This is a genomic window from Psychrobacter sp. LFX-11D (genome assembly GCF_904846475.1).
Taxonomy (GTDB): domain Bacteria; phylum Pseudomonadota; class Gammaproteobacteria; order Pseudomonadales; family Moraxellaceae; genus Psychrobacter; species Psychrobacter cryohalolentis.
In genome coordinates this window covers 57672-115342 of the sequence record NZ_CAJHAV010000005.1, presented here as the reverse complement: position 1 = coordinate 115342, position 57671 = coordinate 57672, and the positions used below count along the sequence as shown (strand labels likewise).

45 protein-coding genes (2 of these 45 cut by a window edge) are annotated in these 57671 nt (G+C 42.9%); 23 read left to right on the top strand and 22 right to left on the bottom strand.

Going from position 1 to position 57671, the window contains the following annotated elements; all coding sequences use genetic code 11:
* The 5 genes from JMX75_RS05490 to ispF all read right to left on the bottom strand — a co-directional run.
* Positions 1-621, bottom strand: the 5' portion of a protein-coding gene (locus tag JMX75_RS05490) for an AEC family transporter (RefSeq protein ID WP_201531373.1). The gene continues 339 nt to the left of window position 1, outside the view; the window shows 621 of its 960 coding nt (coding positions 1-621); its start codon is at positions 619-621; its stop codon lies off the left edge, out of view.
* 249 nt (positions 622-870) lie between these two features.
* Positions 871-2769 (bottom strand): tRNA uridine-5-carboxymethylaminomethyl(34) synthesis enzyme MnmG, encoded by a 1899-nt coding sequence (gene mnmG / locus JMX75_RS05485; protein ID WP_020443354.1) that lies wholly within the window; start codon positions 2767-2769, stop codon positions 871-873.
* A gap of 276 nt (positions 2770-3045) precedes the next feature.
* A complete protein-coding gene (locus JMX75_RS05480) occupies positions 3046-3573 on the bottom strand; it encodes a hypothetical protein (protein WP_201531371.1) in 528 nt (175 codons plus the stop codon).
* Positions 3574-3828: 255 nt separating this feature from the next.
* Positions 3829-4179, bottom strand: coding sequence for a Grx4 family monothiol glutaredoxin (gene grxD, locus JMX75_RS05475; RefSeq protein WP_011280514.1), 351 nt, complete (start codon positions 4177-4179; stop codon positions 3829-3831).
* A 149-nt stretch (positions 4180-4328) separates the two neighbouring features.
* The gene (gene ispF / locus JMX75_RS05470; protein WP_320157701.1) at positions 4329-4835 is read right to left on the bottom strand and encodes a 2-C-methyl-D-erythritol 2,4-cyclodiphosphate synthase; all 507 of its coding nucleotides are present in this window, start codon (positions 4833-4835) and stop codon (positions 4329-4331) included.
* Between the two features lie 252 nt (positions 4836-5087).
* On the opposite strand from ispF, the gene mnmA reads away from it, so the two are divergent.
* The 3 genes from mnmA to purB all read left to right on the top strand — a co-directional run bounded on the left by mnmA (position 5088) and on the right by purB (position 9678).
* Entirely contained in the window at positions 5088-6314 is a 1227-nt protein-coding gene (gene mnmA / locus JMX75_RS05465; protein WP_201531367.1) for a tRNA 2-thiouridine(34) synthase MnmA, read from the top strand.
* Positions 6315-6367: 53 nt separating this feature from the next.
* Entirely contained in the window at positions 6368-8206 is a 1839-nt protein-coding gene (locus tag JMX75_RS05460; protein WP_201531365.1) for a hypothetical protein, read from the top strand.
* An 80-nt stretch (positions 8207-8286) separates the two neighbouring features.
* The gene (gene purB / locus JMX75_RS05455) at positions 8287-9678 is read left to right on the top strand and encodes an adenylosuccinate lyase (RefSeq protein ID WP_201531363.1); all 1392 of its coding nucleotides are present in this window, start codon (positions 8287-8289) and stop codon (positions 9676-9678) included.
* A 124-nt stretch (positions 9679-9802) separates the two neighbouring features.
* On the opposite strand, the gene JMX75_RS05450 is transcribed toward purB, so the two are convergent.
* Positions 9803-9988 carry an NF038104 family lipoprotein gene (locus tag JMX75_RS05450; RefSeq protein WP_011513481.1) on the bottom strand — a complete coding sequence of 62 codons (186 nt, stop codon included), beginning with the start codon at positions 9986-9988 and terminating at the stop codon, positions 9803-9805.
* Positions 9989-10119: 131 nt separating this feature from the next.
* Between JMX75_RS05450 and JMX75_RS05445 the strand changes: the two genes are divergently transcribed.
* Positions 10120-11292 (top strand): cupin domain-containing protein, encoded by a 1173-nt coding sequence (locus JMX75_RS05445; RefSeq protein WP_181210544.1) that lies wholly within the window; start codon positions 10120-10122, stop codon positions 11290-11292.
* Between the two features lie 160 nt (positions 11293-11452).
* Here the strand turns inward: JMX75_RS05445 and guaD are convergent, their stop codons facing one another.
* From guaD to JMX75_RS05410, 7 genes are all read right to left on the bottom strand, one after another.
* Positions 11453-12910, bottom strand: coding sequence for a guanine deaminase (gene guaD / locus JMX75_RS05440; protein WP_227672981.1), 1458 nt, complete (start codon positions 12908-12910; stop codon positions 11453-11455).
* A 213-nt stretch (positions 12911-13123) separates the two neighbouring features.
* Positions 13124-14107, bottom strand: a complete 984-nt coding sequence (gene xdhC, locus JMX75_RS05435) for a xanthine dehydrogenase accessory protein XdhC (protein WP_227672982.1) — start codon at positions 14105-14107, stop codon at positions 13124-13126.
* The gene (xdhB, locus tag JMX75_RS05430) at positions 14100-16670 is read right to left on the bottom strand and encodes a xanthine dehydrogenase molybdopterin binding subunit (RefSeq protein WP_201531361.1); all 2571 of its coding nucleotides are present in this window, start codon (positions 16668-16670) and stop codon (positions 14100-14102) included. The genes xdhC and xdhB overlap by 8 nt, the downstream gene beginning before the upstream one ends.
* A 166-nt stretch (positions 16671-16836) precedes the next feature.
* Positions 16837-18483, bottom strand: a complete 1647-nt coding sequence (locus JMX75_RS05425; protein ID WP_201531359.1) for a xanthine dehydrogenase small subunit — start codon at positions 18481-18483, stop codon at positions 16837-16839.
* Between the two features lie 763 nt (positions 18484-19246).
* Positions 19247-19936, bottom strand: a complete 690-nt coding sequence (locus JMX75_RS05420) for a 1-pyrroline-5-carboxylate dehydrogenase (protein WP_011280520.1) — start codon at positions 19934-19936, stop codon at positions 19247-19249.
* 11 nt (positions 19937-19947) lie between these two features.
* Positions 19948-23205 carry a bifunctional proline dehydrogenase/L-glutamate gamma-semialdehyde dehydrogenase PutA gene (gene putA / locus JMX75_RS05415; protein ID WP_201531357.1) on the bottom strand — a complete coding sequence of 1086 codons (3258 nt, stop codon included), beginning with the start codon at positions 23203-23205 and terminating at the stop codon, positions 19948-19950.
* An 809-nt stretch (positions 23206-24014) separates the two neighbouring features.
* Positions 24015-25310: an NCS2 family permease gene (locus tag JMX75_RS05410; protein WP_201531355.1), complete on the bottom strand. Its 1296-nt coding sequence runs from the start codon at positions 25308-25310 to the stop codon at positions 24015-24017.
* Between the two features lie 511 nt (positions 25311-25821).
* Between JMX75_RS05410 and tolQ the strand changes: the two genes are divergently transcribed.
* The 4 genes from tolQ (at position 25822) to JMX75_RS05390 (ending at position 29552) form a co-directional block, all read left to right on the top strand.
* A complete protein-coding gene (gene tolQ, locus JMX75_RS05405) occupies positions 25822-26553 on the top strand; it encodes a protein TolQ (protein ID WP_201531354.1) in 732 nt (243 codons plus the stop codon).
* Positions 26550-27008: a protein TolR gene (tolR, locus tag JMX75_RS05400; protein WP_133104210.1), complete on the top strand. Its 459-nt coding sequence runs from the start codon at positions 26550-26552 to the stop codon at positions 27006-27008. The genes tolQ and tolR overlap by 4 nt, the downstream gene beginning before the upstream one ends.
* Before the next feature lie 107 nt (positions 27009-27115).
* Positions 27116-28123, top strand: a complete 1008-nt coding sequence (locus tag JMX75_RS05395; protein ID WP_201531353.1) for a cell envelope integrity protein TolA — start codon at positions 27116-27118, stop codon at positions 28121-28123.
* 136 nt (positions 28124-28259) lie between these two features.
* A complete protein-coding gene (locus JMX75_RS05390) occupies positions 28260-29552 on the top strand; it encodes a PD40 domain-containing protein (protein ID WP_201531352.1) in 1293 nt (430 codons plus the stop codon).
* A 117-nt stretch (positions 29553-29669) separates the two neighbouring features.
* Here JMX75_RS05390 and JMX75_RS05385 read toward each other — a convergent pair whose 3' ends face one another.
* From JMX75_RS05385 to JMX75_RS12920, 4 genes are all read right to left on the bottom strand, one after another.
* Complete coding sequence (locus JMX75_RS05385; RefSeq protein ID WP_201531351.1) at positions 29670-30314, bottom strand: c-type cytochrome; 645 nt, start codon at positions 30312-30314, stop codon at positions 29670-29672.
* Positions 30315-30358: 44 nt separating this feature from the next.
* Positions 30359-31960 (bottom strand): flavin monoamine oxidase family protein, encoded by a 1602-nt coding sequence (locus JMX75_RS05380; protein WP_201531350.1) that lies wholly within the window; start codon positions 31958-31960, stop codon positions 30359-30361.
* 198 nt (positions 31961-32158) lie between these two features.
* The gene (locus tag JMX75_RS05375) at positions 32159-33118 is read right to left on the bottom strand and encodes a c-type cytochrome (RefSeq protein ID WP_227673145.1); all 960 of its coding nucleotides are present in this window, start codon (positions 33116-33118) and stop codon (positions 32159-32161) included.
* A 72-nt stretch (positions 33119-33190) separates the two neighbouring features.
* Positions 33191-33613 carry a c-type cytochrome gene (locus JMX75_RS12920; protein ID WP_227673144.1) on the bottom strand — a complete coding sequence of 141 codons (423 nt, stop codon included), beginning with the start codon at positions 33611-33613 and terminating at the stop codon, positions 33191-33193.
* A 726-nt stretch (positions 33614-34339) separates the two neighbouring features.
* Between JMX75_RS12920 and JMX75_RS05370 the strand changes: the two genes are divergently transcribed.
* Entirely contained in the window at positions 34340-34510 is a 171-nt protein-coding gene (locus JMX75_RS05370; RefSeq protein WP_156772645.1) for a hypothetical protein, read from the top strand.
* Between the two features lie 92 nt (positions 34511-34602).
* Here JMX75_RS05370 and JMX75_RS05365 read toward each other — a convergent pair whose 3' ends face one another.
* From JMX75_RS05365 to JMX75_RS05355, 3 genes are all read right to left on the bottom strand, one after another.
* Positions 34603-35148: a flavodoxin family protein gene (locus tag JMX75_RS05365; RefSeq protein ID WP_201531458.1), complete on the bottom strand. Its 546-nt coding sequence runs from the start codon at positions 35146-35148 to the stop codon at positions 34603-34605.
* Between the two features lie 338 nt (positions 35149-35486).
* On the bottom strand, positions 35487-36452 hold the full coding sequence (locus JMX75_RS05360) for a polyphenol oxidase family protein (protein ID WP_201531349.1): 966 nt from the start codon (positions 36450-36452) through the stop codon (positions 35487-35489).
* Positions 36453-36490: 38 nt separating this feature from the next.
* Positions 36491-37636, bottom strand: a complete 1146-nt coding sequence (locus tag JMX75_RS05355; RefSeq protein ID WP_413786632.1) for an RluA family pseudouridine synthase — start codon at positions 37634-37636, stop codon at positions 36491-36493.
* A gap of 805 nt (positions 37637-38441) precedes the next feature.
* Between JMX75_RS05355 and JMX75_RS05350 the strand changes: the two genes are divergently transcribed.
* The 12 genes from JMX75_RS05350 (at position 38442) to yfaE (ending at position 52731) form a co-directional block, all read left to right on the top strand.
* Entirely contained in the window at positions 38442-39521 is a 1080-nt protein-coding gene (locus tag JMX75_RS05350; RefSeq protein WP_011513462.1) for an outer membrane protein assembly factor BamD, read from the top strand.
* Between the two features lie 178 nt (positions 39522-39699).
* Positions 39700-41850 (top strand): DNA primase, encoded by a 2151-nt coding sequence (locus JMX75_RS05345; protein WP_201531345.1) that lies wholly within the window; start codon positions 39700-39702, stop codon positions 41848-41850.
* Between the two features lie 553 nt (positions 41851-42403).
* Positions 42404-44323 carry an RNA polymerase sigma factor RpoD gene (gene rpoD / locus JMX75_RS05340; RefSeq protein WP_201531343.1) on the top strand — a complete coding sequence of 640 codons (1920 nt, stop codon included), beginning with the start codon at positions 42404-42406 and terminating at the stop codon, positions 44321-44323.
* A 178-nt stretch (positions 44324-44501) separates the two neighbouring features.
* Positions 44502-44861 carry a YbeD family protein gene (locus tag JMX75_RS05335; protein ID WP_011513459.1) on the top strand — a complete coding sequence of 120 codons (360 nt, stop codon included), beginning with the start codon at positions 44502-44504 and terminating at the stop codon, positions 44859-44861.
* Positions 44862-45423: 562 nt separating this feature from the next.
* Positions 45424-47700: a class 1a ribonucleoside-diphosphate reductase subunit alpha gene (gene nrdA, locus JMX75_RS05330; RefSeq protein ID WP_201531341.1), complete on the top strand. Its 2277-nt coding sequence runs from the start codon at positions 45424-45426 to the stop codon at positions 47698-47700.
* Between the two features lie 172 nt (positions 47701-47872).
* Positions 47873-49489 (top strand): DUF4435 domain-containing protein, encoded by a 1617-nt coding sequence (locus JMX75_RS05325; protein WP_201531339.1) that lies wholly within the window; start codon positions 47873-47875, stop codon positions 49487-49489.
* Between the two features lie 414 nt (positions 49490-49903).
* On the top strand, positions 49904-50029 hold the full coding sequence (locus tag JMX75_RS13015; protein WP_265088669.1) for a hypothetical protein: 126 nt from the start codon (positions 49904-49906) through the stop codon (positions 50027-50029).
* A gap of 79 nt (positions 50030-50108) precedes the next feature.
* Positions 50109-50360, top strand: a complete 252-nt coding sequence (locus JMX75_RS05320) for a type II toxin-antitoxin system Phd/YefM family antitoxin (RefSeq protein ID WP_201531337.1) — start codon at positions 50109-50111, stop codon at positions 50358-50360.
* On the top strand, positions 50350-50637 hold the full coding sequence (locus tag JMX75_RS05315; protein ID WP_201531335.1) for a type II toxin-antitoxin system RelE family toxin: 288 nt from the start codon (positions 50350-50352) through the stop codon (positions 50635-50637). The genes JMX75_RS05320 and JMX75_RS05315 overlap by 11 nt, the downstream gene beginning before the upstream one ends.
* A 22-nt stretch (positions 50638-50659) precedes the next feature.
* The gene (locus JMX75_RS05310) at positions 50660-51061 is read left to right on the top strand and encodes a hypothetical protein (RefSeq protein ID WP_227672984.1); all 402 of its coding nucleotides are present in this window, start codon (positions 50660-50662) and stop codon (positions 51059-51061) included.
* 72 nt (positions 51062-51133) lie between these two features.
* The gene (nrdB, locus tag JMX75_RS05305) at positions 51134-52267 is read left to right on the top strand and encodes a class Ia ribonucleoside-diphosphate reductase subunit beta (protein WP_201531333.1); all 1134 of its coding nucleotides are present in this window, start codon (positions 51134-51136) and stop codon (positions 52265-52267) included.
* A 197-nt stretch (positions 52268-52464) separates the two neighbouring features.
* Positions 52465-52731 carry a class I ribonucleotide reductase maintenance protein YfaE gene (gene yfaE / locus JMX75_RS05300; protein ID WP_011513453.1) on the top strand — a complete coding sequence of 89 codons (267 nt, stop codon included), beginning with the start codon at positions 52465-52467 and terminating at the stop codon, positions 52729-52731.
* A 124-nt stretch (positions 52732-52855) separates the two neighbouring features.
* Here yfaE and JMX75_RS05295 read toward each other — a convergent pair whose 3' ends face one another.
* Positions 52856-54184, bottom strand: coding sequence for a S1C family serine protease (locus JMX75_RS05295; RefSeq protein ID WP_201531331.1), 1329 nt, complete (start codon positions 54182-54184; stop codon positions 52856-52858).
* Positions 54185-54443: 259 nt separating this feature from the next.
* Between JMX75_RS05295 and JMX75_RS05290 the strand changes: the two genes are divergently transcribed.
* Entirely contained in the window at positions 54444-55262 is an 819-nt protein-coding gene (locus tag JMX75_RS05290; protein WP_201531329.1) for a Nif3-like dinuclear metal center hexameric protein, read from the top strand.
* Between the two features lie 986 nt (positions 55263-56248).
* Positions 56249-57457 (top strand): transglycosylase SLT domain-containing protein, encoded by a 1209-nt coding sequence (locus tag JMX75_RS05285; protein ID WP_011513450.1) that lies wholly within the window; start codon positions 56249-56251, stop codon positions 57455-57457.
* A gap of 92 nt (positions 57458-57549) precedes the next feature.
* Here JMX75_RS05285 and JMX75_RS05280 read toward each other — a convergent pair whose 3' ends face one another.
* Positions 57550-57671, bottom strand: the final stretch of a protein-coding gene (locus JMX75_RS05280) for a LysM peptidoglycan-binding domain-containing protein (protein WP_201531327.1). The gene runs 2944 nt beyond the window's last position; only the last 122 of its 3066 coding nucleotides appear in the window; its start codon lies off the right edge, out of view — the gene reads right to left on this strand; it ends in the stop codon at positions 57550-57552.

Here is a 57671-nt window from a genome sequence, read left to right as displayed (position 1 = left end):
TGCTGCTAATAGCCCACCGGTGATATGAATCACACCCGCTATCGGTGGTAGTGGCAATGCTTTATAAGTAAAGGCTGCAACGAGTGCAATGATGAGCGGATTGGTAAATAGCTTTTTGACAATCATGGTACTACGACTGAGCCAAGTATCCTCTATACTCTTAGACACTCGGCTGAGCGTAATCACCGCTAAAATATTAAACAGTATTGTCACCACACCCATATATACCGCGCCAATACTTAAGCCAGTCGTCCCATAGGCGTTGGCAACGGTTGCCAGTCCAATAATTGCCATATTGCTGCGAAAGATACCTTGTACAAAAACCCCTTGATTGGCAGGGTCGCTGATAAAGCGCTTAGCATAGAGCTCAGAGCCGATAAACAATATAAAGGTCACCACAATACCAGCGCCTATCAGTACCACTTGCTTCGCATAATCAACGTCACTATCGACCACACTAAAAAACAGCAGACATGGCAGACAATAATTAAAAACGAAACTGGAGGCCTGATCGATAAACACCTGATCCGCCTCACCGCGTCTTTTCATAAAAAAACCTAACCACATTAAGACAAGGTTGGGCAAGACGATGGTCATAGCAAAAATAATGGCATCAATCATAAATAGGCTCAGTTTAGTGACAAGCCCATCATAATGTGGACAATAGCGAGGTAAATTAATAAAAAAGATATAAGTAATAATAATAGAGTTGGTAATTCGTAGAGCCAGTATAAAGAGAAAGCAGCAACCAAGACAAGTGAGTACACCTCTTTCTTTTAACAACGGTAGTATTTTGGCAATAAAAAAGCCCATAACGACTTCTCGGTATGGGCTTTTTGCTTTTCTATTTTTTAAGTCATTGATACATTATTATGACGCGTTTAATGCTGCTTTTACTTTTTTCTGTTTCTTGACCGTCATTGCTAGTAGCTGGATAGCAGCCGGTGTGACACCACTGATACGTCCCGCTTGAGCCAATGTTGACGGACGGACTTGCGCAAGTTTTTGGACAATCTCATTGGACAACCCAGATACTACACTATAATCAAAATCTATTGGTAGCGCTGTATTCTCCAATCTCTTCATCTGATCAATATCTTCTTGCTGACGATCAATATAGCCTGCATATTTGACAGAAATTTCAATCTGCTCTCCCACTTGGGCATCGACTTTCGAATCAGTGATGGCAGCGATATCAGCAAAATGAATCTGCGGACGCTTGAGCAAATCAAAAGCTGTTGCCTCTTTGGATAGCACCTCGCCCGTTTGCTCTGTGATTTTTTTGCCCAATGCATTGGCAGGGGTTGCCCACATATCTTTGAGGCGTGCGGTTTCTGAAGCAATGGCTTCCATTTTTTCTTCATACGCTTGCCAGCGCACATCATCTACTAAGCCAAGCTTACGACCAGTTTCAGTCAAACGTTGGTCAGCATTGTCTTCACGTAGCAATAAGCGATACTCTGCACGACTGGTAAACATGCGGTATGGTTCGGTCGTGCCATGCGTAATCAAATCATCAACGAGCACGCCAAGATAGGCTTCATCACGGCGTGGTGTCCAGACATCAAACTCATTGTTTTCACAAGTGACTAGAGCGGCATTGGTACCAGCTAATAAACCCTGTACGCCTGCTTCTTCGTAGCCAGTTGTACCATTGATTTGACCGGCAAAGTACAAGCGGTCAATCGATTTGGTTTCGAGCGTTGGTTTTAGGTTTTGCGGATCAAAATAATCGTATTCAATCGCATAGCCTGGACGGGTAATATGAGCGTTCTCTAAGCCTTTCATACTATGAATAAATTCTAACTGTACATCAAACGGTAAGCTGGTTGAGATACCATTCGGATATAGCTCATGCGTAGTCAAGCCTTCTGGCTCGATAAATATCTGATGGCTGTCTTTATCCGCAAAGCGATGGATTTTGTCTTCAATCGATGGACAATAACGTGGACCAACACCTTCGATTTTGCCAGAGAACATCGGTGAGCGGTCTAGATTTTCACGGATGATATCATGGGTACGGGCATTGGTATGAGTGATATAGCAATTGACCTGTTCAGGATGCATGGACACATCGCCCATATAACTCATTACCGGTAGCGGAGTATCACCCGGCTGTACCGTCATCACACTAAAGTCAACACTACGCGCATCAATACGGGCGGGCGTACCTGTCTTTAGGCGACCAACAGGGAGTTTCAGCTCACGTAAACGATCAGCAAGCTTGATAGAAGGTTGATCGCCTGCGCGACCACCTTTTGAGCTCTCAAGACCAATATGAATCACCCCGCCTAAAAACGTACCTGAGGTTAACACTACCGTTTGCGTATTAAAAATAATACCAGTAGCAGTCACAACCGCTGTGGCACGACCGTTTTCAACTAGAATGTCATCGGCTGCTTGTTGGAAGATATCAAGGTTTGGCTGATTCTCTAACGTATGACGAATGGCGGCTTTATAAAGAATACGATCTGCTTGCGCTCGAGTGGCTCGTACAGCGGCACCCTTACGACTGTTAAGTACTCGAAACTGGATGCCAGATTTGTCTGTTGCCAGTGCCATTGCGCCGCCAAGTGCATCAATCTCACGCACCAAATGCGATTTACCAATACCACCAATCGCAGGGTTACAGCTCATCTGCCCCAGCGTTTCAATATTATGCGTCAACAGCAAGGTTTGCGCGCCCATACGTGCGGCCGCCAAAGCAGCTTCTGTGCCAGCATGACCGCCACCGATCACCACCACGTCGTAATTTTTTGGGTATTGCATGTAATGCCTCACTTGACTGATCACGCTATGCTTAGCGACAGGCTATTATTCAATAACAGGAACTGGGTAGATAAGTGTCAGTCGAATTTAAAAAAGAAATAGCGACTAGAATATAGAACAAGCCGCTATTAGCTGAATAGATAACCATTAATTATAACAATTTTTTATCATTTAAAAAACGTTATACGAAAAACTATTGAGATTAACGATCAAGAAGTTTTGATTAACGTTGACAGCATTTACCAATGCTCATTCTCAACCTTTATGTGTTAGGGCTTATTTGCCAGGACTAAGCGGCACAATACGGTCCGCCTGCCCACTCGCCAGCATATGTTGGCTACCATAGCCTTCTGGATTAATCTGCAAATAGGCGTTCATCTGCCCGATCGCATCGCCATCATCACTCGCCAATATATGCTGTTTTATTGTCTCAACGGGTGGTAGTGGCAAGTTTTTTAGTAATGCCAAACGCTGCTGGTTGTCGCCTTTATTAACGACCAGTTCAATAAGTTGACGCGCATCAATGGGTAAATCTGGCGTATTCTGTGCCAATAACGCCAAATGATAAGCGCCCGCAGCATCTTGATCCGCGACGATACGCTGTTCAATCGCAATATAAGTGGCTTCTGTTGCGCCGCCTGCCACGCTAAGCTGATGAATACATTTAAGCGCTGAATGTGGCTCATTGCCAGCGATTTCAATAATGCGCGTGGATTCATTTTTTAAGTGCTCGCGACGTTTTTCAATCGCAGCTTGCTCGGCATCTTGTATTTGAGTGGCTTGGCTATTTAATTCGTTAGTCATAGAACTCTCTTATTATTGATTCAATGTTTCTTAATGTTTCGAGGTATTGAATATCGATATTGAGAGTTATATGGGGATAAAGCTGGCAAAAACAATTGAACTTGCTGACTGTCAATATTAAAAAATAAAAAATCCGAGCAACCTTTAATAAGGCAACTCGGATTTGGGTACTTAGGCTCGAATATCAATTATATCAACATTTTAATGCCACTTAAATATTTAAGCGTTAAACGTCGATATAAAGTGCTCTCGATATTAAGCAGCTGGGCTATTTGCTTCAACCAAAGGCTTAAGCTCGCCTGATTGGTACATTTGTAAAATAATGTCTGATCCGCCCATCAATTCACCATCAATCCATAGCTGCGGAAAAGTTGGCCAATTAGCAATTTGTGGTAACGTTGCGCGGATTTCTGGATTTTCTAAGATATTGACGAAAGCAAATGGGCGACCAATTTGTGTCAAGACTTCAATCGCTTTGGCAGAGAAACCACACTGTGGGAACTGCGGTGAGCCTTTCATATATAGAATGACTTTGTTGTCTTTGATTTGGTTACGAATCAGTTGTTCAATATCGTTGGCAGCAGTATTTGGGGTTTGCTCACTCATAAAAACTCCTATTAATTAAAACTATTTATAAAAAAGACAGGTAACATTAAATTTATCATGTGGCTGCTACATGGGGCAATCTTAACCACATTGCAAGCAGTTTGGAAAGCTGACAGCCATAATCATACGCACTGATATACTATTGAGAATTAAACGCCAAGCGCATTCGGCACCAATAATACCACGGCATTGGCCATAATACCCTCTTGCCGACCGGTAAAGCCCAATTTTTCAGTAGTGGTTGCCTTAACACTGATATTGCCCACATCGGTCTGCAAATCACTAGCGATATTAGCGCGCATGGCTAAATTATGTGGTGCCAGTTTTGGGCGTTCACACATTACGGTAATATCAGCATTCCCCAACATATAACCTGCGGCCAAAACTTTGCCATATACATAACGAAGTAGTACGCGTGAATCTAAACCCGCATTTGCCGCATCGGTATCTGGAAAATGTTGCCCGATATCGCCGAGTGCCAAGGCGCCAAGCAAAGCGTCAGCAAGTGCATGCAGTACTACATCACCATCAGAATGCGCAAGTAAGCTGTGCGTATGATCAATAGGCACACCTGCCAGCACCACATATTGCTGCTGTTGACCATTATTATGAAACGCATGAACATCAATACCTTGACCAATTTTTATCATTATCATTCCAAGTAAATTAATGGTGATTAGGATAATTGAAAACCATTATCTAAATTTTTAAAGCGATTTTACCGCCAGTAAGATGCCATAGCTCGCCACCAGTTTCAATTAACTGGTATAATATGACGCTTATTTTATCATAATACCCAATCCAAAAGATAAGCCGACGTCGTTCTGCTGAGACTACGCATGGTAGTCATTGCATAATTTTGGCGTCAATATGTATTTTGGAGAACGTATAAATAGTTGAGCCGCTTTATGTCAGCCATACCAAACGCTTCTAACACATCAGCTTCTGCTTCTTTTGACGCCCATCGCCCTCTAACGCTTGCCGATATCAATGATCCTAGCACTAAGCATGTGATTGTTGGCATGTCAGGCGGAGTCGACTCTTCTGTGTCTGCCGTATTGCTTCAGCAGGCAGGCTTTGTGGTCGAAGGTCTGTTCATGAAGAACTGGGAAGAAGATGACGGTACCGAATATTGTACGGCGATGGATGACTTAGCAGATGCGCAAGCGGTGTGCGACAAAATTGGCATAAAATTGCATACCGCCAACTTTGCCATGGAATACTGGGATCGCGTCTTTGAGCATTTTTTAGCGGAATACAAAGCGGGTCGCACGCCAAATCCCGATATTTTATGTAATAAAGAAATCAAGTTTAAAGCATTCTTAGACTATGCCTTAACGCTTGGTGCTGATTATATCGCCACTGGTCACTATACCCGCCGCAGTGTGAACCATAAGAATAATGACGGTATTGAAGTGGCTCAATTGCTACGTGGGCTCGATAATAATAAAGACCAAAGCTACTTCTTACATGCGGTTGGTGGTGACAAGCTTGCCAAAACCCTGTTCCCAGTTGGTGAGCTCGAAAAACCAGTCGTTCGTCAAATCGCTGAAGATCATGACCTTATTACCGCCAATAAAAAGGATTCAACTGGTATTTGTTTTATTGGCGAGCGCCGTTTTAAAGACTTTTTACAACAGTACCTGCCTGCCCAAAAAGGCGATATCGTCACTGACGATGGTATTACTATCGGTACGCATGATGGTCTTATGTACTATACATTAGGGCAGCGCGGTGGTATTGGTATTGGCGGAGTGAAAGATCGTCCCGAAGAACCATGGTTTGTACTCGCAAAAGACTTGGATAACAACCGTTTGATCGTTGGACAAGGTCACGAGCATGCCATGATGCTGAGTAATGAGCTACAAGCTTATAAGCTCGATTGGGTCAATGGTTTACCGCCTGCAGATATCTTTACCGATGAAGGTTTACGTTGTATGGCAAAATCGCGCTATCGTCAGCCTGACCAAGCGTGCCGAGTGTTTGCTGTTGATGATAAAGGTTTAGAAGTACGAGTGATGTTTGATGCGCCGCAACGTGCAGTGACGCCAGGTCAGTCAGCGGTGTTTTATGTCGATGAGGTTTGTTTGGGCGGTGGCGTCATTGCCTCTATTGATGCGCCTTGCGGAATTTGACATCTCAGTTAACATTAATTAATACAATGATTTGTCTTTTTTTAGGATACTGAATGACCGCTCGCCTTTTCGCCTTGCTGAATATCTCATTTTCTTGTTCGATATGGGTAAAGAGAGGTCTTACGCTTACTTTCATTGCTGCGTCATTTAGTGCACAGTCAGCACCAGCAGAGATGGGTAGTATTACGGTGACCAGCTCTAATGCTTCGACTGGTAGTGCTTCTGGCACCTATATCGCAGCAGGTTCTGGTGCTACCGGTCGTTTTACTTTGGTGCGCAATGAAAATATTGGTTATAACAATAGCGCTGAGATAACACCAGCTAGTGGTACGCGCACCAATGGTATTGAAATCAGGAATGATTCTAATACTAGTATTGATAGAGATAAGTTCAAGTACACCTTTACTATTACTCCTGATGACAATGCTTCTATACATACCATAAAAGTTGGTCAAGCTAGCTATTCAATAGGTGGTAACTCAGAGATTGCACGTCAAACATTAAGCTTTACCCAAAATAGTCAAATTAGTACACCTGCGCAAGCTACCATCAGAAATAACCCAAACGTCTCCTATTTTTATAATGCCATGGGTGATTATTTTATGGGTAAAAAACTGGCTGGAAATAGCTTTAGCTCTAACAATATGGTTACCTTGCCACAGCTACGCTTCGATAGCTCAATTGGTGGAGATAGCGGCTTATATTATTACGGAATCACTGCGCTTAACGGTAGTGGTAATAGTAGCTCGTTTACGCCTACTACCAATAGTAGTGGACAAGTATCTTTTGCATCTGGTCAAAAAAGAGGCACCTTGCCCCCTATGCCCACCTTTACCAATATTCTAAAAGAAACCTCTACCAGTCCCAATAATCAGACGACTTATCGGGCATTGAACGTAAACGACATCATAGCTAATAATAGCAGCTACGTCAGCTATGGTATCGCTAATGCAGACAGCAACTATGTTCTTGCGGTTAAAAATGCCAAGACTGTCACCTTAACTTACGAAGGCATCATGAGAGGTAATAGTGCTATTGAAGCGGATGTGGTTGGAGAAACCTATAATGAATGGATCAGCTTCGGGGTAGAAAGCGAACCTCTCTATTATGTTTTTTCAGGAACAGTATTTAACGATAATGGTGGTAATACCAATCCACAAGTAAATAACTCTGGCTACTTTAACGGTATTTTTGATACCGTCTCCGAAAGCGGAATTTCTAACAGTACTATTAAACTAGTCGATTGCAACAACTCAGATATAGTTTACGCTAGTGAAAATTTACCTATGACTGGTGTTGGGCAATATCAACTTAGAACGCCCATTGCCAATCTGAGCGGCAAAAACACTGTCTGTTTGATAGAAGAAAACAGTACGAATACACACCCTATTCGCACTACTAATAGTAAAAAACAAGTGGATTTAGTGACGAACAAATATTTTTATGATACCAATAATTTTGGTAGAGTCGCTGCTGAAAATGCTGCTCTAGTACTTATAAAATACCAATATGTAAATAGCTGTCCGGCGACTATTGATTACCCCACTATTAGCAATACCGCTGCTGACAACCCTAATAGTGGTTTTAGTACTAAACCTATTGATAATATTGAGCCTGGAAACTGTATTGCCTATAAAATTACGGCAACCAATCGCGCCAACCTTTCTATTGATAACTTCATAATGCAAGATATGCTTCAAAAGAAGGGAGAAAAAGGGGCCACGGTCGACTCAAAACTGATTGCGCCACTATATAAGCCAAATGACTATGCTTCTGATAGTGTGGCTATCGGTAACAATGGTTTAATTAAAACCAAAATATTTACTCTAGCTGCAAAATCATCTTACGACTTTTACTTCAATACTAAGTACGGTACAACGCAATCTAATTAATACATGATGATTTTTCAGATTAAATCATTTTTTACATTTTTTTAACCAGCTGTAATTTCAATAACTTTTGAGGCAATGATATGAATCTACTTACCGCACTCTCCCCAATCGATGGTCGCTATGCATCCAAAGCCGATAGCTTGCGCCCTTATTTATCAGAATTTGGTCTGATTAAAGCGCGCGTGACCGTTGAGATTCGCTGGTTACAGTCATTGGCTGATAATAGCGCGATTGGTGAGTTGGCAGAATTTGATACCAATACCAATGCGTTTTTAAATGCTATCGTAGATAACTTTAGCGAAGCTGACGCGCAAGCGATCAAAGACATCGAAGCAACGACCAACCATGATGTAAAAGCGGTCGAATACTTTATTAAAGATAAATTCCGTGGTCAGGCAGCACTTGAAGATTCATTAGAATTTATTCATTTTGCTTGCACCAGTGAAGATATTAATAACCTATCTTACGCACTCATGCTCAAAGACAGCCGCGAAATCGTCGTTGCTAAAATGCAAGAAGTAACGGATAGCATCGTTAATCTAGCAATTATCCATGCTGATCAACCGATGCTTTCACGTACTCATGGTCAAACGGCAAGCCCGACGACTCTAGGTAAAGAGATGGCAAACGTTGCTTATCGTCTAGCGCGTCAAATCAAGCAAGTCGGTCAGGTAGAGTTACTCGGTAAAATCAATGGTGCGGTCGGTAACTATAATGCTCACTACGCCTCATATCCTGACGTTGATTGGCAGAATCATGCTGAAAAATTCATTAATGAACGTTTAGAATTGACCTTTAATCCTTATACCACGCAAATTGAGCCGCATGATTATATCGCTGAATTGTTTGATGTAGTAAAACGCTTTAATACCATTCTAATCGACTTTAACCGTGATATTTGGCAGTATATTAGCTTAGGCTATTTTAAACAGCGCCTAAAAGATGGTGAAGTGGGTTCTTCTACCATGCCGCATAAAGTCAACCCGATTGACTTTGAAAACTCTGAAGGTAATTTGGGTGTAGCTAATGCCATGCTTGCTCATTTGGGTGAAAAGCTACCGATTTCACGTATGCAGCGCGATTTGTCTGACTCTACCGTGTTGCGTAATATCGGTGTTGGTCTAGCACAAAGCATGATTGCTTATGATGCGTGCCTCAAAGGCGTCAGCAAACTTGAATTAAATGCCCAACGTTTAAATGACGATTTGGATAATGCGCAAGAAGTATTGGCTGAACCAATTCAGACGGTTATGCGTCGCTACCGTGTTGAAAACCCATACGAGAAGCTAAAAGCATTAACTCGTGGTAATGCCATGACTCGTGAAGCGATGCTTACTTTTGTTGATGGCGATGAATTATCGGCAGTCAGTGAAAGCGATAAAAACAGTTTGCGTGAAATGACGCCTGCTACTTATATTGGTAATGCGGCTGAACAAGCACGCACGATTAAAGAATGGATTGCTAAAATTTAACTGGCAATCAAATCATTTCTATCAAATGTAAAAAAGATATAAATGAGCACTCATTTATATCTTAATAAAAACCTTACTCTAAACACTATTATTTTTTAAAATACATAGTTGATGGGTGAGGTTTTTATTCTTTATCGTCTTTATCACTGCTATCGCCCGGTATGATAGCTTTACCCACAGCGACCGTACCTTTAACCACACCTTTAGTGGTTTTATAAGCGATTTTAGCAGGTACAGTAACAATTTTATGTACACAAGCTTGCAGCAAAAACATACTGGCAATAATAACGATAAAATGCAATTTTTTCATAAATGTCCTAAGAATAATTATAGGCTCTGATGACAGTCATCAGATAAGCAATAATCATAAACTAATAAATCCTGCCTATAAAGCCATCATTTCTATTAATCTTATAACCAGTTAACCATACGGATTTATCCATGACTTCTATCCCCCTTTGTTTACCGAATACCATTACTCCTGAGCAATTCTTAAACGATTATTGGCAAAAAAAACCCCTCTTGATTAAGCAAGGCTTACCGCAATTAATTGGTATGTTTGAGCCGGAAGATATCTTAGGCTTAGCCATAGATGAAGACGCTACTGCAAGGCTACTGACTCAAGCTGCGAGCAAACAAGAAGGTCAGCCGCAATGGCAACTTAAAAAGAACCCACTAACTGAAGCCGACTTTGATAACTTACCTGAGCAATGGTCAGTACTGGTACAAAATCTTGAGCAATGGTCGCCGGAACTTGGCGCATTATGGCAGGCGCTTGATTTTATACCGCAGTGGCAGCGCGATGATATTATGGTGTCTTATGCGCCAAAAGGCGGCTCGGTTGGCAAGCATTATGATGATTACGATGTATTTCTAGCGCAAGGGTTTGGCTCTAGACGTTGGCAGTTAGGTAAGTTTTGTGATGAGCAGACCCAATTTGTTGCCGATGAGCCGATACGTCTATTTGATGATATGGGCGAGATTATCTTTGATGAAATCTTAGAAGCCGGTGATGTGCTATACGTGCCACCAAAATTAGCACATTTTGGCGTAGCGCAAGATGATTGCCTAACCTTTTCCTTTGGCTGCCGTCGTCCAAACTTGATGCAAATCATTGACAGCCTTGCCGATGTCGCGACCAATGACAGCGCTTTATTTATACCGATGTTATTACCACAAGCTATGCAAGCGTCAGGGGAGTTAAAGACTGACAGCATTGAGGCGATTAAAACTCAATTATTACAACTCCTCCAATCTGAGCGCGGTGATACGATTATTCGCCAAGCCGTGTCTGAAGTGGTCAGCAAGCGTCAATATGATGTGCTTGTCCCTGAAGAGTCGCTGACGACTGATGAGATGATAGCAGCATTGGCAACTGGCGCGACGTTGCAAGCAGATTATAGCAATCGTTTGTTATACACCCAGGCGGATAATGACATCGTTTTATATGCCAATGGGCAACGCCTAGATGATTTGCATGAAACATCGATAGCACTACTGGTACGCTTATCTAATGGCGAGCATTTAAGCCTTGACGATATGGAAGGGATTGACCCTGATGAAGTGATGGAATGGTTAGAGAATGGTTGGATATGGATGAATCATCCAGAGTAATGCCATAGTTATTAGCCAGTTTTTATAGCACATTGGCTATTAAGCATTATTTAAAAACCATCAGCGCCTATTTACTAAGATTTAAATGTCTTAATAAATAGGCGCTGATTTTTATGTAAACATTCTAACTTAAGCAAAAAAATACCTTTAATACTTCCCTTTATGCAGCAACCGCTTTTTTATAACGACTCACGCCAGCGATAATTGTTTCTTCAATCACCCTATCATCACCTAACATCATCAGCACAAATAACTGCTCATCAAGTGACTTGGTCTGTGTCATACGGCGCTCCATTAAATCAGTGCCACCCATATCTATCACCACAAAATCTGCTTCTTTATTGGGCATAAAGTTACCGATTTTATCGTCTAACAACAATGACTGCGCGTTGCCTAACGTGATTTGATATAACCCTTGATGCGCTGATAACGGATTACTCTGTAATTGCTGAACTTTATAGGCTTCTGCTAAAGTGGTCAGCATCGATAAGCTAGTACCTGCGCCCACGTCGGTTGCGATACTAACGCCGGTATAGCTTAGAGTTTTGGACAAATCAAACAGTCCACTGCCTAAAAATAAATTGGACGTCGGGCAATGGGCTATTTGGGTGCCAGTATCACGTAGCACTTCATATTCTGATGTCGAGAGATGGATGCCATGCGCCAACGTCGTATATCTGCCAAGTAAGCCCATATCATGATAAACGTCCAAATAACCTTTATGATTGGGATAAAGCTCACGTACAAAAGCGATTTCATCAAGGTTTTCAGCCAGATGTGTTTGCAGATAAACACTATCATAACTACGATACAGCTCACCGGTCATTTGTAATTGTTTTGGCGTTGACGTAATGGCAAATCTTGGCGTAATCGCCACATGCTGACGTCCGCGCTCATGCCATTTATCGATGATATTTTGGGTATCACGGATGCCCTGCTCTGTTGGCACACACAGATGCTCAGGCGCGTTTTGATCCATCAATACGTTACCCGTAATCATACGAGTATTCAGACGGCAGCTTTCGTTAAAGAATGATTCTACTGACTGCGGATGACTGGTTGAAAATACCAAGGCGCTTGTTGTGCCATTAGCAAGCAGCTGGTTTAAAAAGAATTTTGCGGTATCATCAGCAATCTTTGTATCACCAAAATTGGCTTCGGTCACAAAGGTATAATTGTTCAACCAATCAAGTAATTGCTCGCCAAACGCAGCAATCATATCTATTTGCGGATAATGCACATGGGTGTCAATAAAGCCTGGCATGATAAGCTGATCTTGGCAATCATGAATCTGTACTGGCGCTTGACCCTCTTGGCGACTGGCGTTGCCGTACTGCGACATCATTGACGCACAGCTGCCATAATCTACGACGCGACCAGTCGCATCATCGACCACCAAGGCACCATTAGCGATATATTCAGGATAAACCTTGACGCCTGCCACCACTGGCAGCAAAGTAACGTTTTTATCGACCACCGTAATGCTAGGACGCTCAGCATTGGTTAAACTATCATTAGTTAAGTCAGCCGTCTCTACATGGGTATGCTTGGCTCTTGCCGCCAGATTCTCTTCCGTTAAATAATGCAATAATTGTGCTTGATAAATATGTATGGTCATAAAAAAATCTCACAATAATAGATAAGTATTTTGGTTAAAAATTCATCCATATTATGTGTTTACCCTAATGCAATCAAAGAAATACAAGCACAAAGTTACTGAGCGCAGCCTATCTCGTATGACGGCTGACGAAGCTAAGAACGATGTCTTAATGCATTTAAGGCAGACAGATAAATAGAGAATTAAAAATTTTTTAATTGAGATAAATGTTAGTTATAAATCATGATAAAGCTGCATCATTTGCGCCGCGATAGAGATAGCGACCGCCATTGGCTCTTTTCCGCCAGTATTAAGACCGATTGGCATGGTCAATTTATCGACTATTTGCTCATTGTAGTCACGCTGTAGTAAGCGATCTCTAAAACGCTTGGCTTTGGTCGCTGAGCTTATACAGCCAAGATAAGGCACTAAGCTGCTATCTATGCCAGTTTTCCCATAAGTATCAAGCGCGGCACGTACCAAATCAAAATCAAGACTGTGATCATGAGTCATGACCAAAATAAAATACTGAGTGCCCTTTTTTGTTGATGCATTCAAAGTGCTTTGAATGCTTTTAGCGACAAACGGTTGGATAAAATCGACTGGATCTTCATCAATATGCGGGCGAATGTGAGTAGGCAACTGATAAGTCACTTGCCCCTCTACAGTATCCGGATTATGGGTTAGATAACGCTCAAACATTTCAGCTCGGCTGTCTACCCAGTCGACTTGACAAGGTAGCTCAGCAAGAATGGTCATTAGCGCAGCTGCTACGTGCCCTGCACCAAACACCAGTAACGACATGGGCGGCGTTACATTAAAGCATTCAAACATGACCGTGACGCTACCGCCGCAGCATTGAGCCAATGTAGCGCCCAATGGATAATGCTTGGTATAAACGGCATCGCGGCGTACTGCCTGCGCCTTTGCAGACTTACCTTCTTTTAACGGTTGCATGCTTCTAGCGTCAGTGGCATTAATTTCACCATTTAGCAATTGCCTAGCGGTTATCGTCACGTCATGTTCAAGGCTACCGCCGCCTAAGGTGTCACAACATGCATCAAGCGTCACGATCATTTTGGATTGAAGCTCACGAGGTGCTGAGCCATTCACCGCAACGACCGTCGCCAAAACGTGCGCAATACCTTGCTGCTGATATTGCGCCAGTCCGTTATACCACTTTGTTGGTGGCATCGGTGTGATTAGTGACTTATTCACTATGTGCCGGTCCGCGAGCCGTTGATACATTTGGGTTTTGTATCGCTTCAGGCTGATCATCCGTTAGCTTACCTTCGACTTCTGTTGGATTAATATCTTTACCGTGTGCGACTTGCTGCAGCTTGACTTTATCATCATCAATACCGCAATTATCATCGGTTACTGTTAGGCTAGTAATCGTGTCTGTATCCGCTTTAGAGGTGATTTCCCACGCTTGACCCTGCATGCGCATGACCGATTTTAATACCGCTTCTGGCGTTGCCGGCATGGTCAGCTCAGGGTTTCTCTGATAATTACCTAAGCTTGCAATCGCGTTATTAATCGCGCACCAAACGCTAGCGGCAAGCATAAATGGCGGTTCGCCAACGGCTTTGGAGTTATAAATAGTCTGCTCTTCGTTTTTACGCTCGAACAGTTTGACGCTCCATTGTTTTGGTAAGTCATGCGCCGTTGGAATTTTATAATTGGCGGCACTGTTTGACGCAAGGTTTCCTTTTTTATCCCAAACCAACTCTTCAGCAGTAAGCCAGCCCATACCTTGAACAAAACCGCCTTCAATCTGACCGATATCAATTGCAGGATTAATCGACTGCCCAACATCGTGTAAGATATCGCAGCGCAATACTTTATATTCACCCGTTAAAATATCAATCTCAACCTCAGAACAAGAGGCACCCAAGGCAAAGTAAAAGAATGGGCGACCCCATGCTTTTGAGCGATCATAAAATATCTTTGGTGTTTTATAGTAGCCAGTAGACGATAAGCTAACGCGGTGCTGATATGCGAGTAACACCATTTCAGCAAAGGTTAGTGTTTCTTTATCACCGATATGGACATGATTGCGCTCAAATTTGACATCCTCTGCACTTACGTCAAAATGTTCAGTAGCAAATTCAACCAAGCGATCTCTAATAGTAATACAGGCATTTTGTGCTGCTTTACCATTCATATCAGTACCTGACGACGCCGCTGTTGGCGAAGTATTTGGCACTTTATCGGTACGAGTTGCGGTTACTTTTACGGTATCTAAATCTACATCGAATTCATTGGCAACGATTTGGGCAATCTTAATATATAGCCCTTGCCCCATTTCAGTACCGCCGTGATTGATTTGAATGGTACCGTCGGTATAGATATGAACCAAAGCACCCGCTTGGTTTAGCGTCTGTACCGTAAATGAGATACCAAATTTGACCGGCGTTAAAGCCAGACCAAAACGTTTGTCACTGCCCTCAGCTTCAGCTTTTTGATTAGCTGCTGTGATTTGCTCACGGCGCTTAGCATAATCGTTATCATCAGCTAACGTCTGCATAATAGTCGCCAAATCAAAATGCTCAATTGGCTGCCCATAATGGGTGCTTTGACCATTTTGATATAGATTTGCCAAACGTACCTGCAGAGGATCTTTGCCCAAACTGTAGGCGATATCATCCATCATATATTCAGCGGTCAGCAAACCTTGTGGGCCACCAAAACCTCGATAAGCGGTATTAGATACCGTATGTGTCTTGCAGCGATGACCAGCGATCTGAGCCGCTGGATAATAATAAGCGTTGTCACAATGGAACATCGCCCGATCGACAATGGCATCGGACAAATCTGGTGAATAGCCACACAATCCTGATAGCTGCATATCAACGCCAAGCACTTGACCAGCATCATTGACACCGACATCGTAGCGATTGGCAAATTCATGACGTTTACCAGTTACGACCATGTCATCTTGACGGTCTAAGCGCATACTCACTGGCACATTATGGCGTTTGGCAACGATACCGCACAGACACGCCCATGCCGCGGCTTGCGTTTCTTTACCACCAAAGCCGCCGCCCATTCGGCGCACAACTGTCGTCACGGCATGAAAAGGTAAATCGACCACTTCGGCGACCAGCTGCTGCACTTCACTCGGATGCTGTGAGGAAGTATAGACTTCAAGCCCACCATCATCGCAAGGAATGACGTATGACACCTGCCCTTCCAAATAAAAATGCTCTTGCCCTAGCATACGAATATGCCCTGCAATACGAGTAGGTGCATTTTCAAGCTCAGCCTGAGCATCACCGCGCGTCATAAAGTGACTTGGACGTACAAACTGCTCTTGCTTTAGCGCCTCATCAATAGTGAGGATTGCGGACAGCGGTTCATATTCCACAATGGCTTTGAGCACGGCTTTTTTTGCTGCACGGTGACTGGTGGCAACCACCGTAAATAGCGTTTGACCGACATATTCTGTGATCTGATCGACCATGAGTGGGTCGCCATCAAACACTGCTCCGATATCAGTCTTGGCTGGTAAATCTTTAAAGGTGATGACATCGATGACCCCGTCTGCTGTTCGTACGGCGCTCAAATCCATATTCAATACACGAGCATGCGCGTGAGCACTTTTACCAATTGCTAAATGCAGGGTGTTTTGTGGTTTTAGCATATCGTCCACATAAGTGGCAGTGCCCATAACGTGACTAATAGCACTGTCATGCTTTGCTTGGGTGCCAATCTTGTCTTTTGGTGGACGCTGTCTGCGGGTACTGTAGCTATCAAATAATGAAGAATGGTGGCTCATAATGGCTCTCTCTCTTATATTTTTAGCAAAACCTATCTCTCTAACAATAGCGTTTTGACTGTATCTTTTAGCGATGCGAAAGTTAGGTGAGTTAGCATAATCAAGCAAGTTCAAACGCTAGGGCCGTCTATTTAGCTCTTGCCGAGCTTACTTGCTATATGTTTACTTACGCATCTACCGTTTGCACATCAGCAACCAATTGCTTGCCACACTTAATGATTAACCGCTGCATCACATGCATACGATACTCACGGCTGGCTCTCACATCGGTCATCGGCGAGACATCATTAGGTAGCCTTTGTGCTGCCTGCTCGAAACTGGCAACATTTACTGCTTGTCCAATTAGTGCCTGCTGACATTCTGCTGCCAATAAAGGTATCGCCGCCATGCCGCCAAGTCCAAATTTTGCATTTTGGATAGTCATGCCATCCGCTGACAAATCAAGTCGCGCAGCAAGCAAGCACGCTGAGATATCATCTTCGTAACGCTTACTAATCTTATGAATATAGAGATACTGATGATCTTGCATTAGCGGAATATGAAGGGCAACCACGTAACTACCAGCACGTAGTTTGGTCTTTTTATAATCTAAAAAGAATTTAGATAAAGGAATGATTTCATCAATACTAGATACTTGATTTGAATGGACATTATTAACATTGATATTGTCAGTAGCGCTGTTACTAGCAGCACAATGACGCAGATGAATATGAGCATCTAATGCCAATAGAATGGGAGGCAAATCGCCAATCGGTGAAGCGTTAGCAACGTTACCGCCGATAGTGCCCATATTACGGATTTGCGGAGAAGCAATACGTTCAAACAAATTGGCAAACGCAGGGAAATGCTGTTCAAGCGCAGGCAGCATGCTCTTATAGCTCATGCCAGCACCCAATACTAAAGACTCTACTTCGCTATCGCCTTTAGACTGCTCATCGGTATTTAAGCTTAACGCTTGTAGTGACCAAGATTTTAGCTCGTCAATCGCTGACAGTTGTACGATAATATCGTGATCAACCAAGTGTTGCGTCACACTCAAACCTAAGTCCGTACCACCTGCCCAAATGGTCGCTTTTGGATGGGCAGCGAGCACTTGATTGAGCTCAGCAACAGACTGTGGAATGAATAACTTACGTGACCCTTGAGTAAGTGCAGGCTCAATAGTGCCCATTTCGCTTGAAACGGTTTGTCTGCTATTTGCCATCGCATCTGTCGCTAAACTGATGGTCAAGTCTTTGGCGATCGTCTGATCAGCATCGCGTTGTCTACCAATCTCACTCATTGCCAAACCAGCCTCGATAATCGGACGATAGCCTGTACAACGGCAAAGATTCCCACCAATTGAAGCCACGATATCATCGTAGCTTAAATCATCTTTAATGGTTCCCTTTGCGACTTGCAGACGATGATTCTCGTAGGTGCTGGCCAGCGTCATCACAAATCCAGGCGTACAAAACCCGCACTGCGAGCCATGGCATTCGACCATTGCTTGCTGCGCTGGGTGCAATAAAGCACGTTCTGGATGATGTTCAGGATTGTCCGCGATATAAGCTGACGTCATTATATGATGACCATCCATCAATGACAGTAGCGTGATACAGGCGTTAAGGGTATAAAAAGGCAATTCAGAAAAATCTTCACCACTGCTAGGTAAGCGCTGCGCCATTACCGTACAGGCTCCGCAGTCGCCACTGCCGCAGCCTTCTTTGGTATCAGTCTGGCGTTCGTGCAAGCGCAAATACTCAAGCACCGTGGTATTCGGATTGAGGTCAGTTAATTGCTTATATTGACCGTTCAAATAAAAATGAATCATAGCAATGCTCAGCTGTCAGAATAAAAGGAAGATAAAAAACTGCTTTATCTTTAATCGAATCATAAAATCTTAACAATCAGTATCTTAAAGGATAACTGCATGCAAATGCGCTGCCCTTAAGTGAGTACTTAATTACCATGTTAATAAAATTTATACGATGATGATCATCATACCTACATCAATACTGAGAGTTATAACTGTATTGAATAAGCTGACTGCCTATCTGACTACTGACTTGCTCAGGCTTAATCTGTTTGCGGTTTGAACTTTTTAATTTACCTATAATGTATGAGCATCTTTAGTAAATACAAAAGCATTATCAAGGGTTTGGGTATCGTCTTAATGACGACTACTCTATTGGAAAATCGAGGAATATAAGCACCGTTAAAACATGCTTTCGAGGCTTAGCTTACGTCAACGTTCCGTGTTAAAGGGATTTATTAACCATTTAGTGAATAATTGCTGACTAAACGGTTAACTTATATTATCACCATCTTTGTTTAACTTACAACTCAAAAAATACCTTATTTTGGTTGAAAAGCCAAGAAACTTCATTACTAAAGTGAGTATTTACTAAAATACCTACCTATCCTACCTCTAAATTTAAGCATAAAAAAACGACCAGCAATTACTCACCAAGTATTTGGGAATAATGACTGATCGTCATTTTTACTATTCGAGCTATTTCTTTATTGGCAATAAGCTAATCTTTTAACTTCTTATGAGATTATTGGTTGCCTGTACTAAATTGTTGCTGTTACTTCTATGTGCCAAGCTCTAACAAGCTTGCATTTCCGCCAATGGCAGTGGTATTAATGGTCTTTACACGCTCAGTGACGAAGCGGTATAGATAATCAGGCGTTAGCATCTCTGATAAGCCGTCCATATCAGTGACGCTAATAACTTGCGTCAACATACCATCAGTTTTGGCAAGCTCTTGACTGACCGCTTGCACCTCTTGCCGATTACCAGAAACAGCCACTTGCGCAAGGCGATCGATGTATAAAAGCGTGACGGTTTGCGAGTCATTGGCGACACTCAGCACATCATCACTGATGCCACTCTCATAGAGGATTTTTGCCGCTTCAATGCACATCTCATCTTGGCTTGGGCAATGCAATATCACCTCATTACCCGTTAATAATGCTGCTAGCAATTGCCCAAGTACCGCCATCGCGCGAGCAGACTCGCCGCCAACAACCATCGTCTTACCGCGACCTGTCACGTACAAGTCATTTGACTCGCCCGTCGCACCAGTCATACGGTGCTCTTCGTCAAGCATGGGTGCGGCGCTCAATAAATGATTGAACAGACGCTTTGCCTTATTGGCATCACCGGTCAATAATGCCAGTCTTGGTGCGGCTTCTTGCAGATAAGTGGCACGATTCACTGCGCCAAGCAAACGCCAAGTTTCACAAACTTGGCCATGATTTTTTTTGAATTCAGTCGCCATAGTGCTACTCCTTATGCGATTATTGTTTGAGTACTGGTTGCAGCGGTATTGTCTATCAGAGCCACTTGCTCATTAGCCAACTGTTCTGTCGTTAAGCTCATCAGACGGGCGACATAATGTGGACCACCTGCTTTGGGACCTGTGCCCGATAGACCGCAGCCACCGAACGGCTGTACGTTGACAACCGCGCCGATTTGGTTACGGTTGATATAAGTATTGCCGACAAAGGCACGGCGCTCGATATGCTCTACTGTGTTTTCAATACGGCTATGGATGCCCAAGGTCAAACCAAAACCCGTCGCATTGATCGCATCAATCAGCTTATTTAGATCACGTGCTTCATAACGCAGTACATGCAAAATAGGACCAAAATGCTCTCCGCCGATCACATCGATACTTTTTACTTCTATCGCCGTTGGCAATACAAACGTTGCTTGATCTTGACTGACTTCTGAGCTGTCACTCATCGGTGTCTGCGCCAAAATAGTAGCCGTTGGCTCAGTACGCATGCGTTCGATATGCGCTTCAAGTCCGCGCTTGGCATCGATATCAATCACAGGACCTACATCTGTAGTCGCATATAGCGGGTTGCCAACGATTAATTCAGCCATATTGCCTTGCAATAGCTCAATCAAATCATCTGCCATCTCTTCTTGTACACATAAGATACGACATGCTGAACAGCGCTGACCTGCTGAACCAAAGGCAGATAATACCGCATCTCTAACCACTTGCTCAGGCAATGCCGTTGAGTCCATAATCATGGCATTTTGTCCACCAGTCTCGGCGATAAAGACAGGCAGCTCACCGCTGACTTGAGCATGGGCATTTAGGCTTTGGTTGATGCGCTGTGCCGTTTGGGTCGAACCTGTAAAGATAACACCTGCGATATTGTCCGCAGCAGTCAATGCAGCACCAACGTCGCCCGCGCCAATCACGAGTTGCAATGCTTCTACTGGCACGCCAGCTTGATACATAAGCTGCGCACCGAAATGAGCGATTAAGCTCGTCTGTTCGGCAGGTTTTGCCACTACGGTATTACCTGCAGCCAGTGCTGCAACTACTTGACCGGTATAAATAGCCAATGGAAAATTCCATGGGCTGATACAAATAAAGGTGCCACGTGCTTTATAAACTTGACGCGACGGCTTGCCTGCCAAATCGGTAAACTCATAAATAACATCATCTAAACGCTCAGCTTCATCAGCATAAAAACGGCAAAAATCAACCGCTTCTTTGATTTCATCAATGCTGTCTTGTAAGGTTTTACCTGCCTCAACTTGGCATAATGCCATCAGCTCTGCATAGTTTTCTTCATATAAGTCCGCTATTTTACGCAATATAGCCGCACGTTTAGTAGCAGCAACCGCTTGCCATTCGCCTTGTCCAGCGACTGCCGCCGCAATTGCTTGCTGTGCGATAGTAGCATTGGCATAGACGACTTCACCGGCAATGACTTCATGGTTCCAAGGCGCACATATAGCTTGCTTGTCAAGCTGATGAGTGTCGCCATCTACCGTATTGTCATTGACTGCGTTGCCATTAATAACAGAAGTCGCAGACCATGTTTTGTGTATATGCGTATCGATAGCTGCTTTAAACGGTATCCACTGCGATTCTACAAAGATATTGGGACCAAAGCTGGCACGGCGTGCGCCATAGATAGCTAACGGTAATGGAATATCTGGATTATGTAGCGTTGCATTGGTTAATAGCTTGTCATACGGATGTACAGTTAGCTTATCAATTGGATAAGACTTGTCTAATAACTGATGGACAAACGAGCTATTGGCACCGTTTTCGAGCAATCGACGTACCAAATACGGCAGCAGATCTTTATGAGCGCCAACCGGTGCATAGATACGCACAGGAATTTGATAAGCTTGTAAGATATGGTCATAAAGCGCATCACCCATACCATGCAGACGCTGGAACTCAAAGTCTCTGTGCGAGCTCATGGTCATGATTGAAGCAAGCGTGTGCGCATTGTGCGTTGCAAACTGTGGCCAAATAAGACCACGCAAATGCTCTGATAATAAGAAACGCGCGCAGGCAAGATAAGCGGTATCCGTGCCTTCTTTACGCGTCCAGACCGGATAGCCTGAGAGACCTTTTTGCTGCGCCAACTTGATTTCTGTATCCCAATAAGCGCCTTTTACTAGACGTACAGGAATACGGTCGCCAACCTCAGTTGCCAAGCGTGCCAGCCAAGCCAAAATAGCAATTGCACGCTTTGAGTAACCTTGTACAACTAAGCCAAGACCATCCCAATCCGCTGTTAGATTGTCGCGATATAAAGACTCAAATAGTTTTAGCGATATCTCAAGACGATCGGCTTCTTCGGCATCAATACTGATATCAACATTCACCTCACGCGCAGCTTCAATTAACAGTAAGCAGCGTTGACGCAACAGCCCCATGACTTGCGCTTCTTGCGTGGCTTCATAACGCGGATGCAATGCAGACAGCTTGATCGAAACTGATGGCTTCGGCATGCCCTCTTTAACTTTCACACTTGCAGTGGCTTTGATAGCATGCAAATAATCATTAAAGTATTTTTCAGCATCTTTATGAGTAATTGCCGCTTCACCCAACATATCAAATGAGTAGGTATAACCTTTATTGCGATACGGTTGGCTATTTTTATTAGCGCCTTCAATTGTTTCGCCAAGTACAAACTGGTGCCCCATGATACGCATGGCTTTTTGCATAGCACTACGAATAACAGGCTCACCCATCTTTTTGGTCATACGATCCAAAAATCCAGATGCCGTGGTCTCACTATCGATGCTCACCACACGACCTGTCATCATCATGCCCCACGTTGAGGCATTGACCATAAAACCATTGTCATTTTTTAGATGTTTTTTCCAGTCAGCGACGCTCATCTTGTCATGAATCAACGCATCAGCCGTATAATTGTCCGGCACACGAATCAAGGCTTCCGCCAAGCTCATGAGCAAAACACCTTCTTGGGTATCCAAGCTGTACTCAAGCAATAATGAGTCGACCATTTTTACCGCTTTACCATCATTGCGCACATGCTCAACCAGCTGACGCGTCTGCGTAGCTGCACTGTCACGCTCGGCATCTGTCGGTTTGGCAAGTGGCAATAACTGCGTCAACCAGCGCTCTTCATCCACGCTATACAAAGGCGATATACGCGTATGTAGCTCTGTTGATGACTGAGCAATATATTCTGGTGATAACAAATCAATAGGATTAAATAAAATCGGCTCTTGCGGGGTAAATTGCTCTACTGGGTTCATAACAACTCCATAACTTGAAAATCCATCATAAGTGATGCGCTGAGGCTTTTTAACATTGAAAATTTTTGATATTGAAACTTTTAAATATTGAAACTTTTAAATATTGAAACTTTTAAATATTGTGGCGCTAAAACAACGTCGTAACGCTAAAGTATTGAAACGGTTTATCATCTACCCTATCGAAAACAGTAATCAATCACAATCAGCTAGTAAGCAGTGTGAGTGATTCGGCGTCGATAACATACATAACAATGAACAGAACACACGACAATATTAAAAAACGAGAAAATCCAGCATAAGCTGGAAAAGGTCAAGTAGATCGTTTGACTGTGCAACGGACTACGTCAACAATACAAAGGCAACAACATAAAACTAAGCGGCATTAGTGCCTTCTTCTTGTTCGTAGTGAAAGGAGAGTGTTTGCAATATAAAGTGGCAATATGCAATGCTGATTCACTGATAAGAAAAACCTCTACGGCGTTGATTGAGGTGATGCGCTTAATATCCGCATATTACCATGAAATAAATTTTCAAACTAACAATATTATGCATTTTAGCCAATTATAATAGTGTTAAAAAACAAACAGTTATTAACGCATTCACAAACGTGACGCTTTGGTTATAATTTCTGATTTACTATTTATGATTAATTGTTTTAGGAATCAAACAGTTGGCACGACTATCTTGAAACAATAGGAAAATTAAGCATAAAAAACCCTTCTTATCATTTAATAATAAGAAGGGCTTAAACTATATTTCTACAGCAATATCAACCTTGCTTAACATTGAGCATTAGTCAATGTAAAAATCTAGATAAAGACGATCTTGGCCAGTAATACTACTGTCAATATCCAAACCGGAATACTGATGTCAGAGAATTTACCAGCGACTACCTTGATGGCAGTAAAGGTGATAAAGCCAAGTGCAATACCGTCAGCGACAGAATAGGTCAAAGGCGTAAACAATAGCACTACCACAACCGGAGCGGCTTCTGTCAAATCATTCCATTTGACGTCTTTTAATGTTTCCATCATGAGTACTGCTACATAAAAGATAGCGCCCGCAGTCGCATATCCTGGAATCATACCGGCAAGTGGTGAAAAGAATAAGCTGAGTAAAAATAACACACCAACTGTCACAGCCATCAAACCAGTACGACCACCTGCAGCAATACCTGAGACACTTTCAACAAAACTGGTTGTTGATGAGGTACCAAGTACTGTACCTGCCACAGTCGCCGTCGAATCTGCTAGCAATGCTTTGCCCATATTTGGGATTTTACCATCTTTACCAATCAAACCTGCTTGAGTGGTAGTGGCAATCAGCGTGCCTGCTGTATCGAATAAATCAACGAATAAGAAAGCAAAGATAACACTAATCATGGCTACATCGAACGCACCAGCGATATCAAGCTGCATCAGGGTTGGTGCAATAGGCGGCGGCGCTGAGATAATACCTGAAAACTGCGTATTTCCTGTGAGCAGACTGATAAGCGCGACTAGTAAAATACCAATAGTGACCGCACCTGGTACTTTTTTATGTGACAAACCTACGATGACAATAAAACCAAGGGCTGCCATCGCAGGTGAAAACGAGGTCATATCACCAAGTCCCACCAGCGTCGCATCATTATTCACGATAACGCCTGCGGTTTGGAGCGCAATAAAGGCCAAAAATGCACCAATACCAGCGACAACCCCTTGTTTGATACTGGTCGGAATAGAATTAATAATGATTTCACGGATTTTAAACAAACTTAATAGGATAAAGATACAACCTGACAAAAATACTGCGCCAAGCGCCGTTTGCCAAGCATAGCCCATTCCTAAAACCACGCCATAAGTAAAGAAGGCGTTGAGTCCCATTCCAGGCGCTAGGGCCACTGGCAGGCGGGCATAAATACCCATAATAAAACAACCAATGGCCGCGGCAAGACAGGTGGCTACGAATACTGCGCCTTTATCCATACCGGCATCAGCAAGTACATTAGGGTTGACAAATATGATATAAGCCATCGTTAAAAACGTGGTTACACCCGCTAAAATTTCTGTTTTGATCGTGGTGTTCTGACCATTGATTCCAAAATATCGTTCAATTGCGTTCATAGGAGTCGCTTCCAAATTGCAGTGAGTAAATTATCATTATCAAATGGTATTGATAAATGTCGCTTCCAAATTGCGACGATAAATGCCGCTTTTAACTCAAACATAAAAAATACACCTAAATTGCGACGATAAATGACGCTTCCAAATTGCGACTGTAAATGACGCTATAAACTACGGTTGGAGATGATGTTTTTAATCCTTTAGCCACACAAGATTTGCTAAAAATAAAACCGCTGTGAAAAATTACAGCAACAAATCATAACATTCTATGGAAATAAATAAATAATTTCAATGAATGCCATGAACTTGTCAGTAAAAGAGCAAAAAATAGTTGACCATATGGACAATATTATAAAATGATAGTGCTGTCACCATAAATTTTAGGAAAAAACTACTCATTATGTAATTAACACATTATTAATGATATTTACCAAGATTAGCAGTACACTAGGGGGTTAATATGAGCACCCTATTTTTAATGACTATTATTAATTATCCATGAGTCCTTTACATGCCTGAATCCTTAAATATTATCGACCTTATTACTCAAGCGAGCCTGCTGGTTCAGATCGTGATGGCTCTATTGTTATTAGCATCGTTACTCAGTTGGGTGATTATTTTTCGTATGAGTGCGCGGCTTGGCACTGCCAGAAACTTTGACCAACAGTTCGAGGCTTGGTTTTGGTCGGGTGAAGATTTGGCGAAATTGTATCAAGGTATTCAGGGCTCACCTGAGCGCCAAGGTCTTGAGCAGATTTTCTATGTTGGCTTCTCTGAATACTTAAGAATGCACAAAAAACGTCAACCAAAAGATGACATTATCGATGGCGTTGAGCGTAAGCTTAGGGTGGGTCTTGGTCGTCAGCAGCTACTTTTGGAATCAGGACTTACAACGCTTGCCAGTATCGGCTCCGTTGCACCTTATGTTGGTCTGTTCGGCACCGTTTGGGGTATCATGAATGCCTTTTTGGGCTTGTCACAAAATGAACAGGCTACCCTAGCCGCTGTAGCACCAGGTATTGCAGAAGCATTGATTGCCACCGCTATGGGTTTGTTTGCCGCTATTCCTGCGGTATTGGCTTATAACCATTTTACCGCCAAATCTAGTCGATTATATGATTCACGTGCCTTATTCTGTGATGAGATGACGGGTATGCTGCAGCGCGAAACCAGTAATGAAAGCCCGCAGCCTAGCACTCAAGTAAGCCAAGCCAACCAGGGCACTCAGGTGGCTGGTCTATGAAACAAAGTCCCTATCGCCGTGAAAAAAAAGCACTGAATGCGGAGATGAACGTTGTTCCTTATATCGACGTAATGCTCGTGCTGCTCGTGATATTTATGGTGACCGCGCCGATGCTGATTACTGGCGTCGATGTTGATTTGCCAAAAGAGCAAACCAACACCATGAGTCAAAGCCAGCTACCAGTCATTGTATCTCTGACCGGTAACGGTGAGATTTTTATCAGTTATGAGAGCAATGTTGACTTACCTGTTAGTGAGCCTGAGCTGATTGATACCCTCTCGACTTTGCAAAGTCAAAGCAGTGATGCCGGTGCGCAACCAGTACAAGTGATGATTAATGCCGACCAAAACAATCAATATGGCGCTATCATGACTTTGATGGCAACGTTGCAACAAGCTGGTATTCAGAAGGTTGGACTATTAACTGGCGCTCCATTGCCCACACCAGCGGTTTAATCATTTTATAATATTAAAAAACAGCCGTTTTGGTGTAGCCGGTTATAATAAAGCAGATAATCTGATGTAGCTTATCTTTTAGTATCACGTTTTTGAGTATCACTACCATGCACAAGGCTCCAACCGTTTATGTACCAACTGAACCCGAAGGCAATGGGCTAACCTTACCCACGCTGCTCAGTTTGCTGGCACATGGTCTTGTCATTGGTATACTTATCTATACCTACCAAAATATGGACGTTGAGACCGCAGGTAGTATTGAAACGACCATGGTATCTCCTGAACAGTTAGCCGAGATGCAAGGTCAAATCCTTGCCAATCGCGCCGCCGCAGCCAGTGCCATGCAAGCGGAAAGCGGCTCAAGTAGTTCAGCTACGCCAACAGAAGCCTTTGATGGTAGCGTCAGCACTCCAAACCCTGTTCAACCAAACTCTCAGCAAGTGCCTGTCTTCACACGCTCGGATGAATCTGCTACTAGCCCGATGCTAATGAGTGAAGAGCAGCATCAACGCCTGCTTGAGCAAAACCAAGAGTATGAGCGTAGTATGGCTGAATGGGCCGCGCGCTTAGACGAATCCGTCTTAGAAGAACATGACCAAATTGAAAAAGAAAGACGACAGCAGCTGATTGAAGAGCAAAAAAGGCTTGGGGATTTCCGCAATAAACAAAACAATCCTCCCAAGATTAAGCGCCCAACTGCTACCGACCGAAATATAGAAATCAATACGGGCGGCTCTAGTAGTTCAGGTCAAACTCTTAGTCTATCAAACGATGGGCAGTCGACTTTATCCGGTGATAGCACAACCTCAAGCCCTGCAAAAGGCAACAGCCGCTCAGCGTCAGGTGGCAGTCGCGGCGCCAGTAATAGTGAAATCATTAACCTCATCAGACGTAACTATAACCCACCGACTGCGGCAAAGGGCTCAACCCAGCGTGCGACCCTCACAATTACGGTCAATGCCAGCGGTAATATCACCAATGTTACTGCGTCAGGACCGGATGAAGCTGTCAATGAAGCCGCCAAACAAGCCGTACTAAATACCGGTAGCTTACCAATCGATGCTGACGATCCCAAATACCCGACCTTTACTCTACAGTTTAAAGGTAGCAATTAATCAGTTGCTCATGTCTTATATTATTGATAACGTTACCTTAAACAGCTTGTACTGTAGAAGGGACTGCCTTATCTTTATGGCGGACTAATAACCTATAAAAATGATACTCATACTGTTTCAGGAGCTTAACTTACTCATGCACACTCATAAAAAACTACTCATATCATTACTTGCTAGCGCCTCAAGCTTACTTATCGCGCCAAGTGTGCTGGCAGCGCCTGTCGTTTTAGAATTGGATTACGAGATTCCTGTGCAACAGAACCAAGTGGCTTTTGTACCTTTTGCTGGTGATAGCGTATTGTCACCTATTATTGTCAATGACTTGAGCAAAACTGAGCTCAAAGTTACCAGTCAGAATCTACCGCAGCAGCCACGCAGTAGCAGCGAGCTGGCAGGGACATTACCGGTTTGGCAAAGTATAGGGATTCCCTATCTTGTCGTAGGTAGCACGCGCAGTAGCCGCGGTAAAGTAGTGACCGATTATGAAGTGATTGAGGTTAAAACAGGACGCGTGATCGAAGGCAAGCAAACTTTAACCGCTGATAACAATAAAGACAGCATGCGCTATGCCGGTCACGTCATCGCAGATAAAGTGTACGAGCTCATTACCGGCATTCCAGGGGACTTCTCAGGGCGTATTGCCTATATTGAAGAAATTGGTGCCGGAAAAGCAAAAGTCTCACGCTTAAAAGTCATGGATGCTGATGGCGAAAATGCCAAAACCATTACTGAGGTTTCAGGTTCTATCTTCTCTCCAGCATGGTCGCCCGATGGCAATCGTATTGCTTATTCAGTACAACGTGATAAATCTTATCCTGTTATTTATGTGCAAAGCGTGAGCGGCGGCGGTGCAACTCCATTGACGCCTTTCCCTGGTAGCAACTTAAGTCCTTCGTTCTCGCCAGATGGCAGCAAAATACTGTTTTCGAGTAGTTTTGAAGGCAGTGCTGATATTTATGAGATGAGTGCCAGCGGCGGTCAACCAAGACGACTGACCAATTGGCCAAGCAGTGAAGTACAGCCAAGCTACGCCCCTGATGGCAGATCTTTTGTCTTTGTATCTGATAAGACTGGATTTAATAAGCCGCAGATTTATCGTTATGAATTTGGTTCAGGGCGCACAACCAAAGTGTCTAATAGTGGTTATGCGACCAGCCCACAATTTAGTAGCGATGGCACGCAAATTGCCTTTTTAAATGGGCGCTCAGCGGCTGTTATGAACAGCGGCGGCGCGGTCACTGCTAATTTGGGCAATACTGGTATCGATGAAGCACCGAGCTTTTCACCAAATGGTAAGCGTGTTGTTTATGCATCAAAGCAAGGTGGTAAGGGCGTATTGACTATCAAATCACTAAACGGCGGCGAAGCCTTTGGTAAATCTGGGCAAGGTACGATTCGCTCACCTGTCTGGTCAGCCAGTCCCAGATAGAGCTAGAAATTCGTAATGTCTTAACCAAGAAAAGCGCACAATCATCGATTGGGCGCTTTTTTATATGAGAGTAAATCGATTAGCTTTTATTCTAAGGAAACATTGTTCACAGCAACACTATTCACTTGGATCATAACCGGGCGGATTGGCATGTCTCAGCTTGGCCACGTCTTCAGCGGTCACTGTATCCGTGTAACCATTTAAGTCACTGACGACGTATTGAGTCACTGCCGCCATTTGCGCATCATTCATCATCATATGAAACGATGGCATCCCGCGGAAACCATTGATCAGAATATTAATGATGTAATATTTTGACTGCATTTTGCTATTGTTAGCCAGTGGCGGATAATAGCCTGCACCATAAGCGCCCTCGCCTTTATGCATATGACAGCCAGCACAGGAGTCATGATAGAGCTTTTTGCCATCGGTCGTAATAAAGGCATTCGACCCTTCAAACTTTGCTTCCCACTCGCTAATAATAGGATCATTTTCCATATTGGGTAATGAGCTATCATCAACGACATTGATAGGCTGCGCTTTTAGCTCGTCACGGCTCATATAGACAGCGCCCCAGCTGCCAGTATTGCGACTTGCTTGATAGTCAACCGTTTGCTCAGCATCGTGTTTACTGGCTATCGTCTCTACATCGCCTGCTTTTTGACTACAGCCTAATAATGCGCTGCTGCTTAACAGCATAAACATCAGCATCTTAGGTGTCATGCTTTTCATGATAGTTGTTTTCATGATAATAGTGTTCATGATAGCCTCTGAATTTATAATAATTGTCTCTATTTTCGGCGCAATTAACCCAGCATTTTTGCCTTTTTATGCAAGCGTTTAGCGGCATCTATGCCAGATAATATAGCCCCTTCCTGCCATGCAGGAATATGAGAGCAATGCTCGCCTGTCAGCACAATACGGTTGTCTATACTGCATAGGTTATCGTAATGCTGCTCACGACTAGACTCACTCCAAATACCGTAGCAGCCGAGTGTCCAAGGAATACGGTGCCAGACGACAGATGTTCCGGCGCGGAATTCCTTTGGGTACTGCGGATGGATATACTTACCGTAGGCAAGCGCCACATTGATACGCTCTTGCGGTGTTAGAGTATTAAACTTATAAGAAGTCGCGCCAAAGCCATAGGCACCAAGCAATACACCTGAGCCATCTTTAAACATATTTTCTGACGGATAAGCAATTTGGGTAATAGGCATATTAGTATAGGTTAAACCGCCATAAATCCACTCTTCTTCTTCCCAGAAGCGGCGATTAAATTCCAAACCTACTTTATAGGAAGTGTCATAAGGAACCGCTGCCATCGCCTGTTTCATTGGTTTTGAGACATTGATATCGAGCTGGGTTAATACGGTTAAAGGTATGTTGCAGACACACCAGTCTGCCCGAATGGTTTTGGTTGCGCCATCGGGACTATTACTGTCCACATAGTCGACTGTAACACCGGTATCATCTTGATGAATCTTAGTGACTTTGGCATTAAACTCAATCATATCGCGACATTCGCGGGTGAAAGCATCACCGATTTTACCCATACCACCAACTGGCTGAAACATGGTCGGCTGATGTCCATAGGTCATGTGATTGCTATAAATATCTCCCCACATGCCTGAATCTAGTATCTCACTGATTGGTAATGGCTTTGACGGCTTTTCATTTGGCATCAAACCGCCACCTGGGAACACACTAAAGCCACGATGTTTAGTAGTCTCATTACTGGGGCGGTAGCGATAGTCTTTATCGAGCACGCCCCACCCTTTTAGCCCTTCTAGCAGCTTCTCTTTGTCCTCAGTATTGACTGAGCGATCCAGACCACCCACGTTTACTGACTTCGATAGCAGCTCCGCCACATGACCTTGAATGTCATTTTTGATGTCACCCAAACGCTGCGGTACGCCATTGAAATGATTAGTACGGTGCAAATAAGCGCGGTCATTGGTTTGGATAAAGGGTTGCATCTCAACACCGAACTGTTTGCAATAATGAAAGACGGCATAGTGGTGGCTTGGCAAACGCCATGGTCCACCATTGAAATAATTGCCTTCTTCAAAATCACAAGTGACCTCTTCGCCGCCAAGCTCAGTATATTTATCACCGCTGTTCAGTGTCCAACTACGACCGCCACCACGATTTTGAAACTCAAGCACTTTGAAATCGTAGCCCGCTTTTCGCAGCTCATAGGCGGCAGTAAGACCACCAAGACCAGCACCAAGAATGACAATGCTCGCGCCAGCAGGTGCGCCTTTAAGATCCATTGCTTCTTTAAAACTGGACTCTGAAGCAAACCCCAAGGTCGTCATTGCTTGATACATGGCGGTCGCGCCCGCTGTTTTACCAATCATTGAAAGCAATTGACGGCGCGTGGGTGATTGAAGCATGTCTTTCATAATAATATCCTTAAAGTAGACAATGGTGCAGGATAGTAGACGCATCTTTATCAATGTACTTGGCGTGTTGTTGTCTATAATTGCCAAACGATAACGCTCTATCTAATTGCCATAATCCTTGTCTTATAATCAGTATCTAACATAGCTTTATAGTATTTATTACTACGCTGTTTAATGAAAGGTGAAATGAAACCCAAATCAGTGACGGTACTTAGAGCGTATGATGGCTCGAATAATAAATATAATGACGGCAATAGCGACGATAATACCCAATATCGCCAGCAAGCCTGCGTATGTAATTAAAAATGGCTTTTCGGCGCTAGTGGCAGCGATGCGCTCGATATCGGCTGCACTCACATCACTGCTGGCAAGACCGCCAAAGCTGATGCGTACATAATTGGCGATACTGGCAATTTGCTCGCTGCTCAGCTCATCAGAGAAGGCCGGCATAATCGGTGACGTATTGGTGCTGCCAACGACCCCATGCAAAATCATATTGACGAGCACATCAGGCTTATCGCGGCGAAGACTGCTTAGCCCTACGATGGGTGAATACTGTGCATCAGGTTGCCCATAACCGTCTACGCCATGACAGCTACCGCATGTTGCCAAATACAAGGCTTCTGGTGAATTACTGCCCTTGCTCACAGCAGTTTTTGCTTGAGCCAAATAATCTTTTTGCGCAAGTAAATCATGGGTAATAGATTCGTTCACCCACGTAGGCAAACGTGAGACATCGATGGCAGATACCTTATCATCGGTTTGAATGGCAGGTACTGTTTTTAGATAAGAGGCAATCGCGCTTAAGTCTTCTTGCTTTAGATACTGAGTACTATGCGCGACTGCCTCACCCATTGGACCACCAGCATAAGCGCGCTGATCAAGCTCGCCGGTGCGTAGATAAGTAATGATATCTTGCTCACTCCAGCTGCCAATACCACTTGACTCGTCAGGAGTAATATTAGGTGCGTACCAATGCCCTAACTGCACTCCAGATAAATACATTTTTTTATCGAAGCCCATGGTGCTGTTGCGTGGAGTATGGCAAGTACCACAGTGTTCTAGATTATTGACCAGATATTCACCGCGCTTCTGCGTCTCATTGAGGCCATCACGTCCCTCAGTAGAAGGAACATTTAAAAAATTCCAACCGAACATGAGCGCACGAATATTAAACGGAAATGGTAGGTCAGTTTTATGCTTTGGCGCTTCATCTATCACTTCTACGGTTTACAGATAGGCAAATAGCGCGCTGATATCCTCTTCTTTCATACCACTATAAGAAGGATATGGCATAGCCGGATATAGCATATGACTTGACGCACGACCTTTTTGTAGCGCATTTTTTAGATCTTTTTCAGTATAATTGCCGATACCATAGCGTTTGGAGGGGGTGATATTCGTAGAATAAATCTCGCCCATAGGGGTCTCTATTGCTGTACCGCCAGTATAGTCTTCGCCATGACACGCCATACAGTCCGCTGCACGAGCAATATAGGCACCTCGATTGACGAGCACGCTATTGGCAGGACTGATATTAGGTAAGGTCGCATTAGGTAAGCTTGTATTAGTAAGGCTCGTATCCTCAGCCATCGCAGCGCTGGAGGCCATACCAATGGCAAGCATCGATAACATCATAGAAAATCGCTTCATAATTCCCTCATTTCGCTAACATCTCATGTATTTTTATGATTGTTGCGCATAACTTCCACTGTTAAGCTGAATTCTTATCATTATTTTTTACTATTATCAGTACAAGATAAAACTGTAATAAAATACCCATTTATAGATCATTGCTAAAAAATGTCTGTTCACCTCACTACTGTAAGACTATTTCACTTCTATTACTTGTATATAGTTAGTTTGGTTTAAGAGCGTTACAGCGCGGCTGGCATTGATTTTTCGCAGCCTCTGTCGGCGTAGGCACAGCACGCAAGGAAAATTAATACCAGTCGCGCATTATAATATAGTGTATTTATTTTATTTAGTAACGACTATAGTAACGTATTGCTATCATTTTTTTACAAAACTTAAAAAGATAAATAATTGGATATATTGTTTAATAGACGGTTATACCTTTTTATATTATAAATTTAGGTAAAATAATTAATTCTTTATAAAACAATTAGTAAAGTTATAAAAGCTTGTTTCTATATATTTATAAACATAAATTACTGGTAAATTATGGCTAGATAATGAAGCCAACATTTCTTCTTATCCTATTTTGGCTGTACATAATGGATACATAACGTCCATCCTAAACGCTTCTTACAGAGCGTACTACTTCCGTTTATAATGAGATAATATCTTGCACAATCCCGTGCATTGGTTATGATGAGCGCTATTTTACCGTCGCCGATTGCCTTTTGAGATATCATTATGAAGTCATTAACCTTGACCTATATATTCACAGCTGCCTTATTTATGACAGGTTGTCAGTCGTTTCAATTTGTCGAAAGCCCGATTCCTGTCAAAAACGCCCCGAGCAAAAATCTGTTGGTTAAAACTGTCCCAGTTGCAGATATTGCCGTTGAAAATAACGAGCACTAAGATAGATATAAAAAGCTGACAATAAAAAAAGCAGATATCGGTTTGATATCTGCTTTTTGGTATTTACTACTTAATAAATAGCTTTTGAATTTTTATGAGGCGGGCTGATGTTTTATGATGGTTTTTGCCAGATGATCACCAAACCAAATCGCCGTATCTATATCACCCGCGCCTGGTGTTTCTTCAGGTGGACCATCAAGCGACTGGGTCATCAAACCCAAATTACTCGATAAACGGTTTAGATCATGGGGCTCATGTCCGGTCGGTCTGAGTGGCAATCCTATCCAGTTCATCCCATGCTGCATGCTATAAAGACAAATCTGTTGTAGTACAGCAAGCTTATCGCCGCTAAGCCCACCTGAGTTGGCAAAACCTGCTGCCCACTTGCCTTGCCATTTGCCATGATACCAACGCTTCGATGTCGCATCCATAAAAGTCTTAAAGCCTGCTGTCACACTGCCCATATATACCGCACTACCAAAAACCAACAGATCCGCTTGATCTAAAAACTCCCAATCGACGTCATTGACATCGACAGCCTTGGCTTGCGCTTCAGGTAGTTGCTGACGAGCGCCCGTCACGATTGCTTCTGCGACACGTTGAGTATGACCGTAGTTACTATGGTAAATAACGGCCATCGATATATTAGATACGCTAGAAGAAGTCTCGTCAGGAGGTAGTACAATAGACGGTGTAACAGATGTATTCATATAAACTCTAATAATGGCTATAAGTAATGAAATAAAAAATAAAAAGGTAAATTAGGCTTATGATTGTTAATGATAAGAAGACACAATTATTATGTGACAGTTACTCTTTTAAATGATCATGCTTTAGTTACTATAGTCGGTCCTAAATAAAAAAATCCAAATGTTATAAGGTACTACTGGGGTTACTTTTTCTTGCTTGCTGTGTCTACGCAGACAGAGGCTGCGAATAATTAACCCCAGTAGTTCTGTACCCTTTTAAAAGTGGATTAGCTATATATAGAAGCACTTCGCGTAATAATCAAGGCCATGCGTCCCGTTGCAGGTTGCTGCAAATGGGTCTGACGTCGATAAGAATAGTAATGCCCGTCAGCATAACTACAAGGGATAGAGGACTCATTGCATACGACAATCCCTGCTGCCTGCAACTGATCCGCGGCAATTTTTGGCAAATCTATCTTAATTTTTTCTGCATAGACTGGCGTATTGTCTGATAACTTGTCCGCTGTACTCGCTGCGTCTAACTCGCTAGTACCTGACGCCATCACGTAGCGCTCATCAAAATTACTTATTGCATCTGTCGTCAAAGCGTTATTCGCGATGCAACCTGCCAATAACTTATCTCGGACTTGGCTACCCACTTCATAGCTATCTTGACTGATACAAACGCCTATCCATGCCATAATCTCGCCGCTGCCGCTAAAGCGTTCAGCCGTTGCTTTGATTACGCCGCATGCCAGCCCTTGCCAGCCAGCATGAATCGCCGCTATCTGCCCAGTTTCTGGCTGATAAAGAACGATCGGTACACAATCAGCCGTCATTATGGCAAGCCCAGTACCATCTTGTTTGCTAACCATAGCATCAGCTGCCATAGGCGCCATACTCAGTACCGTAGCATCGGTATCATGTATATCATTACCATGGACTTGATTAACCCAATGTAGCGCTTTGACAGGCACGCTATGAACAGGTAGGTTTTGCTGCGCGATCATCTGCTCATTAATCGTAGCAAGCACACGCATCCGATTACTTAATACTACGCTTGCATCATCATTGACATGCAGCCCCAAGTTCAGCTCGCCATAACTTGCTTGCTGTCGTTGATGTGGCTGCTGATTGATTTTAGACCGAGATATATCAATACTTGCATAGTCTATATCAGAAAAAGCAGCCGTTTGAAACACAGCCACATCATCAAGCTGTGCTAACAATGTCATGGGAAGCGTATTTTTCATGGCATATTTACCGTTTTAATAAAGCGTTTTTGCAGCGCTTACTCTTCGTCATAACCGTCACTTAAGACCGCCATTAGCTGCTGCATATCTTCAGGCATTGGTGTAGTGACCTCAACGTCTTCACCAGTCGTTGGATGAACGAAACCCAACGTATAAGCATGGAGTGCTTGACGCGGGAAGTTATTAATCGCTTGACGCTGCGCTTCTGTTAGACCAGCACGTAGCTGACGACGACCGCCATAGACTCTATCACCAACAATAGGATAAGTAATATGACTCAGGTGCACACGAATCTGATGCGTACGCCCTGTCTCAAGCCCTATATCCAACAAACAATAGTTACCATTAAGCGCGGTTACATTCAACAGGTGAGTCACAGCTTCGCGTCCTGCCGTCATTACCGTCATTTTGGTACGCTGATTACGATGGCGTCCAATGGGCGCGTCAATACGGCGATGACGAGATAGACTCGCTGCATCCCCTGCGACCACACATTGGTAATGACGATACACTGATTTGTCCTTTAGCTGCTCCATCAGTGCCAGCTGTGCGGGTTTGGTTTTACCAATCAACAATAGCCCTGAAGTATCTTTATCAATACGGTGTACCAAACCTGCACGCGGCAAATGGTGCTGCTGCGGATAGTGATACAATAGCGCGTTTACCAAAGTGCCTGTTTGATTACCGGCACCTGGATGTACCACCATGCCGACTGGCTTATTGATGACCAATACGTCATCATCTTCATAAACCACGTCGATTGCGATATCTTCTGGCTGATCCTCACTATGCTGCTCTAAAGTCGTCGCTAGATGCAAGATATCACCAGCTTTAACACGGATCTTAGGTTTTTGTATGCTACCGTTATAAAGCAAGCTGCCATCACTTACCCAGCCTTGTAACTGAACACGTGAAAAATCGGTAAATATTTTTGATGCCAGTTTATCAATACGCAAACCTGCTTCGTCTTCTATAACCGTATGCTTCACGTCAACCACAACAGGCACAGATTGCCCTGCGACCGAGACTTCATCATCGCCATGCTCGTCTTCGTCATTAAGCAGCTCATCATCTGACACGTTATCATCGTCCATATGCTCGTCAAATTGCTCATTAATGGTTAATAATTCATTGGGTATCGTGGATTCTGGCACAGGTGAACCTTGCGTTGATAAGTCTGTCATTGATGAATCTTCAGTGGATTGGTTCGCGGGTAAATTGATAGTCATAGCATCATGTATTCATAGCAGATTTATATATGGTAAAGCCTCTGACAATGTTCAGTCAGAGCACTTCATAAGAAAACAGATTGGCACTTATAGACCATAAATAATAATCGTGGTCAAAAATGGCAATAATATCGCTCTAGTGTAACATGCTGAGCGTTTAAGCCCTATAGAAGCTGCATGTTATCTGGCAATTTATAGCACTCATTAGCTCTCTAAGATATAACATGGCTGTAATTTACTGTATATTTGTCACTGTCAGCACTATTGAATATCGCCCGTTGCAACTGCTCATGCTAAACTAGCGAGCGCAATCATGATAAGCGTGGCGATTCAGACGTTGTACTATATTATTGGAATATACTTAAGGTATCGCTGAATAAAAATGCATTATAGAATAAGCCAGCGGTGCGCTTAACTACAAAATAGCTCATGAAAAAATAGACGCAGCAAATGTTATTCTATAAAGTAAGCCATGTTTTGCTGTATGCTATGGCACTGTGTCGTTATTGCAGCTCTTTTATAAAAGCTTTACATATGATGCACGCCTTATTGCGTAACATAGTTACAGAGTAAATTTTTAATAAATTAATAACTATGTTTTTTAATGAGCATGTTTTTATAACGATAATACGCATGCTTAGTGATTGGCATGTAAAATGATAGACCATTATTGATGCACCAAGCATCGTTTTTTATCATCAATCTACTAAATAGTATAATAGCGTCACTGCTATTATGCGTCTTGTGTCGGAGAAGAAGTATGCAAGCTGTTGGCAATACGTTTATCAAACTGTCCTCAATCACTTTACTTGCCCTAAGTGTCAACTTAGTGGGTTGTCAAACCTTTAAAAACCTCACCGGCGGTAAAGACGTGGATGCAGTAGTCACTGCTGAGAAGTCAGAGCAAGCGTACTATAATGACGCGATTGCTCAGATTGATAAAGGTCGCTATACCCAAGCGATCGAAGATTTAACCAACTTGCGTACTTTTTATCCGACTGGACAATATGCCGAGCAATCTTTGCTCGATATGATGTATGCACAATATGCCAGTGGTAAATATGAAACTGCGGCTGCCAGTGCTGAGCAGTTCATTCGTCTGTACCCGTCTAACCCGCAAGTGAGCTACGCTTACTATGTGCGCGGCGTTGCCAATATGCAAGGCTCGTCTGAAGGTTTGAAACTGTTTAAGCTCAATCAAGCAGAGCGCGATACTGCTTACTACCGTATTGCTTTCGCCAATTTCCAAGAGCTGTTGAACAAATACCCAAACAGTCCTTACGCACCTGATGCCGCTCAGCGCATGACTTTTATTTATAATCAGTTTGCCGAAAGTGAGATGAGCGCTGCTAATTGGTATATTGAGCGTGAAGCTTATGTGGCTGCTGTCAATCGTGCCAAATGGGTCTTTCAATATTATCCACTCAGCGAATCTGTGCCAGATGCGATTGCCGTCCTTGCTTATAGCCATGAAAAATTAGGTCTAACTGATTTAGCAAACGAGTATAAAACTTTATTGCAAATTAACTATCCGAACATGCTAAGCGCTGATGGACGTGTCAAGCTCAATACCAAACGTGAGCGTTCTCTAGTGAACAAACTAACTTTTGGACAGCTGAGTCGTTTTGATAAAGACACCACAGTTTCGACTGGCAATTATAGCGGTGCGACCAAAACTCAAGTCATTCGCAATGCCACTCAACTGAGATTGCCAAGCGACAATGCGGCAAATACAGCAGCGCCAAGCAGCACTTCTCCGCTGCGTCTGACTGATGACAATCGCCGTGTACGCTTAGGGGCGGTTGAAAATGACAGCATCGATATGACCGATAGCAATTAATCGTATTTTGGTATGATTGATTAAGAGCGTTTATGCGCTTTAATCAATAACGCTGTCATGGCGTCAGACGTCAACTAAAAATAAGGTCAACGATACGGTTGGCCTTATTTTTTCTGTTTTATTTTTTGCATTATTTTGAGCATCAACAATATTGCACCTATGGTAAACTGTTTTTCGCATGAGTATCCCAAATCACATTCTTGAACAATTAAATAGCCAAGCTGATTTAGTCAGTATCATTGGGCGTCATACTACGCTTAAACGTGCTGGTAGTGAGTTTAAAGGCTGCTGTCCTTTTCATGGTGAAAAGTCGCCGTCTTTTTATGTCAATCCACAAAAAAACATCTATCACTGCTTTGGCTGTAGCGTCGGTGGCAATGCCATCAGTTTTTTACGTGATTATGAAAACCTCACTTTTATCGAAGCGGTCAATGAGCTGTCCAAGCAGACTGGCATCGAGGTGCCAAAAGAAGAACAGCAAAACGTCAGCTATCAGCGTGCCCCAGTTAAACTAAAATCCATGCCAAAATCTGCTATTAAGCCAGCAACATCGGCAACGCATCTGCAAAAAAATGATAGTCAGCCAGTAACCAATAATCAGTCATCCATAATCATGCCAGCTGATGATACCCAGCCGCCAATTTATGATGACCACCATAGTTATGACAATTACCCACCGTTAGATACTTACGATGCCGTCCCTTATGTAATGGATGGCTATGATGCTCATTATCAAGATGACAATGGCTATCCGCCTGCATGGTTAACCGGTGATGATAATACTGCTCTCTACAATGATAATAGTATCTCTGATAAAGATGGCAACTTATATGAGCTGCTAGAGCAGATACAGCAGTTTTATCAACATAATCTCAGTATTCACCCTCATGCTAAGCATTACTTCTTATCGCGCGGTATTAGCGATGAAATCTTCGAAACTTTTGGCTTGGGCTACGCGCCTTTTGGTTGGCAACATCTTGAGCATCAATTTCCACAAGATATCGAAGGTCTCAAAGCGCTTGGCTTAGTACGGCGCTCAGAATCTGGACGCGATTATGACCTACTTCGTGATCGGGTTATTTTCCCTATTCGAGACAATCAAGGGCGTACGATTGGTTTTGGTGGTCGTGCGCTTGATGATGAGGTAAAGCCCAAATATATCAACTCCTCTGACTCGCCCGTCTTTCATAAGCAGCATGTACTCTATGGTTATTATGAATCACGCCAAAAACGTGCAAATGACTGGCTAGTAGTCGAAGGCTATATGGATGTCATTGCCCTATATCAAGTCGGTATTTATGGTGCTATTGCATCGATGGGCACGGCAATTAATGAGAGTCAAATCTCACGTCTATTAACGCTAAATCCAACATTAACCTTAAGTTTTGATGGTGATAGCGCCGGACAAAAAGCCGCTTGGCGTACGCTTGAAGTGGCGCTACCGGTGCTCAGTGATGAAAAAGAGCTGCGTTTTTTGACGCTGCCCAACAATCACGACCCTGATACCTTTATAAAAAGTCAGGGCGCGGATGCCATGCGTGAGCAGATCACCAACGCCATGCCGCTATCACAGTATATCTTTGCCTATCTCAGTGAGCGTCATGATTTGAGTTTGGTTGAAGGCAAAGCCAAGCTCATGTCACAAGTACGCGCCTTGACTACTGCCTTACCAAAAGGCAGTAGTTTCCGCTACCTGCTCAATAATGACATTTATCAAAAGCTTGGCGGCAAACGTAGCCAAAACATCGAAGCCAAAGATGCCCTACTAGATTTTGATGGTGAGATGACCATCAGTCAGCAGCTTCAACTGTGCTTTGTATTCCAGCCGCGTGCCTTGATTGATGATCCTATCGAAGCCATTTGGCAACAAGCCGGTATTAATGACCTACACCTGCCCGCTCATCTTAAGCAAAAAGCCTCGGCTGATGTTTTACGCCCGCTGGCTTGGGAAGATATGCAGGACACGGCATTACTTGATGTCGTCAGCACTATTAAGCGCTGCCTGAAATATTTGCCAAAAGATGCCAATGCGGCGGCGCACTTTATTCTCTCTAACGTCAAACCCTTGACGCAAGAGACGCTTAGTCGTGATTGGAGCAGCTTCTATAAAGCCCTGACCAGTCGTAATATCTTGAGCCTCGATGGTTTGGTCGAAGAGTTGGTCAGCCAACTGATTGAACGCCATATGAAGAAGAAAACACAAGATTTGATTAAAAACCCTGACAACATAAAACTGGCGATTGTCCGCAAACAATCCCAGTTATTAAATGACTGGTTACGTGCGCAGCAAGCAGAACAATCGGCCCAAATGGCGACGGTTAAATCTTAATATGATTATTAGATTTTATTTATAAAACAGCTGCCCTTTAAAAGGGTCGACATTGTCCCCACTATTAATGATTATGCACTGTTGTCTTAGCTTATTAAAACTGCCTGTTATTAAAACTATGTTTAACATGGAATAGCTGGTAAATAATCAGTAAAAAACAGTCGGTAGATATCACTACCTCGTGCTTGATTACACTGGTCTGTGTTAAACTATGTCGCTAACTATTTATAGCATGGCTTAATGAATAACGACAAAATGATGATACGCCCGTATGATTGAGCACAGTTTTAGGTATAAATTTTTAAATGTTATCGTTAAAGCGTATTTTAAAATATTTATTTTTAGGTATTAGCCTTTTGAAAATTTTTGAGCGTTAGCGGTTTTATAACATTGTAATTGTAGTATTTTGAGCCTTTATTCATATCCACTCATTTTTGATATTATTGACTACCTTTACGCCATATTTTGATCAATCGATTGATAAGATCAACGCACCCAGCGAGCGATAGCCAGTCACAATATAAAAATGTCCGATGCAAGTAAGCGAGTATTTATGAACGATAAGTCAGTTTCTAAGTCCACATCTCAACTGGCCACCTTAATCCAAATGGGTAAAGAGCAAGGGTATTTAACCTATGCTGAGGTGAATGACCAACTGCCCGACTCTATTACCGAAAGCGATCAGATCGAAGATATTGTACAAATGCTAACCGACGTTGGCATCAAAATCTTTGAATCTGCGCCTGATGCCGATGACATCTTGATGAACGATGATTCAAGTGATGATGACATGGCAGCGGATGAGGCAGCAGCGGTACTAGCTTCTGTTGAAACCGAACCTGGTCGCACCACTGACCCTGTGCGTATGTATATGCGTGAAATGGGTACGGTTGATCTATTAACGCGCGAAGGCGAGATTGCCATTGCCAAGCGTATCGAAGAAGGTATTCGTGACGTACAGCATGCCATGTCTTACTGGCCGGGTACGGTACAGTTCGTCCTTGACGAGTATCAAAAAGTCCAAGATGGCGAGAAAAAACTTTCTGACGTTATCACTGGTTTCTTAGACCCTGAAACCGAAGAAGACAAAATCGCTGCTCAAGAAGCCAAAGAAGCAGCGAAGGAAGAACGCGAGCGCATCAAAGAAGAAAAAGAAAACCCGCCGATCATCAAAGAAAAAGCCAAAGTAAAATCTGGGCTTGATGATGACGAGGACGACGACGAGGAAGTGGAAGAGGACGCTGAAGAAGAAACCAGCGGTATCGATCCAGAAGAAGTACGCCTGCGTCTAGAAGAGATCGAGCATCTATTTATTAAAGCCAAGCAAGCCTTACTTGATTATGGTCGTGGTAGCACCCAAGCCAATGAAGCTTATGAGCAACTGGCTAGCCGCTTTATGATGCTAAAGCTGAATAACCGTCTATCTGATCAAGTCATGGCCATCATGCATGACGTCTATGACGACGTGCGTAAGCATGAGCGTCAAATCATGCGCTTGGTGATTCGCCGTGGTCGTATGCCGCGCGAAGAGTTCCGTAAGACTTTTCCAAGTAATGAAACCAACGTTGATTGGTTGATTGAGCGTATTAAAGGTAAGCCTGCTTTTGCTGCCACGTTAGAGAAAGTCGCCGACGATGTTATCTTGTTACAACGTGCTATCCGTGATTACGAGCATAAGCTCGAGATGGAAATCCACGATATGAAAGATGTGGCGCGCCGTATGGCTATTGGTGAAGCCAAAGCCCGCCGTGCCAAAAAAGAGATGGTCGAGGCTAACCTACGTCTGGTTATTTCTATTGCCAAAAAATATACCAACCGTGGTCTACAGTTCTTGGATCTGATCCAAGAAGGTAACATCGGCTTGATGAAAGCCGTCGATAAATTTGAATATCGCCGTGGTTATAAGTTCTCGACCTATGCGACTTGGTGGATTCGTCAGGCAATCACCCGCTCTATCGCTGACCAAGCACGTACCATCCGTATCCCTGTGCATATGATTGAGACGATTAATAAGATCAATCGTGTCTCTCGTCAATTGCTACAAGAAATGGGACGCGAGCCAACGCCTGAGGAATTAGGCGAACGCTTAGAGATGGACGAAGCCAAAGTTCGTAAAGTACTAAAAATCGCCAAAGAGCCTATCTCAATGGAGACGCCAATCGGTGATGATGAAGACTCGCACCTAGGTGATTTTATCGAAGATGGTACGATCTCAAGCCCTGTTGACGATGCGACGGCTGCTGGTTTACGTGAAGCGACGCGTGATGTATTAGGCAACTTGACTGAGCGTGAAGCACGCGTGCTCAAAATGCGTTTTGGTATCGATATGCCGACCGACCATACTTTAGAAGAAGTTGGTAAGCAGTTTGATGTGACGCGTGAGCGTATTCGTCAGATTGAAGCAAAAGCATTGCGTAAATTACGTCATCCATCACGCTCTGAGCATCTGCGCTCTTTCCTTGAAAATGATTGATAAGCCCCTTATAAAGACAGTAGCTTTTTAGCATACTCTCTTTATATATCGTAGATATATATAGCCCAAAAGCTGAGCGCGTCTCAGCTTTTTTGTGGTTAATCGATAGTCGTTTGTTAAAATACTAGCCAATTTTAAGACTCAAGCCCCATTATAAAATAGTACTAAGGACTCACCCATGAGCGATAATCAACAAAATCCTAAAAAAGATGTCAACGTCTCTCAAATATCGTTAGGCAATGACAAAATTAAAGGCAAAAAAACCGACATTCAAAATCCTGAGTTGTGGGATTTTCCGATGAATTACCCGATGAGTATTATCGGTAATGAAGGTGAACATGAGACTTTGTTGAACGAAGTCAAACTCATTTTAGGCAGCCAGTTTCCTGATTTTGACTTAGCGTCTATGCAAGTCAAACCTTCAAAAACAGGACGCTTTCATTCTATACGGGTGAACTTATACTTAACGACTGCTGAGCAAGTCAATACCCTATATGCGTCTCTTGATGCGGCTAAGACGGTACGCATTGTGATGTAACTTATGATAGGGTTGACAGTCTCTTGCTGCCCTCTATCAAATCCTACTATCATGGGCGTAAATTCACTGAAGATAATGACAATCGTCACTCATTTGGGTGGCGATTTTTTGTGGTTTGATGTACAATCTGCGCCCGCATTATTATTGCCGTGACTGCTTTTATTAGTCAACAATTTACGAGAAAATAAAAAGCAAAGAGTGATTATATTTTTACAAAAAATTTATTATTAAGCTCATTTGCGTCTAACCCTTATGCCATCGTCCTTTGCCCAAATTCGGACAACGCATAAGCCCTCAGCAACATAGTTTGCCGCTAAAATCAATATAGCATTTTCAAAATTTTCCCGCTATATTGTGTCCACCTATTAACAAACACGCTATATGTAGTGCTCAGTGATTTTAAGCATCACCATGAGCCGTGGCTAGCTTTTGCCTCAAAAAAACACTCTATCATGAGCATATATATCGCGTTATAAAGCATGCTTGGCGTCCTTACACCGCGCAGCATCACTAATAAGTCATTCAGTAAATAACTATTAAGCAATCAACTTACGAGGTCAGCATGACACATATCGATAAAATCCAAGTAACCAAACGTGATGGACGTTTAGAGCCTATCGAGTTAGATAAAATTCACAAGGTTATCGAGTGGGCAGCTCACGGTTTAGATAATGTGTCGGTGTCACAAGTGGAGCTAAAATCACACATTCAGTTTTATGAAGGCATCAAAACTCGCGATATTCATGAAACCATTATCAAGTCAGCAGCAGATCTTATCTCTGAAGATACGCCTGACTATCAGTATTTAGCCGCGCGCTTGGCCATCTTCCATTTACGTAAAATTGCTTATAATAAATTCACCCCGCCGCACCTTTATGATCATGTCAAAAAGCTTACTGATGCTGGTAAATATGATCAGCATATCCTAGCCGATTATAGCCGTGCGGAATTTGATGAATTAGAAGAGTATCTAGATCACTGGCGCGATATGAATCTGGCTTATGCAGCTGTTGAGCAAATGGCAGGTAAATACCTCGTCCAAGATCGCGTTAGCAAAACCGTGTATGAAAGCCCACAGTTTTTGTACATGTTGGTTGGGATGTGCTTGTTTAGCCGTTACGAAAAGTCAGAGCGTATGAACTATGTGAAGCGTTTCTATGATGCGACTTCAGAATTCAAAATCTCACTACCAACCCCTATCATGTCTGGTGTGCGTACGCCATCGCGCCAGTTTAGCTCGTGTGTATTGATCGAATGTGGTGATAGCCTAGACTCAATCAACGCCACCACCAGCGCCATCGTACGCTATGTGTCACAGCGTGCTGGTATCGGCATCAACGCGGGTCGTATCCGTGCCCTTGGTAGCCCTATCCGTGGCGGCGAAGCACAGCACACTGGTTGTATCCCATTCTATAAATTGTTCCAAACTGCTGTTAAATGCTGCTCACAAGGCGGCGTCCGTGGCGGTGCAGCGACGTTATTTTACCCATTATGGCATTTAGAAGTTGAGTCGCTCTTAGTATTGAAAAACAACCGCGGCGTCGAAGACAACCGTGTCCGTCACATGGACTACGGCGTCCAGCTAAACAAAACCATGTATACCCGTTTGATTAAAGGTCAAGACATCTCGCTATTCTCACCAGGCGACACGCCGGGCTTGTATGATGCGTTCTTTGAAGATCAAGACAAGTTTGAAGAGCTATATACCAAGTACGAAAATGACCCTACTATTCGTAGCCGTCAAATCCCAGCAGCAGATTTGTTCAGCTTAATGATGCAAGAGCGTGCCAGCACGGGTCGTATCTACATCCAAAACGTCGATCATTGCAACACCCATAGCCCATTTGACCCGACTGTTGCGCCAATTCGCCAGTCAAACCTATGTATGGAAATCGCCCTACCGACCAAACCACTTGATAACATCAATGACGAAGAAGGCGAAATCGCCCTTTGTACACTATCAGCGGTCAACTTGGGTAAAGTTGAAAACGTCAGCGATATCGAAGAGCCAGCAGAACTCATCGTCCGTGCGCTTGATGCTCTGCTCGACTATCAAGACTACCCAGTAAAAGCCGCTCAAAACGGCAGCATGCGTCGTCGTACTCTAGGTGTGGGCGTGATTAACTATGCTTATTACTTGGCTAAGAATGGCGTACGCTATTCAGACGACAGCGCGCTTGGTCTGACGCATCAAACGTTTGAAGCATTGCAATTTTATCTCTTGAAAGCGTCAAACAAATTGGCAAAAGAGCAAGGCGCTTGCCCTGCGTTCAATGAGACGACGTACTCACAAGGTATCTTGCCGATTGATACGTACAAAAAAGACTTGGATCAAATCTGCCAAGAGCCGCTACATCTCGATTGGGAAACGCTACGCACTGAAATCACCACTCACGGTCTGCGTAACTCTACCCTAACCGCCTTGATGCCATCTGAGACCTCTAGTCAGATCGCCAACGCGACCAACGGTATAGAGCCACCACGCGGTCTGGTCTCTATCAAAGCGTCAAAAGATGGCATCTTAAAGCAAGTCGTACCTGAGATTGCTACCCTAAAAGATCAGTACGAGCTACTATGGCAAATGCCGAACAATGACGGCTATATCAAGCTGGTCGCTATCATGCAAAAGTTCGTCGATCAAAGTATCTCTGCCAACACCAACTACGATCCCGTTCGTTATGAAGGTGGTCGTGTACCAATGAAGATATTGCTTAAAGACTTGCTAAACGCGTATAAGCTTGGTGTGAAGACGTTGTATTACCACAACACACGTGATGGTGCGAACGATGCCCAAGCGGATATGGAAGATGATTGTGCTGGCGGGGCTTGTAAGATTTAGGTTTTTAAACAAATGGTGTTTTCTCTGTCCGAAGTTAGTCGTAGGGTGTATTGAAACATCAAATGTCTTATCCACCTTAAACAATTAAAATGGCTGATTGATTATGATTCGACAAGATAGTATATGAAGAAAATTCTATATGCTATCTTTAAAAATATAGAGGCAAAAACCTATGACAGAACCATTTGTTTTAAATCTACCTAGAAAAAATGATGAAATTGAAGCAATTGAATGTCCTCAAAGCTTAGTCCTAATCGGTGCAAACGGTTCAGGTAAGACAAGACTCGGTACATGGATTGAGATGGATTCTTCACAGAAAGGAAAAGTGCATCGTATATCTGCGCAAAAGTCATTAACAATGCCAGACAATGTTATGCCCAAATCAATTGAACTGGCTGAAAATGAACTATTACATGGACACCAAGATTCCAATATATCAAACTATAATGCTTACAAAAAAGGTTATCGTTGGGGAAATTTACCAGCTACGTTCCTTCTTAATGATTTCGATAAACTAATGGTTTATTTGTTTTCAGAGTTTACAGATGAAAGTGCAAAATATCTAAACGAATCTAAGCGTACTTCAAATAAAGTAGTGGCTCCTATAACTAAACTAGATTTAGTGAAACAAGTTTGGGAAGAGGTTTTACCCCATAGACAATTAATTCTGAATGGATTGAATGTTCAAACCTGTGCAGTAGGTAATGAAAAAAGTACTTATTCTGCTTCAAAGATGAGCGATGGTGAAAGAGTTGTTTTTTATCTTATAGGTCAATGTTTGGCAGCACCTGAGAATGGAGTAATAATAATTGATGAACCAGAGATACACCTCCATAAGTCTATTCAAGCACCTCTATGGATCGAAATACAGAAATTAAGACCAGATTGCCTTTTTGTTTATATGACCCATGATGTTGACTTTGCAGTATCTCTACCTGATTCTCAAAAAATATGGCTTAAATCTTATGATGGAACAAACTGGGATTGGGAATTAGTTCAAGATGTAGATGGATTACCTGAAAATTTATTAATAGAGATACTCGGTAGCAGAAAACCTATTGTACTTGTTGAAGGTGTCAAAGGTAGTTTTGACTCAAAATTATACCAAGCGATACTTGATGATTTTTTAGTTATTCCAAGCGGTTCATGTGCAGAAGTTATCTCAACTGTCAAAGCTTTAAAATCAAGTGGACAGCTTCATCATCTTAATGTTTACGGGATTATAGATAGAGATAGAAGAGTCGAAAATGAGATAGAATCTTTAAAAAATAATAGTGTTTATACTTTAGAGGTTGCAGAGATCGAGAATCTTTTTTGTGTGCCAGAATTGACAAAAATAGTGAGTGTTAAACTTGGAAGAGATCCTGATGAGGATTCAAATTCAGTTGAAAGCTTTGTTATTAAGAAATTAAAGTCAGAACTTGAAAAACAAGTGTCCTTACATGTAGCAAGTGAAATTAAGTTCCAATTGAACTGTTTTAACGACAAAGCCACTGGTAAAGACAACCTTGAGTCGGCTTTATCGTCACTGACGAATAACATTGAAGTCGCTAAAATTTATAATGAAAAAGAAGCACTATTTACTGAGGCAATTGAGTCTAGTGACTATCTAAAGTTATTGAAAATATATAATAGAAAATCATTAGCCAGTCAAATAAGTAGTATTTTCGGTTTGCAGAAAGATGAACTTGCTAAAATGGTATTAAGGCTTGTAAATAGTGAATATAAGGAAGAAGTCAAGCAAGCTTTGAAGCCATACTTTGGGGATTTTGCGGAAAAAATTGCATAATCTTTTGTACAGCACGTAGGTTGGGTGAAGCTTGCGACATCCAACGATTTGAATAAATAATGTGTTGGGTCTCGTTCCTCGACACCAACCTACTTTCAATATGAGTTTGAGCCGTAGGGTGGGTTAGCCAAAGCGTAACCCACCACGAATACTTAAAAGTGACATAAACGGTGGGTTACGTCTTATCTTCATGCTCTACGAGAATTTGATAAAACTAACCCACCCTACGTCCAAATAGGATATTAATAAGAGTTGTAGGGTGCGCCCCGCGCACCGAAGATAGGAAAGATGATGGTGCGCTGGGCGCACCCTACAGATCAGCCATAACCTTTTATGTTGTTAAGAGGCGTAAGCGACGCCTAAACAAGGCTTCTTAGCCTCGACTATAGCGGTATCCTGCTAACGACGATGGCGATGCAGTCCGTGGCTGAACGTAGTATCGAGACAACAGGAATGCGGACAGACACGATAGACTGCACGCCAGCGGCTAGGCAGATACAAGCGGAAGGCGGGATGGGCTACCCAAAATATTTAAAGTGAATACAGTAACAAATAAGACCTGATTTTCGTGCTAAAATTAGCCCTATATTTAGAGCATAATATTAGCGGAGAATGAATCATGCAACCGATATTTGCAAAACAGACAGCCAGTATCTCAGAGTTGAAAAATAACCCTTCGGCACTGATTAAACAGTCGGACGGTGAGTCTATTGCTATTTTAAACCACAATAAACCCGTGGCTTACTTAGTTTCAACAGATATGTTTGAACGCATGATGGAAGCGATGGACGATATGGGATTAAGCCAAACCGTTAGCGCACGGATGAATGATGGTCAAATACCTATCAAGGTAACATTGGATGACTTATAATCTTGAGTTTCATCCTTTAGCGTTAAAAGAATGGAAAAAGTTAGCGCCCAGTATTCAGCAGCAGTTTAAGAAAAAATTACAGCAGCGATTGTCAAACCCTCGTGTTCCTGCTTCACAACTTTCGGGACATACGGATGCCTATAAAATTAAACTACGCACGATAGGTTATCGTCTGGTGTATATCGTAAAAGATGATGTAGTCGTGGTTTATGTGCTAGCAGTAGGCAAAAGAGAAAATAACAAAGTATATGACAGTCTGGCGACACGCCAACCATAATCGAAACACACAAAGAATAAAAATGACGGAGGTCATAGACGTGCAATATACCGCAATCATCAAAGACGGTGGTTTGTTTATCCCAAACGTATTTTCAGACCTAAACGATGGTGGCTCGCATATCGTACAAGTAGAAGTCGACATCGCAGACGTCCGTGAGCAATTAGGCGAAGGCACAGCAGCAAAACCAGAAGCATTAAAGAAAGTCGCTACAAAAGTATTGAAAAAACCAATAAAGAGAGGGACTAAAAAAGACGTACAGAAAGAAATGCAGCAACTATCAGATGATGATGGCTTGAGTGCGCTGCGTAAGAGTGCGATCGATGAATTGGAAGGTTTGGACGATAGCGAGCTGAGTGAGATGTTTAAAGCGTATATGAATGACGGACAGACGCCAGAACAGATATCTTTAGAGCACTTGTAATATAATCCAATCAAACCAAATCTAGTCAAAACCCTATAACTTAATAACCATATCAATGATAAAGGCAGTCCCATGACTTATTCGATTTTTTCCCAAACGCCAAACAATGCGCTAACAGAGCCGATGTTTTTTGGTAATCCGGTCAACGTGGCGCGTTACGACCAACAAAAGCACCCTATCTTTGAGCAATTGATTGAAAAGCAGCTGTCGTTCTTTTGGCGTCCAGAAGAAGTCGATGTATCACGTGATCGTATGGATTATGGCAATCTATCCTCACACGAGCAGCATATCTTTATCAGTAACCTAAAGTATCAAACGCTACTCGACTCTATCCAAGGTCGTAGCCCAAACGTCGTGCTACTGCCATTGGTATCGATTCCTGAGCTTGAGACGTGGATTGAGACGTGGACGTTTTCTGAGACCATTCACTCACGCAGCTATACCCATATCATTCGTAATATTATCAATGACCCTGCTATCGTCTTTGATGACATCATGCAGAACGAGCATATCCTAGGGCGCGCGGCGGACATCGCCAAGTACTATGATGATTTGTATTACAGCTCATCGCTATATAACCTATACGGTGCAGGCACGCATACGATCAATGGTAAGCAAATTACCATCGATTTAAAATCACTGAAAAAGCAGCTTTATTTGTGCTTGATGGCAGTCAATGTCCTAGAAGCCATTCGCTTCTATGTGTCGTTTGCTTGCTCATTTGCCTTTGCTGAGCGTAAGCTAATGGAAGGTAATGCCAAGATTATTAAATTAATCGCTCGTGATGAGGCGCTACATTTAACGGGTACTCAGCATATCCTTAACCTCATGCGTATCGGTCGTGATGATCCAGAGATGGTCGATATTGCCAAAGAATGTTTCGAGGAAAGCATCGAGATCTTCCGCAAAGCGGCTGAGCAAGAAAAAGAATGGGCAGGATATCTGTTCAAAGACGGTTCAATGATTGGGCTGAATAAAGACATTCTGTGCCAATATATCGAATACATCACCAATTTACGTATGGAGGCGGTTGGCTTGCCAGTGGCATTCCCGAACTCTAAATCAAATCCGATTCCGTGGATTAACACGTGGTTGTCGTCTGATAACGTACAAGTTGCCCCACAAGAAACAGAAATCAGCTCATACTTGGTTGGTCAGATTGACTCAGATTTATCAGATAGCGATTTTGATGATTTTGAGTTATAGAAGATAGTTTTTCAAGATTGAGCTTTTAATATAGTCGATTCATCATAGAATAAGTGTAGTGCTACTGGGATAAGTTTTGCGCAGCCTCTGTCTGCGTAGGCACAGCAAGCAAGTAAAATTTATCCCAGTAGCACGTTATAATAATTGTACTTATTTTATTTAGGATTGACCATATTATAAAAAGATAGGATAAAACTATGACTTGGGTAATGACGAGTAAGAAGCAATTTTACTTGCACGATGACGAAAGCTTGCTTGATGGATTGCTACGCACCGGACATGATATCAATTATCAATGTAAAGAAGGTTATTGTGGCAGCTGCCGCATCAAGCGCATCGCCAGCTCACATGTTATCGATTATCCTTTTGAGCCCTTAGCCATGATTGAAAAAGATGAAATCCTACCCTGCTGCTGTAGAGTACAAGGCGTGATTTATGTCAATCATGAGCTGATAGAAAAGTAGCTGCTAAATCAATAAATTACTAACTATTCGATCAATCAAAACTTATTAAAAAAGCGCGCTATCTTATAGATAGCGCGCTTTTTTTTATTGCTCTTAGAGATCAGAGAATCGGTAAACACCCTCTTTACAAAGGTGCACCATCTCTTTCGAACAGCAATAAAAGCTCTTCACGCATACGGTCACGCTCGGCTTCTGACATCATTGGGGTATCTTGTTCTGGAGCTTGTAAGCTTGGTGGCTGATTACCCCCAAGCGTTTCATCTTGAATCACAACAGGAACGGTGACTGGCTCTTCAACTGGACGCTCCTCTAGCAATATCTTCACTTGCGCATTTTTACCTTGACGTAAGATTTGAGCATGCAGCGTGGTATTAGGTGCTTTACGAGCGACATACTGAATCAAGGTATTGGCATCAGTCATCTCAACCCCATCAATGGTCAAAACAATATCGCCAACTTTTAGACCGCTCTTAGCAGCTGGGCTCTTAGGAACCACGTTAAGCACTTCTACGCCTGTTGACGATTCGAGCTGTGTGGGATCTCTCAGCTGTGATTGTATCTCAATACCCAGCCAACCACGACTAACCTTGCCATCTTTGATCAGAGCATTCATCACTTGCTCAACGATAGCGGTAGGAATAGCAAATCCAATACCCATAGAGCCACCAGAGCGTGAGTAGATGGCAGTATTAATACCAATCAGCTCACCACGTGCATCAACCAATGCACCGCCCGAGTTACCGGGATTGATAGCCGCATCAGTTTGAATAAAGTCTTCAAACTTATTGACCCCAAGACCTGTACGTCCAGTCGCTGAAATAATACCTTGGGTAACGGTTTGACCGACGCCAAAGGGATTACCGATCGCTAGTGCTACATCGCCTACCAGCGTCGGTTTTTCACGAAAGCCCAACGGTGTAAGCCCAGTCATATCGACTTTAATCACTGCCAAATCACTGTCTGGGTCTGTGCCAATTAATTTCGCACGGCTTTTGCGACCATCATTAAAAGCAACGGTGATTTCATCGGCTTTTTCGATCACATGGGCATTGGTGACGATATAACCATCATCCGACACGATAACGCCTGAACCTAGGTTGGTATTGCCTTGCTCTTCTGACGGTGCGCCATGATATTCAAAAAACCGGCGCAACACCGGATCGTTCATATAAGGATGTTCTGCCATCGTCTGCGTGGTATAGATATTGACCACAGACTGGGAGGCTCGAGCCACACCATTATGATAAGAGGCGATAGGCGTTGGTGAGTCCGATACCGGCTCGGAAGCTTGCTGCTCAGCAGGTGTGGTCTTTGGCGGCTCCCATTTTGCCTCCGATGCTGTCTTCATACTCGCAAATAACCAAATAAAGGCGGCTGTGACCAATAGCAGTAAAATCCAAGGTAACCACCTTAAGAGACCAGCCTTGTTCTTGGCATTCGGGGATGACGACATATAAAAACCTCTATAATTTCACATGGACAATCGGTATTAAGCCATATCAGGCGTACGCCTTGATATAAGGCACTTTCACATGTGTAAATTATAGCTGTCCTCATAATACAATGGTAGCGCATCGTGTACCGTTTCAGTTATTGGGCTTGTCTATTCTTTTGCCGCATCATGTTAAAATAGTGATCACGAGAAATAATTCATTATTTATAAATACTTGAACTACTGCAATTATTAATTGAAACATTGATAAGGGAATACTATGAGCACGCACGATGTCTTAATCACATCATCAAATACAATTATTACTGCACAATCCTTAACTGAATTTTGCGATGATTACTTATCAGCGACTGCGTTCAAAGATTATGCACCGAATGGTCTACAAGTAGATGGCGGTCGGCCTATTAAGCGTATTGTTACTGGTGTGACTGCCTGTGAAGCATTGATTGATGCCGCCATTGCAGATAATGCTGATGCAATCATGGTACATCATGGCTATTTTTGGAAAGGTGAACCTGCCCCATTGACTGGTATGAAAGGTCAGCGTATTCGCAAGCTTATGCAACATGGTATCTCCTTGATCGGCTATCACCTACCACTCGATGCCCACCCCATCATTGGTAACAATGCCACATTGGCGGCAGCGTTAGACATGACCATCATCGAGGCACTGTATCCTGCTGAGACTCATCCGGTTGGTAATATTGCCATTTGCACCGCACAGAGTGCTCAAAGCCTTATCGCTCAAATTACTCAAGCATTGGGGCGCATGCCATTACATATTGCCGCTGAGTATAACGTCGATACTCATAACAGTAATAGGTTAATTGAACGGATTGGTATCTGTACGGGCGGCGCACAAGATATGATTGAGCAAGCATCATTAATGGGCTGTGATGCGTTTATTTCTGGTGAAATATCAGAACGTACGACTCATATTGCCCGTGAGCTTGGCATTGATTATTTTGCTTGCGGACATCATGCAACAGAACGCGGCGGCATTGAAGCTTTAGGTAGGATTGTTGCTCAGCAGTTTGACTTACCAGTGACATTTATCGATATCGATAATCCTGCTTAAGCAGCAGAAACTTATTTTTCTCCTAAAAAAGATAGGTAAGCAGATTTTTGCTTACCTGTCTCTTCTATTTTTGCCAGTTACAGAACGAACTTATATTCACTAAATCGAAATTATGCGACAGAAAACAGGCTAAACTATTACCGTCTATAGTGCTATTGTTAAGTTTTATCGCAATTTTCTTAACCACACTTGAATAATCAGATGAATATCTGCATATTACTATCTGTAGAAAGAATGTCTTGTCATGAGACTCCCCATTATTACAGCTTCCGGTTATGGCACTAAAATGATGATTGAGCTCTAAAATCCTATTATTTTTACTTTTTTAATAGGGCTGTAGATAGCAATCAATACAATCTCACCTCGGCTTATATATTCTTGAGTAAGGTGATATTTTCTATTTTGGTGTCGCAATAGCGGTACAGCAAACTACCTGATGGTTTTTTAACCATTGGCTTTTATTGATCAGTCTTATTTATCAGACAGATTAACTTGCTTGTCTTTATTGCTGGATAAACGGTATGAGTGACCATTTACTCTCAACATAGTCAGAGTATTTAATTGACCATACCAGCGTAACAACTCTGAGCATATCCTGCTCACGCCACGTTTTTCCAATAATTTATTCATGACCTTACCGATGTTTTAAAGTGTCTTTTAAATAATGTCGTTTAAATAGTTCGAATCACAGCCAAGTCTATCATTGATGAAGGAATCATCTGATTTAGCGCCTTTGCGGTGTTTTGCAGCCTTTTTTTTAGCAATCTGGTATTAAAGTGCTTTTTTATGCTTTTACACCCCTTGCTATAAGGTTGCCAGCTGAGACTGTACGGCTACATTTAAACGAGATGTTATGAGATTTATATGCTCAATAAGTATGTAAATTTTATAGTATTTAAAATGCACCTCTATTTATGCTGCTGATATTGGCATAAATGAGCACGTATTTTTATGGTAAGTAGGATGGCTAAAATTAGGAGACATCCATGCAGCGAATTACTTATCGTGCGAAAGCATCTGCGCGAGGGGCTAAACGCCGTATCTCATATATATTGCGTCCATCTAAACGCTTGCTAAACACAGAAAGTAACATCGTTCCAGCTATTGCATCTATCAAAGTGACTCGTTTCGCCAAAACCAAGAAATTGGCGCAAATCTCAAGCATCGCCCTGCTCTCACTCCCTGCTGAGAGTTTGACGACCATGAATAACCAAGTACCAGCTTATGACCATGTGATGCTGGAGAAGACCTTGACCATCGCTGCTGTTCCAGGCGATAGCACTTATTTTGCGACCGATGGCTTCCAACATGGATTTGGTTACGACTTAGTGCGTAACTATGCTGATGAGCTTGGGGTAAAAGTCACTCTCAAAGCTTATGCTGATGAGGAAGCTGCGCTAAGAGCATTACAATCAGGCGATGCGGATATGGCATTGACCACGGCCAGCACCCAATTAAAAAGCCAGCTGAATTTGTCTTCTATTAATGTCAGCTGTGGTTATGATGCTAGCTTGACCAAAAATGGCTTGCATCCTAAAGTAAGCTGGACGTTTAATTCTGCCAATGATCCATTGTCACAAAAAGCCAGCTATTTTTTATGTGATAGCATCAAGCTTGATAACACTCAAAAGCTAGCCGCCTTTTATAATCAAGACTTATTAAAAGATGCCTATAGTCAAGACCATTTCAAGACCACACTGACAGAAAAGCTGCCTGATTATCAGTCTTCGTTTGAAGAACAAGCGCGCAACTACAATCATGATTGGGAGCTTTTGGTTGCCATGGGTTATCAAGAGTCGCACTTGGATGCCAATGCCGTCTCTCCGACCGGAGTACGTGGTATTATGATGCTGACTAATAATACGGCAAAGGCAATGGGTGTCTCAGACCGTGTTGACCCTTACCAAAGTATCGGCGGCGGTGCTCGTTACTTGGAGCAGATGAAAACTGATTTTGCCGATGTGCCAAAAACGGATCGTATTTGGTTTGCGCTTGCGGCTTATAATATGGGACCAAATGCTGTTAAAGGTATTCAGCGTAAATTGAGTGCCAAAGGTATCGATGATAAAAGTTGGGCAAATATATATGCCTATCTGTCTGATAATAAAGCGTCAAATAGCCGCTATGGTCAAGCCATGCATTATGTGAGCAATATCAGAAGCTATCTTGAAACAATAAAAACCGCCACGGTTTAATCAGATATTGATAATTGATACTGCCATAAAAAAAGCTGCTCTTTGATAAGAGCAGCTTTTTTATTAACAACATTTATTCAAACATGCACAGATTAGCGATTAGGCACCGTTAAGCGTTGACCGCGTTGCAGCATGGTATCGACTGCAATGTCATTCATATCTGCAAGCTCTTTGGTTGAAACGTCGTATTTACGTGCCAGACCAATCAAGCTGT

Excerpts from the sequence above, each read along its gene's own strand:
- mnmG (WP_020443354.1), bottom strand. The coding sequence starts at position 2,769 with ATGCAATACCCAAAAAATTACGACGTGGTGGTGATCGGTGGCGGTCAT.
- JMX75_RS05480 (WP_201531371.1), bottom strand. The coding sequence starts at position 3,573 with ATGACTAACGAATTAAATAGCCAAGCCACTCAAATACAAGATGCCGAG.
- grxD (WP_011280514.1), bottom strand. The coding sequence starts at position 4,179 with ATGAGTGAGCAAACCCCAAATACTGCTGCCAACGATATTGAACAACTG.
- ispF (WP_320157701.1), bottom strand. The coding sequence starts at position 4,835 with ATGATAATGATAAAAATTGGTCAAGGTATTGATGTTCATGCGTTTCAT.
- mnmA (WP_201531367.1), top strand. The coding sequence starts at position 5,088 with ATGTCAGCCATACCAAACGCTTCTAACACATCAGCTTCTGCTTCTTTT.
- JMX75_RS05460 (WP_201531365.1), top strand. The coding sequence starts at position 6,368 with ATGACCGCTCGCCTTTTCGCCTTGCTGAATATCTCATTTTCTTGTTCG.
- purB (WP_201531363.1), top strand. The coding sequence starts at position 8,287 with ATGAATCTACTTACCGCACTCTCCCCAATCGATGGTCGCTATGCATCC.
- JMX75_RS05450 (WP_011513481.1), bottom strand. The coding sequence starts at position 9,988 with ATGAAAAAATTGCATTTTATCGTTATTATTGCCAGTATGTTTTTGCTG.
- JMX75_RS05445 (WP_181210544.1), top strand. The coding sequence starts at position 10,120 with ATGACTTCTATCCCCCTTTGTTTACCGAATACCATTACTCCTGAGCAA.
- guaD (WP_227672981.1), bottom strand. The coding sequence starts at position 12,910 with ATGACCATACATATTTATCAAGCACAATTATTGCATTATTTAACGGAA.
- xdhB (WP_201531361.1), bottom strand. The coding sequence starts at position 16,670 with ATGAGCCACCATTCTTCATTATTTGATAGCTACAGTACCCGCAGACAG.
- JMX75_RS05425 (WP_201531359.1), bottom strand. The coding sequence starts at position 18,483 with ATGATTCATTTTTATTTGAACGGTCAATATAAGCAATTAACTGACCTC.
- JMX75_RS05420 (WP_011280520.1), bottom strand. The coding sequence starts at position 19,936 with ATGGCGACTGAATTCAAAAAAAATCATGGCCAAGTTTGTGAAACTTGG.
- putA (WP_201531357.1), bottom strand. The coding sequence starts at position 23,205 with ATGAACCCAGTAGAGCAATTTACCCCGCAAGAGCCGATTTTATTTAAT.
- JMX75_RS05410 (WP_201531355.1), bottom strand. The coding sequence starts at position 25,310 with ATGAACGCAATTGAACGATATTTTGGAATCAATGGTCAGAACACCACG.
- tolQ (WP_201531354.1), top strand. The coding sequence starts at position 25,822 with ATGCCTGAATCCTTAAATATTATCGACCTTATTACTCAAGCGAGCCTG.
- tolR (WP_133104210.1), top strand. The coding sequence starts at position 26,550 with ATGAAACAAAGTCCCTATCGCCGTGAAAAAAAAGCACTGAATGCGGAG.
- JMX75_RS05395 (WP_201531353.1), top strand. The coding sequence starts at position 27,116 with ATGCACAAGGCTCCAACCGTTTATGTACCAACTGAACCCGAAGGCAAT.
- JMX75_RS05390 (WP_201531352.1), top strand. The coding sequence starts at position 28,260 with ATGCACACTCATAAAAAACTACTCATATCATTACTTGCTAGCGCCTCA.
- JMX75_RS05385 (WP_201531351.1), bottom strand. The coding sequence starts at position 30,314 with ATGAACACTATTATCATGAAAACAACTATCATGAAAAGCATGACACCT.
- JMX75_RS05380 (WP_201531350.1), bottom strand. The coding sequence starts at position 31,960 with ATGAAAGACATGCTTCAATCACCCACGCGCCGTCAATTGCTTTCAATG.
- JMX75_RS05375 (WP_227673145.1), bottom strand. The coding sequence starts at position 33,118 with ATGTTCGGTTGGAATTTTTTAAATGTTCCTTCTACTGAGGGACGTGAT.
- JMX75_RS12920 (WP_227673144.1), bottom strand. The coding sequence starts at position 33,613 with ATGAAGCGATTTTCTATGATGTTATCGATGCTTGCCATTGGTATGGCC.
- JMX75_RS05370 (WP_156772645.1), top strand. The coding sequence starts at position 34,340 with ATGAAGTCATTAACCTTGACCTATATATTCACAGCTGCCTTATTTATG.
- JMX75_RS05365 (WP_201531458.1), bottom strand. The coding sequence starts at position 35,148 with ATGGCCGTTATTTACCATAGTAACTACGGTCATACTCAACGTGTCGCA.
- JMX75_RS05360 (WP_201531349.1), bottom strand. The coding sequence starts at position 36,452 with ATGAAAAATACGCTTCCCATGACATTGTTAGCACAGCTTGATGATGTG.
- JMX75_RS05355 (WP_413786632.1), bottom strand. The coding sequence starts at position 37,636 with ATGACAGACTTATCAACGCAAGGTTCACCTGTGCCAGAATCCACGATA.
- JMX75_RS05350 (WP_011513462.1), top strand. The coding sequence starts at position 38,442 with ATGCAAGCTGTTGGCAATACGTTTATCAAACTGTCCTCAATCACTTTA.
- JMX75_RS05345 (WP_201531345.1), top strand. The coding sequence starts at position 39,700 with ATGAGTATCCCAAATCACATTCTTGAACAATTAAATAGCCAAGCTGAT.
- rpoD (WP_201531343.1), top strand. The coding sequence starts at position 42,404 with ATGAACGATAAGTCAGTTTCTAAGTCCACATCTCAACTGGCCACCTTA.
- JMX75_RS05335 (WP_011513459.1), top strand. The coding sequence starts at position 44,502 with ATGAGCGATAATCAACAAAATCCTAAAAAAGATGTCAACGTCTCTCAA.
- nrdA (WP_201531341.1), top strand. The coding sequence starts at position 45,424 with ATGACACATATCGATAAAATCCAAGTAACCAAACGTGATGGACGTTTA.
- JMX75_RS05325 (WP_201531339.1), top strand. The coding sequence starts at position 47,873 with ATGACAGAACCATTTGTTTTAAATCTACCTAGAAAAAATGATGAAATT.
- JMX75_RS13015 (WP_265088669.1), top strand. The coding sequence starts at position 49,904 with ATGCAGTCCGTGGCTGAACGTAGTATCGAGACAACAGGAATGCGGACA.
- JMX75_RS05320 (WP_201531337.1), top strand. The coding sequence starts at position 50,109 with ATGCAACCGATATTTGCAAAACAGACAGCCAGTATCTCAGAGTTGAAA.
- JMX75_RS05315 (WP_201531335.1), top strand. The coding sequence starts at position 50,350 with ATGACTTATAATCTTGAGTTTCATCCTTTAGCGTTAAAAGAATGGAAA.
- JMX75_RS05310 (WP_227672984.1), top strand. The coding sequence starts at position 50,660 with ATGACGGAGGTCATAGACGTGCAATATACCGCAATCATCAAAGACGGT.
- nrdB (WP_201531333.1), top strand. The coding sequence starts at position 51,134 with ATGACTTATTCGATTTTTTCCCAAACGCCAAACAATGCGCTAACAGAG.
- yfaE (WP_011513453.1), top strand. The coding sequence starts at position 52,465 with ATGACTTGGGTAATGACGAGTAAGAAGCAATTTTACTTGCACGATGAC.
- JMX75_RS05295 (WP_201531331.1), bottom strand. The coding sequence starts at position 54,184 with ATGTCGTCATCCCCGAATGCCAAGAACAAGGCTGGTCTCTTAAGGTGG.
- JMX75_RS05290 (WP_201531329.1), top strand. The coding sequence starts at position 54,444 with ATGAGCACGCACGATGTCTTAATCACATCATCAAATACAATTATTACT.
- JMX75_RS05285 (WP_011513450.1), top strand. The coding sequence starts at position 56,249 with ATGCAGCGAATTACTTATCGTGCGAAAGCATCTGCGCGAGGGGCTAAA.